Source organism: Pseudoalteromonas shioyasakiensis, assembly GCA_013391845.1.
Lineage (GTDB): Bacteria > Pseudomonadota > Gammaproteobacteria > Enterobacterales > Alteromonadaceae > Pseudoalteromonas > Pseudoalteromonas apostichopi.
The window spans coordinates 630,344-672,500 of the sequence record CP058414.1; the positions used below are offsets into that span (position 1 = coordinate 630,344).

A 42,157-nucleotide genomic window follows, 5' to 3' on the forward strand; every position below is an offset into this window, starting at 1 on the left:
CTTAAAAGCTTGTTAAATATGCCTGTAGCCCCTGGTTTTGGTGATACCTTTATGCCTGCGGTACAAGGGCGTAGCTTTGGTGCTTCGCAGCGTTTTATTGTACAACCAGGACACTTAGATAATGCCATTATGGCTATACCTGGTGGTCAATCGGGACATCCATTGTCGGAATTTTATAGAGCTGGATTCAACGACTATGTCAGCAATGGTTTAACGCCATTATTGCCTCAAGAGATTGCTCACAGTATCACCATTGATGCGGTTAATTAACCGCATCAGCATCCTTAAAAGCAGGACATTCTCCCTTGGCAACGGTCGTTTGGTTGCGTCCTGCATGCTTGCTTCTATAAAGAGCCTCATCGGCATGTTGCAACATTTTTTCTATCGAAGCGAGTGGTTGCCACTCAATGAGTCCAAAGCTCATAGTTACATTGATATCAGGGAAATCAGGATGCGCTTCTAGCTCGGCGATTTTTATACGCAAAGTTTCAATTTTTGCGTAGGCTTGTTTTGCATCTGTATTGGTTAATAATAATAAAAATTCTTCGCCGCCCCAGCGTACAGCAATATCTTCATCATTGATGAATTGGCTAATTAGTTTGGCAACATTAATGAGTATCGTATCACCCTTATCATGGCCGTAGTTGTCATTGATATTTTTAAACTTATCGATATCTGCCATAACAATACAAATATTGCTATCTTGCTCAATACTTTTCTTATGTGCTGAGGTAATTAATTTTTTTGCAAAACGACGATTATAAAGTTTGGTGAGAGGATCGCGGGCTGCCATTTCTGTTAACTCAATTCGTTGTGATATGGTGATTTCTCTAATTAAACCCATGCCGTATACCATGGGTAAGCCAGCAATAATAATATTTATCACATTAACGTGTGGAAGTAATTCTGGGTAAGCAAAGCTGTACTGAACGTCCGCAAAAAACACATAGAGAAGGGCGAATGTGGCAATCATTACTAAGCTATAGATTGCCGCTCGTTTAAAAGTTAATTGGTAGTCGATCATTAAAATACAAGAGACTGTCCACAAGTAAAACTGAAACCCCGCACCTAAACCAAGGGTGGCACAGACAATCACAGCATGAATAATTACTTCAAGGAAAATACTCGAAGTGCCAGGGAAGTCAGTCCTTGCTTAATTAAAAAGATGCCGCTGGCCCAAGCGAGAACACTCAAAATATTAACTAAAGCAAGCATGTTTGCACCTATATGGGCAAACGCGGGGATTAGCAAGACATGAACAATGAGCGCGAAATAGGCAATTTTACAAATAATTAGAAACTTAACATGCTCAATCTCTTCTAAGCCAGATTGCTTTGATTTTTTTAGTAGACGTTTGATCAATCCCACCTCAAATACACATGGAGTGTAGCGTAATTATAGATGAAAAGTTGAGCAATGCAGGTTTATAATTGATCGCTTTTGCTGTGTAAACGCTTGCAGCGAATGTTTATCAGTGAAGATAAGCGTTTGTTCACATCACGTTTGTTAAGCTTTGGGTCTTGGCAGAGTGGGGATTTGATGCCACTCTAGTTAAAGCTAATCTAGAAACATGCTGACTGAATGTTTGCTTTGCTTGTTATCTCGTGCCTAAAAAAGGAGTATCTATGCCGGCCGAAAAAACGCATTTAGAGATCTGTAATCTAACTAAAGAACAGTACCCACAAATAAAAACTCTTATGGACCAAGCATATCCAGGGCTTGGCGGTGCATGGCCAAGCCACACCATTTTTAGGCTGATAGATCAGTTTCCAGAAGGACAAATAGGCATTGTTGACGATGGTGTTTTAGTGGGCATCGCGTTAAGTGTTCAGGTAGATTATGCTCGTTTTTCGAACCCGCATACCTATGAAGATATTGTTGATGGCCATGACCGAGTATTTAGTGACCCTGAAGGCGATGCGCTTTATGGTTTAGATGTGGTTATATCATCAACTCACCGAGGGATGCGACTTGGGCGCCGTTTATACGATGCACGTAAAGAGCTGTGCCGTCAGTATAACTTACGCGCTATTTTAGCGGGTGGGCGAATTCCGCGTTATTACAATCACAGTGCAGAAATGTCGCCAATGGAGTACATCGAAAAAGTTGACCACAAAGAGCTTTATGATCCGATTTTAAGTTTTCAGCTTTCTAATGACTTCCAAGTAAAACGTTTACTCAAAAAGTACCTTCCTGAAGATCAAGAATCTGTCGGTTATGCCACTTTACTAGAGTGGAATAACATTATGTTTGAGCCGACTGATACGGTACTTGAGTCAACCAAGTCAATTGTCCGAGTCGGTGCCGTACAATGGCAAATGCGTTGTGTTGAGTCTGTTGAAGAGCTTCTCAAACAGGTGGAGTATTTTGTTGATACGGTATCTGATTATAAAAGTGACTTTATTCTGTTTCCGGAATTCTTCAATGCGCCATTAATGGGCCTCACTGAGCAAAGTAATCAAACTGAGGCAATTCGTTATTTAGCGGAGTACACAGAAACTTTTCGTGATGCAATGTCGCGTATGGCAGTTGAATATAATGCCAATATTATCACCGGGTCTATGCCGCTAGCTGAAGGCGATAAGATTTATAATGTCAGCTATTTATGTCACCGAAGCGGTAAGATTGATGAGCAGCGTAAAATTCATATTACGCCTCACGAACAAAATGACTGGGTGATCCAAGGGGGTGACAAAATTGCTGTATTTGAAACAGATGCAGGTCGTGTCGGTATTCAAATTTGTTACGATGTCGAGTTTCCTGAGCTTTCACGTATCCTTGCAAAGCAAGGGTTAGATATCTTATTTGTGCCATTTTGGACTGATACTAAAAACAGTTACCTACGTGTTCGTCATTGTGCACAAGCGCGTGCAATTGAAAATGAATGTTATGTTGTGATTGCGGGTTCTGTTGGTAATTTACCTGAGGTAGAGAGTTTAGATGTACAGTATTCTCAATCGGCTGTTCTTACCCCTTCTGATTTTTCGTTTCCGCATGATGCAACCTTGAATGAAGCAACACCTAATACTGAAATGCTGTTATTCAGTGATCTAGATATGGATAAGCTGAAAATCCTTCACAGTGAAGGTACAGTTAGAAACTTAAAAGACCGCCGTGAAGACTTATATGACGTGATCTTGAAAAAACGAGACCAATAATGGCGTGGTTGTATTTAATTGTTGCTGGACTGCTAGAGATTGGCTGGCCAGTTGGTCTTAAAATGTCTCAAGAAGCTGACAGTCGCTGGTTAGGTATTGCGATAGCCGTTGCCTTTATGGTCGCAAGTGGCTTTATGTTGTGGTTGGCGCAAAAAGATATCCCAATGGGAACATCCTATGCTGTATGGACTGGTATAGGGGCAGCAGGCACCTTCTTGGTGGGTATTTTATTTTATGGTGATGCTGCGACATTTGGCCGCATTGCCGGAGTACTTTTAATAATAAGTGGTGTGATAACTCTTAAAATTAGTCATTAACGAAATTAAAAGCGGCATAGCCGCTTTTTTAATGACAAAAATGTAACTAACTAGGTAGCATAACAAGAATGGCTGCCAGTGCAATTAACAGAAGCCCTGCTGTATCTTGGCGTTTTAATGGCTGCTTTAGCCAAAGTATCGATACCATAATGGTAAAGAAAACTTCAACTTGTCCTAGTGTTTTTACATAAGCAACGTGCTGCAAACTCATAGCACTAAACCAACCTATCGAGCCTAAGCAGCTACAAACACTGACTGCCGTGGTAGTGCCTTTGTGATGCCACATCTTTTTAAACGTATCGCGCTCTTTGAATGCAATATACACGCACAGCATCAACGTTTGTAAGCTAATTATCAGCAGCAATACCCACGCAGCTGAGTGCGGGAAAGTCAGTCCTGAATTTAAGCTTGCCTCACGGATCCATGAAGATGAAAGCGCAAATGAAGTGCCACAAGCCAGCCCAAGTAGGGCAGTGCCTAAATTAAAGTGTTTAACATTCGCGATGCCACTCAATAGCAGTACGGCGATAGCACCAATAAATACCCCAATCCAGCCAAGTAATGAAAGTGCAGAGCCAAAAAACATAACACCTAAAATCGCTGCCATTAGCGCTTCACTTTTGGCAAGCCCGGCACCCACAGCAAAGTTATTCATTTTAAAAAGCTTTACCATCAAACCAGTGGCAACGATTTGAACAATACTGGCACCAACAATGTAGCTAATAAAAGCTAAGTTAAAGTCAGGAAAAGCTGCATCTTGGTATTGATATAGTGCTAATAAATAAAGGGCCGCTATAGGACTGGCAACAATGAAGCGAGCAAGTGTTACCCCAGCAACACTGACCGTCGCACTGAGTTTACTTTGCAGCGCATTGCGCCATGACTGCATAAATGCTGCAAAAATGGTTAAGAAAATCCAAGTCATATTGAAAATAAATTAATTAGGAGAGGCAATTAGAGTAACAAAACCAAAGAATGAGAGCATTAGCTTATCGACCAACTTGAGAAAAACTCAGCTGTGACAATATGCCGCAGGGCTTTTAGGTAAGCATTAGGCTATAGTGACAATGATGCTATTGCTGGCCGCTGCTGTTATAAGTAGCGGCTTTTTTTTGTTTACGATAGGGTAGAGAGTAATTTAAACAAGATAAGGAAATATCATGACAACACTGATTATCTGCGCACTCATCGCAGTACTCATTCCCTATTTAGCTAAAGCACCTGTGGCTTTTGCACAAAATAAGTTGTCAGGCTATGACAACAAGCACCCACGTGAACAACAAGCAAAACTAACCGGCTTTGGTGCTCGTGCATTGGCTGCACACCAAAATAGCTTTGAATCGTTGATTATTTTTGCAGTAGCGCTGGCGGTCGTAATCGGTAGCAATAATATCTATCAGGTGACTGAAACCCTTGCGATTATGCATGTTATTGCCCGTGTGTTGTATTGTATTTTTTACTACATAAACCAGGATATTTTGCGCTCACTAGTCTGGCTAGTGGGTTATGTTTGTGCTGTGGCTATGATTGCACTTTGCCTCTAGTCACAAGGCTATGAGTTAAAAACCACAAAGCAAGCGGCTTAAATAAGGCGCTTGCTTTAGGGTCTTAAGTTGTTACTGCTTATTTCGAACTAACTTTAATTTTCTCAATTAAATCATTTGCTTGATAGTTTTCGTCTAAGGCAAAGTCGAGTTGTACTAAGGCGTTTTTAAAGCCAGATTCAGATGGCGCATATTGCCATTGTTTTAAGGCTCTTTTCGCTTCTCGATTGAAAACATCTTCAGGCTCCGCACTTACCACACTAACATTGCTGGTGGCGCCACTTGGTAAAATATCGTATTTCAAAACGACTGAACCGCTAATGCCTTGCTCTGCCGCTTGAATTGGGTATATCGGCTCTACGCGCATAACCGCTTGATAGTCTTTTGTCTTTTCAACTGACATAGGCTGTTTTGCAATGGCAAAGCTGCTAAGCATGCCCGCTGTAAAAATAACTAACGCTGTTTTTGCAATAAATGAGCTGTTATCGATCTGCTTTATTTGATTTAGACGTTGTAACATGGTGTTTTTATCTCCGTATTGTGAATAAGCCATTAAGCCTGCTCTACTAAAGCTTGCACAGTGCACTAATGCCTTACTGTATAAAATTCGTTGTTCTGTCGATTTATTTTTGAGCACTTGCTCATCACATGAAAGCTCTTGTATACGGCGCAAGCTCGCATAACCAAGCCACGCAAGAGGGTTAAACCACAGCAAAATAGTGGCACTTAAAGCGATGGCGTTTATTAGGTTGTCTTTGCGTTTAATGTGCACTGATTCATGTTCTAAAATAAGTGCTAAAGCAAGGTTGTCGTAGTGACTATGGTAATTTGTTGGCAGCACTAACTTGGTGTTAATAACGCCCACAACCATAGGTGAACTTATTTGTTTACTTTGATATAAGCACAGACTTTGGATACTGTGATGGTCGACTGTAATCTGCTCTAATTGCAGTTTGGCTAAAAAGCGGTAATGAAAGTAAACGGCAGTGAGTAGCAGCGCAGCAGTTACAAGGGCATAAACAGCGAACCAAGTTGGTGTAAATTGCGGCATTATTGCTGTGTTTGGCGTGATAGTCAGCTTACTGATAAAGTTGTTTTGTATCGGCTTTAAGTGATCTGGTAGGTTCGCTAAAAATAAACCAATAGGTAAAAGCACCCAAAGTGTATAAACCAAGCGTGCCGACAGCTGACTTAGTAGCTTTCGCTCTAGCAGCAATAAAAACATAATTGCAGATGAGATCAAAAGCTGTTGATCTAACAGCCAATTAAAAAATGCATCTAACATAACAAAGCCTTACTTTTGCTGTTTTTCCCAATCATCAATGACCTTTTTTAGCTCATCAATATCATGTTGCGAGAGTTGCTCTGATTTAGCAAAACCACTCACTAATGGCGCAATACGGCCATTAAAGAAGCGTTCAATAAAGCTTTGGCTTTCTTTTAATGTGTATTCTTCACGGGCGATGCAAGGGGTGTAGTTATATTGGCGACCTTGTTTTTCGAAGCTTAGTGCGCCTTTTTTAACTAAACGGCTCAACAGTGTTTTAATGGTTTTTTCGTGCCATTCTTTATCGTCACTTAAACGCGCAATTACTTCACTTGCAGTGGCAGGGTAGCCAAGCCATACCGCATCTAATACTTCGAATTCTGCTTTAGAAAGTTCAATCATTTTTATACCTACAGATGTAATCTTTATTTTAAGATTACACTTGTAATCAATTAATGCAAACTTTTTTGTTAGAGAATGTCACTTTTTTTGATACTGACTATGTGCCCTTCGGGCAAATTCAGCGTGGTGAGTGAAAGCTTTGCGATATCTGTGCGGTAAAGGTCTATGACTTTGTAGCCACAATAACGTGTCATTTTTCGTATTTGCCGGTTTAAGCCTTGTTTTAAGACGATGTAAAACTGCGTTTCGGTCACTTGAGTCACCTCACAAGGAAGGGTTATTTGCTTATCTACGGGTACGCCATCTGCCATTTTGTCACAGAAGACGCTATCAAGAGGCTTATCTACCGTAACTAAATAGCGTTTGGGTTGATGATAATCAGGGTGGATCAGTTGATTACAAAACTCACCGTCATTGGTCAAAATCAACAAACCTCGGGAGTCTTTGTCGAGCCGGCCAATTGGGTAAACGCGAGTGGTTTTAGGCAGACTATGAATAAGACTGGTTGGGTCGTCAGCATTTAATTTGCAATCAATACCAACGGGTTTGTGATACGCAAAGTAGGTTAGTGGCGCTTTTTCTGAAATTTTTTCGCCACGTACAATCACATCATCATGTTCATCAACGTGATCTATATGATTTGCAGCACGGCCATTTACTGTTACCTCACCTTGATCTATCAAGCGCGATGCTTGTTTTCGAGAGCAAACACCTGCATGGGCAATAAATTTGGCAAGTCGTACTTTTTCAGTCATGAGTGATTTTTGTACAATTAATTTGATCACAGTATATCAAACCCGCGTATAAGAAGTACTACCATACAAAAGGGGTTCGACATGGCAATTAAGTTATCTGAACTTGCAGCGCACCAACCACTGCAAAAGGTTATCCTTCATTCGTTGGAAATGGCGCTGTATCAGGTGTCTGTGGTGATCAATAACGTTGAATATTATGTTACTGATGAGCAAGGTGAGTTTATCCGCGATATTAGCCCGTTGCACATTCAAAAGCGTCTCGATCATTTAAGTTATGGTGACATGGTATTACGCCACACAAGTGCTTATGATGAAATGTGTGGTCAGCCAGAAAAGCTGGCTAGTAATATGCTCGAAGTTCCTTATGGTAAGAACCACTTATACTGATTAAGGATATAAGCGTATACTGAGTCATAACATTTTAAAGGTATGCTATGTATCAATTAAAAAGTGATGACTCAGCTGAACTAAACAACCAGCTAAGAGAACATATTGTTGCTTACAATGCTGGGCATTTTAATGCCGAACGTATTCCTCTTGGTTTTAAGTTCATAGCTAAAAACAGCAGTGTTGTAGCAGGTATTCACGGCCAAGTGTTTGGCAACTGGCTGATAATAAGTTGGCTTTGGTGTGATGATAAGACGCGTGGTAAAGGCCTTGCGACACGATTGTTAGCCGAATTAGAGAGTAAGGCTAAAGCGCTTGGTGCAAACACCGCGCAACTCGATACTCTCGATTTTCAAGCCAAACCTTTCTACGAAAAGAACGGCTACCAAGTAAAGTATGAGATGAGAAATTACCCGCTCGACGGTTGCCGTTATTTTATGGAAAAAAGCCTTTGATTATTGTGCTTAGATTACTTCGCTTTAAGTACTTCTTGCTCGGTAAATGTAATTCCTAAGAAAGGGGTGGCTTCAGGAGCAAGCATAAAGGTACGAATATTCATGTGGTCTTGCCCTTCAGGGTTCTTTAATACTTCTTCACGATAAAATGCGCCAAAACAATCTAGGGTATTTTGCTTACTTAGTTGATTAAGTTTTGCAAAGGCAAAAATTTTGCACGAGCCATTATTTTCATTTGCTTCGCTAAGCAGCCCATGATTGTTAAAACCGCTTGGAATAAAGTCATAATTGTTGTCTATTACTGCCATTGTATCGGTAAACTCAATCTGTTGCGGTGAGCTTGCTAATTTCGAAAGAAATTCATTAAGAGTCATTGCTTGTCCTTAAAAATTGTTCTTTGTTAACTCTAACTCATTCACTTGCTGATTGATATTAAACTTAAAATTCTCTAAAAAGTTCATACCTAGTAAGCCATAACCAGCATGATTTTCTATTACCAACACTTCAAAATTACTGATGCGCTGTTGTCCGATTTGAAATGACTCGAGCTGATAACGCTGAGCTTCAATAACGCCGTTAGCTGTGTTTACTTGCAATGTGCCAAGGTAATTAGGAGGGGTATTAAGCGAGTTTAATAATGTTTGGTTTATGACCGTAAAACTAGCGCCAGTGTCGATCATTAGCTCGGTTTCGACATCATCATTGATGATGCCGGTTATTAGATAGTGTGAACCTCGAGCGGTTAATTTTATAACGTCAACACCTGCTAAGGCTTGTTGTATCAATTGGCGTAATTGCTCAGCTTGCTGTTTAAATTCATGATTTTCAGGAAGTTGATCTAGGATGATTTGACTAGCTACATAATCTTCTAAATGGTAGTTTGCTAATGCATTGGCATATAGGTAATGTGCGTTACCTGGGGCGTAATCAAGCCAGTGTTGACTGCTACTATGTAATACCTGCCACTGTTGTGCCGCTATAAGCTCACCAATAAAGGATGTGCTTAGCTCGTCTATTTGTTTGCTAAGTTGTTGCTTTTTATTGCTGTCTAACTGGTTGCTAAGAGCCAGTAAATTGATAATTCCCTGTTGGGTATCACCTTGTGCTATTAAACGCTTAGCATCAAATTCAAGCATGCTGACATCGTATGGGTGGCTATTTAAAAAAGCCGTTAAAAATAGCTCACTTAAGGTGAAATTTTTATGGGAAAGCCATGACTCAAGTTGCTGTTGCCAAGCTTGTTTAAGTTGTTTTGCATAGTGTGGATCATTGGTGAGTAGTTGCGTGTATTCAGCAACAGCTTTGTCGAATAAGTGGTTACTAAACAACACAACCGCTTGCTGAAAGTGGGCTGGTAAAACAGCGCTTTTCTTTACTTTAGGCGTTGGTGCGTCTGCCTCTAGTATTACTGGTTTTTCAGGGGAAAATAACTGCCATATGAAGTAACCATTTAAGCTAAGAGAACACAGTAATATTAATTTAAGTAGAGCCTTCATTCTTCTGCCATAAGCTTTCTATTTTTGTTTGTTATTTACTCAGCATAAAGCAAATTTTGAAAGAAGTTACTTTTTAACTAAATGATTGAGTGCCATGATATTGCGTATCTCAATATCAGCTAACCCAAGATAACGATATTGAGTTGCTTGGTTGTTTAGCCAAACACTTTGGCAACCTGCATTATTTGCACCTTGTACGTCAGTATCTAGGCTATCGCCGATATGTAAAATTTCATTATGAGTAACCTCTAACTGTTTTGCAGCGTTATCAAATAAAGCGCTGTGCGGCTTCGCTTTTCCGTGTGGACCGGCTTGTAGTACTAACTCAAAAATGCCATGAAGGTTAAACTTTTCTACCTCGACATTGCCATTGGTGATGGCGATGAGGCGGTAGTGTTTGCTGAGATTAGTAAGTAATTCAAGTACCTCATCAGATACGGTTATTTTACTACGGGCATCAGCGAATGCCTGATATGCATTTTCGGCATGAAACTTAGCTTGCTCAGCAGAAAAACCAAGGTTGGTCATGGCATAGTGTAAGGCTGTTTGTCGCCAGCGCGTAACGTCATCGATTAGAGTCGCATCTTGTCTTAAAGCATTATCGCGGCACTCTAACCAATAGCTCATGCTATCCGCTGGCCATTGTTCTAACGCCTCAAGGTAATCAGCTTGTGCTTGCAAGGCTGATTTAATGATCGGATGGTTGTTATAAAGTGTGTCGTCTAAATCAAAACTTAAAACAGAAACTGGCGATAAGGCACGGTTAAATCGGATCATAATTACAAGAGTTTACTCTGATGTTGGGCGCTTTTTAGCGCGTGGATGGGTGTTATCGTACACTTTAGCTAAATGTTGAAAATCTAAATGCGTATAAACTTGAGTTGCAGATAAACTACTGTGTCCTAATAATTCTTGTACGGCACGTAGATCTCCTGACGACTCTAAGATATGTGAAGCAAAAGAGTGGCGTAACTTATGTGGATGCACTTGCGAGCTGATCCCTTGTTTGATACCCCATTCTTGCATACGAAGGCGAACTTGGCGCACGGAAATTCGCTTCTTTTGGCTGCTAACAAATACCGCTATTTCATCTGGATGCGCAAATTGAGGACGAATTTTCAACCATGCTTTTAATGCACTGAGTGCTTTACTGCCAACAGGTAATAAACGTTCTTTGTTACCTTTACCACGGACTAAAATTTCACCTTCAGTAGGGTTTATATCCTGTATGTTAGCGCCAACTAACTCGCTAATTCGCAGACCTGATGAATACATTAATTCCATCATAGCTTTGTCACGAATGGCTAAAGGATCATCATCTGGCAATTCTAGTAGTTTAGCCATTTGATCAACGTCTAAATTTTTGGGTAAAGGCTTGGAAAATTTAGGCCCTTTAATGGCTTCTGCCGGATTATGATAATGTGCCTGACTGGCAATATTTTTGGCTTTTAAAAATTTATATAAACTGCGAATACAGCTCAGTTTTAAACTGATTGTGCGGCCGCTTAATTGTTTGCTACGCATTTGCATGCTGTAACGACGAATATGCTCACCTTGTACCGCAAACCAGTTTTCACAGAGTTTACTAAAGTACAACGCTGCAAAGCCTAGTTGGCTCGTGTATTGGTTAACTGTGTGCGCTGAGTATTGTTTTTCGTAGCGTAAGTAGTCTGCAAAAAGTTGGATGGGTGTTCGCCAAGCATCACTTAATTCATCAATGTCTGGCGTCTTCACATCGCTCATGCAAGTTCCAATAAGCGCAGTTGTAATGAGCGCACAAACTCAAGGACAAAAAAGCTGTCTTTTGCCGGTTCAAAGTGACTTACGTCATCGCTACCAAACGCCAAAATTGCGACAGGGTGTTTCGTGTTACCAATTAGATATAAAGCAGTCGATTGAGTCGTGTCTGAGAATAGTAAGTCTCTTTCTTGCTGACTTACTCGGCCCAAGTAAATGCCGTCGTTTTGCAGGCGGTGAGCAATTAACTCATCAAACTTTTTATCGTACTTAACTAAGTGGCATTCGTTAATGGATGGATTTGTGCAGATAATATTGCGCAAGTTGCTAGCCAGTGTCGTAAAGTCATAGTTAGTCCATAACTGACGATGACAGTCGCTAAATAAGCGGTAAATTAACTCGTTTTCTTTTGCTTGTTCAACGAGCTGCTCAATCTTATTTTTTAATAACGTATTGTGTTCACGTAATTGGCGCTGTTGAATATGCACCAAAGACGTTGCACCAGCTGTTTGCTGTTGTAGTTCAACTTCAGCGAGTACATCAGGATTTTTAATAAAAAAATCAGGGTGTGCTTTTAAATATTCAGCAATTTGTTGTTCTGTTAGTTTGCTCATAATGCCACTTGTCCATCAAATACATGCTCAGCAGGGCCAGTCATCCGAACAGGATGGCCTTCGCCTTGCCAGCGTACTTGCAAACTCCCGCCTGGTAAGTCGACTTGTACGGTACTTGCGAGTTTACTTTGAATTTGTCCAACCACGACTGCGGCACAGGCACCTGTACCACATGCTAATGTTTCACTTACGCCACGCTCCCACACTCTAAGTTTAATGTGATCTTGTGAAATTACCTGCATAAAACCAACATTTGCGCGTTGTGGAAAACGTTCATGATTTTCAAGCAGTGGTCCTAGAGTGGTAACTTCTGCTGTATGAATGTCATCAACTTCTAAAACGCAATGTGGATTACCCATTGAAACTGCGCCGCTAAATACAGTATGTTCTTCAGTGCGAAGAATATAAGTTAGCTCACGCTTGCTGGCTTTAAATGGGATTTTGTTCGGCTCAAAATTTGGGTGGCCCATATTCACCGTAACTTGGCCATCTTTTTCAATATAAAGAGTGAGGTTGCCAGATTTTGTTGAAACTGAAATCTTATGCTTATTGGTAAGACCTTTCATACGAACAAAGCGGGCGAAACAACGCGCACCATTGCCACACTGTTCAACTTCGTTACCATCGGCATTAAAAATACGATAATGGAAATCTAGATCAGGAGAGTAAGGGGCTTCAACCATAAGTAGTTGATCGAAGCCAATGCCGAAATGGCGATCTGCCAGCTTTTTTATTTGGTCACGAGATAAGAAAACATTTTGAGTAATGTTATCAATAACAACAAAGTCATTACCTAGGCCGTGCATTTTTGAGAAATTAACTAACATAACGCTCTAATTCAGGATTGCTCTGAGCTAATCATGCCACAGAGCTGCCCGGTTATAAAAACGTTTATGGTAAAATTTTCTCGCCTTGCCATAGGCTTTCTAAGGTTTCACGTTGACGAATTAAATGACTTTGCTGACCATCCACCATAATCTCTGCAACACGAGGGCGCGAGTTGTAGTTAGAGCTCATGGTAAAACCATACGCACCAGCGCTGCGCTGCGCTAAAAGGTCACCGGCTTGTAGCGCTAGTTCGCGGTCTTTACCCAAAAAGTCACCGGTTTCACAAACAGGGCCTACAATGTCGTAGTTGTGAGTAGGCGTATCATCTACGCGAGGTTCAACCGGCACAATATTTTGCCAAGCTTGATATAGCGATGGACGTAACATATCGTTCATACCCGCATCAACAATAGCAAAGAACTTATCTTGGTTTTGTTTAATAAACTCAACTTTGGTGACTAAAATGCCTGCGTTTGCAGCAATTGCACGACCAGGCTCAAAAATCAGCTCTAAATCTTGGTAATCTGCTAATCGAGCGGTAATTTTATCAACATATTCACTTGGATGAGGTGGTGTTTCGCCGTTATATGGCACACCCAGTCCGCCACCAATATCGAGGTGTGAAAGTGTTATGCCAGCGGCTTTTAACTCTTCGATAAGTGTTAGCACTTTTTCAAGTGCAGCTAAGAAAGGTTTAATTTCTGTTAGCTGCGAACCAATGTGGCAATCTACACCGGTAATTTTTAAACCAGGCAGAGATGCAGCGTGTTGATATACTGTCACCGCAGTTTGAATATCAATACCAAATTTATTCTCTTTTAAACCTGTTGAGATATAAGGATGCGTTTTAGCATCAATATCTGGGTTTACACGAATCGAAATAGGCGCTACATGGTTAAGAGAAGTAGCCACTTCTGAAATACGCTCAAGCTCAGCCACTGACTCAACGTTAAAACATTTGATCCCCAATTCAAGTGCATACGCAATTTCATCGGCTGTTTTTGCAACGCCAGAAAATACCACTTTACTGGCGTCCCCTCCAGCTTGGATTACACGAGCAAGCTCACCCTTTGAGACGATGTCAAAACCTGAACCAAGCCGCGCTAAAATATTGAGCACTGCAATATTAGAGTTGGCTTTTACGGCATAGCACACCAAACTTTTATGCGATTTTGCTGCATCAGCAAAGGCATGGTAATGGCGCTTCAAGGTTTTACGCGAATAGATATAACACGGTGTACCGTATTGCTCTGCCAGCTCTTTGACAGCGATGTCTTCAGCGAACAGCTGATTATTATTGTAGTTAAAAAAGTCCATCTATTGGTCCTGTTTTTGCTCTGGTTGTTCGGATGGATCAGCCTGCGGCTGAGATTCTTTAGGCTGTGCAGTATCATCTGGTAGATAAAGAGCACCACTTTGTCCGCAACCGGCGAGGGTTAGAAGTAGGGCGCTAAGTGGTAAGATTGTTTTTAATTTTTGGCTATGAGTCTCTTTCATTAGATTAATACGATTGCTGGCTTTATAATCGCAGAGTAACAGAATATTTAAAAAATGCAGCTATTCGCGGATGAATTTATTCCTGTTACACTTGATGTACACAATCTGCCTCCAGATCTAGGCTTAAAGCCAGTTAAAGGACATTAAAATGACTGATCATGAATACCACACACTAGCCGATGCATTAATGCTAACTATTGAAGAGCAAATCGATGAATGTGATGCCGACTTAGATTATGAATCAGCGTCAGGTATTTTAGAAATCATCTTCCCAGATCGCAGTAAAATAGTGATCAACAAGCAAGCACCACTTCATCAAGTTTGGGTTGCGACGAAATTTAATGGTCACCATTTTGAACTACGCGATGATAAGTGGATTGATAACCGCTCGGGTGCTGAGTTTTGGCAATTTATGTGTGATGCAGCAACACGTCAAGCGGGGCAACCTATCGAGTGGCGCTCAGAACTATGAGTTTAGAGTTTGTTGAATATCCAGCACAGAGTGAACATAAAGCAACAGTCATTTGGTTACACGGGTTAGGTGATTCAGGCGATGGTTTTGCGCCAGTGGCACCACAACTAGCACTACCAGCAGAGCTTGGAGTGCGTTTTGTGTTTCCTCATGCTCCTGTGCAACCAGTCACCATTAATGGTGGTATGGCGATGCGCTCTTGGTACGATATTAAATCAATGGATTTAGATAAGCGTGCCGATGAGCAAGGGGTTCGTGAATCCGCTGCAAAAGTGGCTGCGATTATTGATCAAGAAATTGCAAAAGGGATTGCTGCTAACAAAATTATTCTTGCAGGTTTTTCTCAAGGTGGTGTGGTATCGCTACACTTAGCGCCACGACTCGACTATAGATTAGCGGGTGTAATGGCACTATCAACCTATATGTGCGTGCCAGATAAATTAGCCGATGAAATCAAGCAGCAAGGCTTAAACATCTTTATGGCCCATGGTCGATTTGACGATGTGGTACCACATAATGCAGGTAGGCAGGCATTTGATGTGCTTAGCGCTAACAACATGGAAGTAAGCTGGCAAGATTACCCGATGGCGCACCAAGTTTGTGGTGAAGAACTAATCGCTATTCGTGAGTGGTTAATTGCTCGCTTGAGTTAATTTTTGGTTTTAGAGGCCAACATGACAAAGAAACTTGTAATTACAGCAAATATGAATACTGTTGAAGCAGTTAATTCAACTTCTACGGCGGTCACTTATCAATGGCATTGGCGACGTATTTTTATGGTCAGCAGTGTCATCTTAGTTGCACTGGCTATATTAGTGTATAGCTTTATTGGGGCTGTAAATGCTGAGCAATCAGCACAGGATGAGCCGCAATCGGAGCTTGCAAGTGTTGAGTTACAAGCTCCTTTAAATGATGCCAAACAAGAAGAACCAAAAGAAGTGACTGCATCACCAGTGAATGAGCAACCAGCGGTTACTGATAGTAAACAAAGTGCTATTACAGAGGTCGTTATCGCAGACGTAGCTGAACCTGAAGCAAATACAGTAGATACAGAGATCGTGAGTGAGCCGGTTTTTGATGGGCAACAGCTGCCTGAAACATCAGCTGTCACTCCCGATGAAGAACCACTGCAAACTGAAGAGCAAATAGAGGTTGCTGCAGTACCCGATGTTCAGCAGCAGTTTTCACACTCAGCACATATTGCCAGTGTTGCAATCGGCGCTAAAATAGATACAGACAAAGTAAGTCGCGCAGTATTAACAACCGATGTTGTTGATCGAGAACCAGTCAATGTTCTAAAAAACGATGTAAAATTAGCGCAAATTAGTAATAGCTTAAGCTTTTTTAGTGAGCTTAGAAATATGCAGGGGCAAACTGTTCGTCATCAATGGTATTACCAAGGCCAGCAGCTTGCTTCTATTGAATTAGCTGTAAGTAGCCCGCGTTTTCGTACTTATTCAACAAAAAACATCATGCCAGAGCAGCTCGGTGATTGGCGTGTTGAGGTTATTGACGCAGATGGCAACTTGCTGGCCCAAAAAGAGTTTAGAATTTTAGCTGAGTAACATTTAGTATCAGCCTGATAATTAATTGGATTTTTCATGACACAGACAACAAAACTAGTTCGTATCGCTACCCGTAAAAGTGCGCTTGCTTTATGGCAGGCAGAATTTGTTAAAGCTCAATTAGAGCACTTCCATGACGACGTAACGGTAGAGTTGGTTCCTATGTCGACGCAAGGCGATATTATCCTTGATACGCCACTGGCAAAGATTGGTGGTAAGGGTTTATTCGTAAAAGAGCTTGAACAAGCCATGCTTGATGGCCGCGCAGATATTGCGGTGCATTCGATGAAAGATGTACCTGTTGAGTTTCCTGAAGGCTTAGCCTTAAACACAATTTGTGAGCGTGAAGACCCTCGTGATGCATTTGTATCTAACAACTACAAAAGCTTAGATGAGTTACCACAAGGTGCTATTGTTGGTACGTCAAGCTTACGCCGCCAATGCCAAATTCGCGAAGCGCGTCCTGATTTAGATATTCGTGATTTACGCGGTAATGTTAACACCCGTTTAGCAAAACTAGATGATGGTCAATATGATGCAATTATCCTAGCTGCTGCGGGATTAATTCGTTTAGAAATGCCAGAACGCATCACTGCCTTTATTGAGCCTGAAGTATCATTACCTGCAAATGGTCAAGGCGCAGTAGGTATTGAATGTCGTATTGACGATGAGGTTACAAAAGCGCTACTAGCTCCGCTTGAGCATAATGAAACACGGATTCGTGTAAATGCCGAGCGTGCGATGAACCGCCATTTAGAAGGTGGCTGTCAGGTACCAATTGGTGCATTTGCACTAGTTGAGGGTGAGCAAGTGCATTTACGTGGTTTAGTGGGCGCTATTGATGGCAGCCAAATGCTGCGTGATGAAGTGACAGGTCCAGTGGCTGACGCAGAGCAGTTAGGTATTACACTTGCTGAAAAGCTACTTGAGCAAGGTGCCGATAAAATTTTAGCTGAAGTATATAGAGACGCTTAATATGCATATTTTGATAACTCGTCCAGAAGGAAAAGGCACTGAGCTTGCTCTTGAGCTTCAGCAGGCGGGTTATCAAACAACCCAATGTCCAGTCCTTACCTTAGATTACCTCACGGTTAATAGTAGTGAGCTTGCGCCGCTAGAAAATGCCGATAAAGTTATTTTTATCTCGCAAGATGCCGTACATGCCTTGTTAAAACTCACACCAACAATTAACAAAGCAGCCCAACTTTATGCGGTTGGTCAGCAAACTGCTGATGCGGTTTATGAGGCGTTTGGACGTCGAGCTGCTGTGCCAAAAAAACATGATTCAGAAGGTCTGCTCGAGCTAAAAACGCTGCAAGATGTAGAGCTGAGTAACATTGTATTAGTGAAAGGTGTAGGCGGGCGCACGACGATAGCGAAAACCTTAAAACAACGTGGTGCTTTATTGAATCAGTTGGTTGTTTACAAGCGTAGCGCAATTGAGAGCGAGCCTGGTAAGTGGATGGACCACTGGCAAACAGTTGATGTAGAAGGTATAGTCATTACTAGTAATGCAGCGGTGGATGCCATTTTTAATGGCTTAAATGAGCCTCAGCTTACATGGTTGAAAGAGCGACAATTTTTCGTTGCTAGTGAGCGTATCGCTGACTATTTAAAGCAACAAAAGGTCGCAAGAACACAGATACATATTGCTGCAGGGGCGAGCGATAGCGCTATGTTCACCTGCATTAATCAGCAAGGTAGCAAAATGAGTGAAGCAGAATCAAAACAACCCGCAAAGCCAGTGACTGCACAGCCAGATAAAAAAGCGCAAACGGTAAATACTGGGACGAAAGCGCCTGTGCAAGCAAAAAAAGGTATCAGCAAATCAGGTAGCTTAGCGTTACTTATTTCACTTTTAGTGGCTTCTACTGTTGGCTATGAGTTTTATCACAAATTAAATAGTGATCAGCAATCAGCTGTTGCATTTACTGAGCTGACAGATGAAAACCAACGCTTACAACAGCAGATTGATGCATTAAAAAGTGCGCAGCAAACATTACAACATTCGCTTTATAACAGTGAACAAAAAGTCTCTGAGGCGCTAAATGAAAGTGCTGAGCAAACTCAGCAGCAATTACAAGCGGCTTTAAAGCGCGCTGAGCAGCAAACTTTCACGCTTAATCCGCAAGAGGTTACAAGCCTGCAACGTATGGCCGAGTTTAAATTGTGGGCAGAGCACGATTACCAAGGAGCTGCCGCTGTGCTATCTCGCTTAGATAGCTTGCTAGCAGAACACCCGGGTACAGGAGCTATTCGCCAAGCAATTCACCAAGACTTGCAAACCTTGAACGCCATAGAGCCTGTTGCAGTTGAAGCAATTTATTTAAAACTGCATGGCATTAATCAAAAAGTTGATGAACTAGTATTTAATGCTATTTCACTACCTGAAGAAGTCGTCAAAGAAGATCCAAATCAATTGAGCGAAAATGTCAGTGAATGGCGTCAGAACCTTGCGAAATCATGGCAGCAGTTTAAAGACTTCTTTGTAGAAGTACGCACACGTGAAGATATGGTTATCGCACCATTTTTAAGTGAGCAAGAGCGCCACTTAGTTAAACAGCGCTTAAGCTTATACTTAGCTCAAGCGCAAGATGCTGTATTAAGTAAACAAAGCAGTGTGTATTTTAGCGCTGTTGATGCTGCACATAGCTTGGTAAAAGATTACTTTAAGCAAGATGATGCGCAAACAAAAGCGGCATTAAAAAGCCTCGCTGAGCTTTCAAAAGAGCAACTTGATTTCAGCCCAAAAGTGTCACTGCAAAGTACTGAGCAGGTGAAGGAGTGGGCACAATGATCCGCTTTTTATTAATCATTATTGCGATAGCCGTCTGTTTGGGAATTGCCCCCTTTTTTATTGATCAAAAGGGTTATGTATTAATTGCCTTTAATAAAACAACCATTGAAGGCACTATTTGGGGCGTTACAGCACTCTTACTGTTAGCACTTACTGCAATATATGTGCTTTATAAACTAGTTCGTTATTTATGGTCTTTGTATAGCCACACACGCCATCGCTTTTTTGCTCGTAGTGAAGAACGTAAACAAGCGGCTATTGAGCAAGGTGTATGGAGCTTAATAAATAACGATTATGCAGAGCTGGAGCTAGCCCTTGATAATAACAGTGTTGCAGACCAGTGGACCGATATACGTTATGCGCTTCTTGCTAAAGCGGCATTAGCGAGTAATGAGAACGAAAAGGCGATTAGCTACCTTGATAACATAAGTCAAAATAATCAACTAAAAGTGGCTAAGTTATGGATTGCCAGCGGTGAAACCAGCACTATTTTTGCTGATCTAAAAGCCTCAGCTGAACGCAAAAAAGCTACTCGTTTAGAGCTCAAAATGTATGCCCATGTTTTAGTGCAAGAGCAAAAATGGGCTGCACTTAATGACTTCATGCCTCGCTTATTACGCAAAAAAGCACTTTCAGAGCAGGAATGGCAGCAACTGTTTGATCGCTACTTTGCAGCGCAGTCAAGCGAGGATTTAACTGCGCGCTATGAGCAATTAGCGAAAAACCTTAAACCACACGCTGAAGTAAGTTATTTGGCAGCGATGGCAAAGGCAGGCGAATTAAATAAAATAGAGTTAAGCTTAATTAAAATGGTTAAAAAACCGCTGCAGCATAAAGATTTAGCACGTATTTTACGTACCAGTGGCCCTGGCAATGCACTCAAGCTGCAAGCAAGTTTGCAAGATGTATTGAAAAAAGACACCGAGAATACAGATTTACTTCTAGCCCTAGCATGTTTAGCGAATGCTCATGGTGAGTACGATTTAGCTGCGCGGGTGTTTGATAAAGCACTTAATGCTGATAATCGTAATGCCTATTTGCAGCAAGCTGTACTCAGTTATAGTAAAAGTGCCCAGCCAGAAAAAGCATTGGTACTCTATCAATAATTTTACTCCAGCCAGCAAAGGAGCGATGGCTTGAAGAACTTATTTACACTGACCATAAGTATCGCACTTGCTTACTTTCTTACAGGGTATTTAAGTAATTCTTTGCTGGCGATTGATGGTTATGCGGTTGCTGCATGGCCGCCTTCAGGTATTGCTCTTGCCAGTATCTTGCTATTTCGAAATCGTGCCCTACCAGGAGTTTTGCTAGGGGCGTTCTTTGTAAACCTCATTCACCTTGATAAAGCCACTGATATTTTCCATTGGCAAATGATGCTGCAGGCTATTGGTGTAACAACAGCATCAACATTCCAAGCTTGGCTCGCCTATTACATAATTATTCATGTAGCTAAGCGCCCGATTGAATTATCGTCATTAAAACAAAGTGTGCTTGGCTTAATGATTGGCGGCCCTTTGTGTAGCTTGATTGCGGCATCAATTGGCACAGGTTTATTGGTCATAAATAATGTTATTCCGAGTTATGCGGCACTTAATAATTTTATTGCATGGTGGATTGGTGACAGTATTGGAGTGCTGATTTTCACGCCATTAGTTTTAGCTGCATTTAGTTACCATCATACTCGCCAGCGGCTACAAATAATTGTGCCGTCGCTATTAATCTATATGGTTATTTGTGTCAGTTTTTATGGCGCAGCCAGTGTAAAAAAAGATAAAGACTTACAGCGCCAGCAAGCCAAAGTCAGTGCGATTCATACTAATCTTGAGCACCAAGTTGATGAAATTAAGTCACACTTAGCTTTATTAGCGACCTTTTTTGCTAGTAGCGATGCAGTTGATTTTGATGAATTTAAGCGCTTTACAGCACGTCAATTGCAATACAGTGAAGAGATACTTGCCTTTGAATGGGCGCCAAAGGTTATTCACTCGCAACTAACTAATTATCAAAATCTACTGCGTGATGAACTAGGCACCCACTATTACGTGAAAGAAAAAAATGCTGCAGGGCAATGGCAGCCGGTGAGTAAGCGAGCGGTGTATTTTCCGGTGCAATATGTTCACCCTTTAGAGGGCAACCAACCCGCTCAAGGTTTTGATTTGGCCTCAAACGAATTACGTAAACAAGCGCTTACAGACTCTCGGTTAATTAAAAATGTCACTGTGAGTGAACCAATCACCCTTATGCAAGGAGATGGCAGCGAAAAGGGCGTTTTGTTCTTTAACCCTGTTTATTCAGACATTAACCATCAAGTAGGTTTTAGAGGTTATGTTGTTGCTGTGGTCAATCTGGAAGTGTTGGCGCGAACACTTAACTTTAATCAAAACACCGAGATTGATGCCAGTTTTTTTGATGTTACCGATGGTAGTAACCCTGTTGAAATTTACAGCCCTCATCGTGTTGGCACTACAGCAATCGCAAGCTTTAATTTTATTATTGGTGAGCGTGTTTGGCAGGTGAAACTATGGGAATCAGTAGCCCAGTCATCTTGGCTGTCTTATTGGCTTGCGCAAATTGTCGGAATGCTGTTTGTGTGGTTATTGATTACCTTTTTGATATCGGTAACAGGCACTAATATTCAAATTCGTCAGCAAGTAGCAAAGCAAACCCAAAGCCTTCGCGAAGAAAAACAAAAAGCCGATAAAGCTAGCCAAATTAAAAGTGAGTTCTTAGCTAATATGAGCCACGAAATACGCACGCCTATTAATGGTATTAAGGGGCTGCATTACTTAGCAATGCAAGAGCAAGATTGGCAACAAGCGCGTAGTTATATCGATCAAGCAGACGGTGCATTGAATGTTCTATTACGGGTGATAAATGATGTTTTAGATTTTTCTAAAATTGAAGCAGGGCGTCTGGAGTTACATCAAGAGCCTATTGATGTGAATGCGCTTGTGAGTGAATTAACGAACTTACTGCAGTTTGAGCTTAACTCTCGCTCTTTAGAATTTAGAGTTGAGTTTGATGCTTCTGAACACCTACTGATCCATACCGATCCAATCCGTTTAAAACAAATATTATTGAATCTGTTAAATAATGCGGTGAAGTTCACTCAAGAGGGAACGATTACAGTGCGGATTTGGCAGCAGGGTGAATTTACTTACTTTAGTGTTATTGATACAGGTATTGGCATCAGTAAAGAGGCCCAGCAGCGCCTGTTTAAACCATTCTCACAAGCTGATAGCTCAACCTCTCGTCGCTTCGGTGGTACAGGTTTAGGCTTGAGTATTTGCCAAAAACTCATTGTTATGATGGGAGGCGAGATAAGCCTCAGTAGTACTGAGGGACAAGGCTCAACATTTACAATTTCGCTGCCATTTGAGTCTCCTCTTGAAGAGGTGGTTCATAGTGATGATGAGTTAGCTGATATAGATGTGACTACTGTTTCATTTGCCGATGATGCAATTCTATTGGTTGAAGATAACCCGTTGAATCAACATGTGGCGAGTTCTATTTTAAAAACCAAAGGCTGCCAACCTGATATTGCTAAAGATGGCCGCGAGGCTATTAAGATGATCAGTGAAAAAAGCTATGACCTTGTGCTCATGGATATTCAAATGCCGAATATGGATGGCTTAGAAGCAACCAAAGTTATTCGCAATGAGTTGCTGATCACTGATTTACCGATCATTGGCTTATCGGCAAATGCCCAAGATGATGACCAAAAGAAAGGCTTAGCCAGTGGTATGAATGGTTATTTAACGAAGCCAATTGATGCTGATAAACTTTTTAAAACTTTGTGGCATTTCTTGCATAATGATAGCGGTCATTAAAGCAGACATTTGACCTCAAAAAAGTAAATAAAATCATCTAAACTTGAAATATCGTCGTGGGTACGTATGATCCGCGCAAATTTACTGAACCTGAGTGCTAATTATGATCAATAACAAACTTCCATTGCTTGATATTCACCGTCATCTAGATGGTAATGTTCGCCCACAAACGATCTTAGAACTTGGTCGTCAGTTCAACCTAGAATTACCAGCTGATAACATTGAAGCGCTTATTCCACACGTACAGGTTATCGACCCTGAACCTAATCTAATGGCATTTTTGCAAAAGTTAGATTGGGGTGTAAAAGTATTGGGTGATTACGATGCATGTCGTCGTATTGCTATCGAGAACGTTGAAGATGCTATTGCCCAAAACCTCGATTACGTAGAGCTTCGTTTTAGTCCATATTATATGGCGCAAAGCCAAGGTCTACACCCGCAAGGTGTTGTCGAAGCGGTAGTTGATGGTGTTAAAAGTGCGTGTCAAAACGCACCAATTAAAGCCAACCTAATTGGCATTATGTCGCGTACTTATGGTACTAAAATTTGTCAGCAAGAGCTTGATGCTCTGCTTGCTTTTAAAAATGATTTAGTGGCTGTTGATTTAGCTGGCGATGAAATTGGTTTTCCTGGTGAGTTATTTGTTGATCACTTTAAGCAAGTTCATGATGCATACTTAGCTGCCACTATTCACGCTGGTGAAGCGCGAGGTAGCGAAAGCATTTGGCAGGCAATTAACGAGCTTGGTGCAACGCGTATTGGTCATGGTGTAAAAGCGATTGAAGATGCTGCGCTAATGGATTACTTACGTGATAAGCGCATTGGTATTGAGTCTTGCTTAACCAGTAACATTCAAACCAGTACTGTTGCTGAGCTTACAAAGCACCCGTTAAAAACCTTCTTAGACCATGGTATTTTGGCATCAATTAATACTGATGATCCAGCAGTTGAAGGTATTGAAATAGCGTATGAGTATCAAGTAGCAGCACCTGCGGCAGGTTTAAGCCAAGCCGATATGGAAAAAGCACAAGCTAATGCGCTTGAAATTGCTTATTTAAGCGATGCAGATAAAGCTACTTTAAAACAGTTAGCTGCTAATCGTTAAGCAGCTAACTTATACTTGGTGCTCTTGGCATGAGACATAGTTTTCATACAATGCCTTGAGCACATCTCCTCGGCTGATCATGCCAACAACCTTACCATCCTCAATAACCGGGTAATTTTTTGGCTTACCAGTTTGCATACCATCTGCCAGCTCAATGATGTTTTGATCGCTACTCACCGTGACAACATCGGTGCGCATTAGTTGTTTTACCTTTACCACGCCATCGCAGAAATAACTGTTTTGCATAAGCGGTTGTAGCAGCTCTTGTTCAGAAATAAAGCCAACTAGGCTTTTGTTGTCATCGAATACTGGTGCGCCTAGTAATTTAAACTTTTGTAGCTCGCTAATCGCGGTGGTCATTTCAGTTTCAGGCGTAATGTGTGGCAACTTACGTTGCATAAAGTCTTGTACTTTTGTATTTAGCATTTGGGTCTCTCCCCATCATTATTCTAAACAAAGTATGGTCAAGGAAATACAGTTTGTGAAATCGTTTAGATGGATTAAGGCGATAAGTAAAACAAATAAAAAAGGCATCCAATTGGATGCCTTAACAATAACCTGTATGAGTTAGTTATTTAATGAATGCAAATGCGTCGGCGTACATGTTCTCACGTACCGCACCATGATTGATAAAATCATCGCGAACCACGCCAATCATGTCGAAGCGGCCTGCCATGTAAATATCGTATGGTTCTAAAGACACGATATCTTCCATAACGGCTTTGTGGACGTAACCGGTTTTACCTGTCCAGCTTTGCGGTGCATTTTCAACCACAGGAATATATTGGAAATGTGGGTTGCTGTTTGCCCATGCTTGCATTTCATCATGTGCATAAAGTGCAGCTTGCTCACGTACACCCCAGTAAAATAATACAGGACGCTCACAGCCAATTTCAGCAAGGTGATCAGCCATTGATTTGGCATAAGAAAAACCAGTACCGCCAGCAAGTAGAATAATTGGGCGCTCACCCTCAACTCGCAACTGTGATATACCTAAGCCCACTTCAACATTAACTTGCTGTTGCTCTGTATGTGCTTGACGTAAATGATCAAGCGCTTGCATTGCATACGAATCAGCACCCGCGGCACCAATGTGTAGTTCAATTTGGTCAGTTTGCGACGGGCGACTTGCAATAGAAAAGGCACGCTTATCTTTTTCGCCTAATACTAGTTGCATATATTGGCCTGCCTCGAATGACACAGGTTGCTGTGGTTTCAAAATGACCTTATGTACGTGGTCTGTAAGCGGGCTGATCGCAACCACGTCAGCGAGTAATGTTTGCATAGTTTACCTTTATAAGCACAGAAGCAAATTCGGTTATGAATCGCACTCATAACCGTTAAATTTTGAGCAGTTTAACATAGACACAGCCTAGAGAATATCTAAGCTGTCCCATAATTCATCAACACGTTCTTTGATTTTTGGGTCCATGACAATGGGTTCACCCCATTCGCGGTCTGTTTCACCAGGCCATTTATTAGTCGCATCCATGCCCATCTTTGAGCCAAGGCCAGATACTGGCGATGCAAAATCTAAATAATCAATTGGTGTGTTTTCGATCATTGTCGTATCACGAGCAGGGTCCATACGTGTGGTGATTGCCCATATCACGTCGTTCCAGTCGCGTGCATTTACATCATCATCGCAAACGATCACGAACTTGGTATACATAAATTGACGCAAGAAAGACCACACACCCATCATTACGCGCTTGGCATGACCTGGGTATTGTTTCTTCATCGTGACCACAGCCATGCGATAAGAGCAGCCTTCAGGCGGTAGATAAAAATCTACAATTTCAGGGAACTGCTTTTGCAGAATTGGCACGAACACTTCGTTCAATGCAACCCCGAGTACTGCTGGCTCATCTGGTGGGCGGCCAGTGTAAGTGCTGTGATAAATTGGATTTTCACGATGTGTAATGTGAGTGACCGTCATCACCGGAAACTCGTCTACTTCGTTGTAGTAACCTGTGTGATCGCCATAAGGGCCCTCAGGGGCTGTTTCACCCGGCATAATATAACCTTCAAGCACGAACTCTGCGGTAGCTGGCACTTGTAGGTCATTTGAAATCGATTTAACAACTTCAGTTTTACTACCGCGTAGTAAACCAGCAAACGCATATTCACTTAGGGTATCAGGGACTGGTGTTACAGCGCCTAAGATTGTCGCAGGATCAGCACCTAATGCCACAGACACTGGGTAGGGTTCACCAGGGTGCTCTTTACACCATTCACGAAAATCTAATGCGCCACCGCGATGCGATAACCAACGCATAATAATTTTGTTTTTACCCAGTAGCTGCTGACGGTAAATACCTAAGTTTTGACGCTTTTTATAAGGCCCTTTGGTAACCGTTAAGCCCCATGTAATCAATGGGGCTGCATCACCCGGCCAGCAATGTTGGATAGGCAGCTTGGTTAAGTCGACATTATCACCTTCAAGTATGACTTGCTGACAAGGCGCTTTTTTTACTTCTTTTGCAGGCATATTCAATACTTGTTTGAATACTGGAATTTGCCCTAATGCCTCTTTAATGCCTTTAGGTGGCTCAGGCTCTTTTAGAAAAGCTAATAACTTACCGACTTCGCGCAGTTCACTAACATCATCTTGTCCCATACCCATGGCAACGCGTTTGGGTGTACCAAAAAGGTTGGCAAGAACGGGAATAGTGTGGCCTTTAGGGTTTTCGAATAACAGAGCTGGGCCTTCGGCACGTAACGTGCGGTCGGCAATTTCGGTCATTTCAAGGTAAGGATCAATTTCTTGTTTGATCCGTTTTAGTTCACCTTTTTGTTCTAATAACTCGATAAATTCGCGAAGATCTTTGTATTTCATTATAGCCGCTTAAACGCTGAATAAACTGTCGCTATTATACTCAAAACCACTGATTAAGCTAATTTAGCCGCGATAGGTTTTGCTATTGCTTAATTAAGCTACATTGGTACTTTTTACCTTTTAAAATCAGCATAGCTTCATCGCCTTTAGACCAAAACAGCACATTATCGGCACTGTAGTTAACTCCTGAGCCACTTACTTGGCGATTGAGTAAAAATTCATTGTCCTTAAATGTCAATCTTGCTTCCTCATCATTGTTTTCAACAATACTGGCACTAAGGGTCCCATCGCACAGATAATTGCTTGGTGCACTTTGCTCAGCACACGCGCACAAGGTAACTAAAGCGAGCCCCGAGAGAAGTGGTTTAATCATAGAAACACCTTTATTTTTGAATGAGCTATAAGCCTAACAAAGAAAAATTAACCGTTGGTGAAAATGACAGGATAAGTTATGTTGATAGTGTATTTAATGGGCAAGGAACCACCATGGCAGGCACTAATTTACTAACCTTACTTGATGATATTACAACACTTTTAGACGATATTGCGACGATGAGTAAAGTCGCAACAAAAAAAACAGCAGGGGTGTTAGGTGATGACCTCGCTCTGAATGCTCAGCAAGTCACTGGGGTAACCGCCGATAGAGAGTTGCCCGTGGTTTGGGCTGTAGCAAAAGGCTCGTTTATTAATAAAGCCATCTTAGTGCCGGCAGCGTTATTGATTAGTGTTTGGTTGCCTTGGTTAATCACTCCGCTGTTAATGGTTGGCGGGCTGTTTTTGTGCTTTGAAGGTGCAGAGAAAATTATCGAAAAGCTGTTTGGTCATGCTCAACAAAAAGTTGAAACTTTGGCTGAACAACTGGACTTACAAGAATACGAAAAGCAAAAAGTGAAAGGGGCAATCCGCACCGATTTTATCCTCTCTGCAGAAATTATCGTGATAACTTTAGGTACAGTTACTGGTGCAACGCTGGTTAATCAAGCTTTAGTGCTAAGTGTAATTGCAATTATCATGACCATTGGTGTGTATGGGTTAGTTGCAGGGATTGTTAAACTTGATGATGCTGGTTTGTATCTACTGCAAAAAGCGCAGCAAAGTGGTGGTAAATTTAAAGAGCTAGTGGGTAAGTTTTTACTTGCGTCAGCACCTAAGTTAATGCGCTTTTTAGCCTTTGCAGGAACGGTAGCTATGTTTTTAGTTGGCGGAGGCATATTGGTACATGGCATCCCCGTTTTGCATCACGCCCAACAGGGTAGCGCTGAGTTTGTAACAGGTTTACTTGGTAAAACAGGTGAGTTGGCTACGCCAATTATATTTGATGGTTTATTGGGCGTTGTTGCCGGAATTATCGTTGTGTTAGTGGTTGAATTTTGGCATAAAATTCGTCATTAGAAAGTATCAAATTAACCATTTTTGTTGATTTTTTGTATATAAAATAGGGGCTTTGCTTTATTATTGCTCAGCTAAATATAACAATTAAATCGTTAAATGGAGTTAATCATGTCTCGATACCTCACTTTTATGCTGGGGCTCGCGTTATTTACGCTGTCATTTACCAGTTTCGCTAAATCTGCAAAATTATCAGTAGAAGATTTTAGTAAAGGTAATGACTTTAGTCGTGTAACCATCTCTCCTGATGGCAATTACGTCGCTGCTATTAAAAAGCACGAAGGTAAAAATTCACTCATCATTGTTGATACAAGCAAGTTTGCAGTAACTCACGCGGTTGCTTTTCCGGGTAATGCACAGGTTGGCGAATACCACTGGGTAAACAATGAGCGTGTTATTCTTGAAAAAGAGTATTTAAAAGGCTGGCAAGATACCCCCATCTATTATGGTGAGTTATTTGCTGTGAATGTTGATGGTAGCCGTGGCGCATATGTAATTGGTTATCATGGTGAGCAGCAAACGGGTACTCGGTTAAAAAAACAAACTCCAGTCCAAGGAACCTCATACCTTTTAGATCCTTTACTTCATGATGATAAAAAAGTTTTGGTTGTCACTTACCCATGGACTGCAACCAATGAACCAACTACCGTTGTATATGAAGTCGATGTTTATCGCGGTCTGCGCACCCTAATTACGCGATCACCTGCACCTATGGGACGTTTTTTAACAGACCATGATGGCAATGTTCGTATCGCTGTATCAAGTGACGATTACCTCAATGCGACAATTCATGTTCGAGAGCCTGAAGGCGGTTTTTGGAAAGAGCTTGATTTAGAAGGTATTAATTACACCGATATCTCATTAAAGGCGTTTGATAAATCTGGTGAGTCTGTATATGCCACTGCATCAAAAGGTGGAGAAGCAGAGAGTCTTATTAAAATTAACCTAAAAACCAAAGAAGTGACGAAAATCTTTCAAGATAAACATGTTTCACCGTCGCATATTTGGGTTGATGAAATATCCAAAGAGTTATTTGCTATAGAAACTGAGGCTGACTACCCAAGCTATGCGTTTGTTGATAGTAATTCGCCTAAATCACAGCGTCTTAAAGATTTATTGGGCGCACTGCCAGGCAGTCAAGTACAGCTAGTTAGTAGTACAGAAGACGACTCAAAAAATATTATTTTCGCATCGAGCGATATAAACCCAGGGCAATATTATCTTTATGATGCGAATACCAATAAGTTAAGAGCGCTTTTCTCTGCGCGAGGCTGGATAAATCAAGATGAAATGGCGCAAACCACACCACTGCGTTTTAAAAGCCGCGATGGTTTAACAATTCTTGCTTATTTAACTGTGCCAAATGGCAAAGCTGAGAAAAACTTACCTTTAGTTGTTATGCCGCATGGTGGCCCAATCGCTCGTGATTACTGGGGCTATGACCCAGAAGTACAAATGTTAGCGAATAAAGGTATGGCAGTGCTCAAGGTTAACTTCCGTGGTTCAGAGGGGTTTGGTATGAACTTCCAAGAAGCCGGTTATCGCCAGTGGGGACAAAATGTTCAGCACGATATTATTGATGGTGTAAAACTATTAATAAAAGATGGCACGGTTGATAAAGATAACATTTGTATTATGGGTGCCAGCTTTGGTGGTTACTCTGCTCTACAAAGCGCGATAATCGAACCAGATATGTTCAAGTGTGCAATAGGCCTGATGGGGGTTTACGACTTGCCTCTTATGTATGAAGAGGGTGACACGCAAGCGCGCAGTCATGGACTTAATTACCTAAAAACAGTGATTGGTACTGATGAGGCAGAACTAAAAGCATTCTCGCCTGCTTATAATGTCGATAAGCTAAAAGCACCTGTTCTTATTGTACATGGTGGTGAAGATGAACGTGCGCCCATTGAACAAGCTGAATCATTAGAAGCTGCTTTGAAAAAAGCTAAGCATCCATATGAAATAACTATTCTTGATGATGAAGGTCACGGTTTTTATAAAGAAGAGCACCGTGCTTTATACTACAAAAAAGTATTGGCCTTCTTAGATGAACATTTAAAGCTTTAAAAGAAAAATGCCGGCGAGCAAGCTCGCCGGCAAGGATTTAGCACGGGAAACGTAAGCGTGCTAGTGTGCAAGGTCTTCCTTCAAGTTAAGCAAACTCAAAAGACGATTCGTTTATCAGGCAATACTACCCAGCTGTACTCTCTAAAACAGAGCAGAGAGAGTGACTCTGCTTTTGCTAACAAGTAATTATAAACACCAACAAAAGAGTATAAATACTGCGCCACATAAAAATGTTATAACATAACAAGTTAAAAGTAAATAGCGAGTGTCATGTTATTAGGATGGTTTCTGCTGAGTGATGTTTATGGGTAATAGATTATTGAGTATTCAATTTACTACAATCGTAACTCAAGCATAGCTCTGCGAGCTCAATCTTTGCTTTAGGATTCCCTTGTAAGGTAGCTTTGTTGAGCCAGTAAGCTGCTTTTTCGTTATTCACTTCTGTCCCTTGGCCATCACGATACATCTGACCTAAGTTTAATTGCCCCCATGCATAACCATCTTCTGCAGACAGCGTAAAGCTTTTCAACGCTTCCTCGTATAAGCCATCTTTGAAGTAAGTGATCCCTTCTTGGTTGTGCTTATCTAGCTTAACGCCCGTATATAGAGGCTTAGGTCTAGGCGGGTGCATAACAAAACCACCAAATAAACTATATAGCTCAGGTCGCATAATTTTATATATGGTGCCGTTATCATAAAGCTGCTTTATTTGTGATTTACTGAAAGTCAGGGTTTTACTCGAAAAGTAATCATCTTGAACTAGCATGCTGGTACGCATCGCAATCTCAATGTCTTTATTGTACTTGTAAGTGTAGTTAGCAACTCTAAAAGTCATGTTTTTATCATCAAATTCAACGAGCTGAGCTACTTTCAAATTGTTAATACGTTTTGGTTTGCCAGTAAATTTATCTGAATAGACAAAATAGGTATCAAATAACTTTGGCTCGTTTAAGTAAGTTTGCTCGTTTTCTGTTTGCTCATTCGCACCGATTAATGCTTTTGTTAATAGGTAAACGATGAAGAATAGACCAATAAAGTATTTTATAAACGACACTAATTCTAAGGCTGGCAATGAATACCAAGGTGCAGGAGTAACATAGCCACAGTCATCACATTGTCTTTGATAATTAATAGATAATGGGATGATGGGCAAAATAGTAAAGCGTAAAACTTTACTATGATTGCTTAAAGAATAATGTTCGCTATGGCAGTGAGGGCACGTTTTTTGTTTTTTATAAACAACATCAGCTGCAGCGGTATTAAATAGAAGCATAGTTTCTTCCTGAAGATTGCTATCAATAAACTAGAACAAATGCAGAGAGTTAGAAAGCGGCAAACTGTAAGCAAATATGAATTAAACATGTCGAACGGTGTTTTCGTTTAGAGAAACAGCACATTCTCTGCTATGATCCACAGCATCTTCGAGGATGTCCCTCAATTATCAAGTTTGGAATATTACTGTGACTGCTACTGCTTTTTCATCTTTGGCTTTGCCGCGAGAGTTAACCGATAACTTATCAACTTTAGGTTATACGCAAATGACGCCAGTACAAGCGCAAAGTTTGCCAGTGATCTTACAAGGCAAAGATATTATTGCCCAAGCAAAAACCGGGTCGGGTAAAACGGCTGCATTTAGTTTAGGTGTGTTGGCTAAGTTAAATGTGAAACGGTTTCGAATTCAGTCTCTAATTTTGTGCCCTACTCGAGAGCTAGCAGAGCAGGTAGCTGAAGAAGTGCGTAAGCTTGCACGTGGTATCCATAATATTAAAGTTTTGACTTTATGTGGCGGTGTCTCTATTGGTCCACAAATTGGTTCGCTAGAACATGGCGCACATATTATTGTCGGTACCCCTGGTCGTGTTGACGATCATATTCGCAAAGGCACATTACGCTTAGATGATGTCGAAACCTTAGTGTTAGACGAAGCTGACCAAATGTTAGATATGGGCTTTCAAGATACCCTTGATGCTATTGTTGAGTGCATTCCAAATCAACGTCAAACGTTATTGTTTAGTGCGACTTATCCAAAATCAATAGCAGCTGTTGCTGAGAGAGTACTTAGCAATCCTGAAATGATTAAGGTAGAAGAAGAGCAAACCAAAAGCACAATCAAACAATACTTTTACAAGCTAGATAACAACAAACAGCGCTTTAATACATTGAAGCTGTTGTTATTGAAGTTCCAGCCAGAAAGCTGTGTGGTTTTTTGTAACACCAAGGTTGAAACACAACAGATTTGTGATGACCTTTATGCTGAAGGGTTTAGTGCGGTTGCCTTACACGGTGATTTAGAACAACGTGAACGTGAACGTACCTTAATCCGCTTTGCTAATAAAAGCGCCTGTATTTTGGTGGCAACGGATGTTGCAGCACGAGGCTTAGATATCAATGACATGGACATGGTAGTGAACTATCATCTAGCACATGACCCACAAACCCATGTTCACCGTGTTGGCCGTACTGGTCGAGCAGGTAAAAAGGGCATAGCATGTTCTATTTATGGTGAAGCTGAGCAATTTAAAGTGGCACAAATTGGTGACCACTATGAGCGTGATTTTGACCCAGAACCGATTCCTCCATTTAGCTTGCTCGAAAAACCCGCTTATAAGCCTACTATGGCAACGATTATGATTGATGCCGGTAAAAAGCAAAAAATTCGTGCCGGTGATATTTTAGGTGCATTAACAGGCAAAGAAGGGATTGCAGGCCATCAGGTAGGTAAAATTAACGTACTTGATAATGTGGCTTTTATTGCTGTGGAGCGAGCTGCTGCAAAACCTGCATTACGTAAATTGACTGAAGGTAATATTAAAAAGCGTAAAATTCGTGCGCGACGTTTGAGCAGATAAATTGTTGAGTTATGAGCAGCTAGCTTTAAGTTGCTCATATTCAAGTTGTATTTTCTTAAACTCAATTGCACAGCCTTGGCGGTCTGGGTGGTGTTTTAGCGCCAGTAGTCGCCAACGCTTTTGTAACTGTTTTTCCGAAAAGTCAGTAGGTAGCTGCCACGCCTGTTGTAATTCCAACAGCTGCTGCTGAGATAGCGAGAGAATGACCCTTTTTGGACTATATGATGAAAAGCGCTGCCAAAAATCAGTTAACATCGCATCAATCTCATCGCTCGTTGTATCATAGTTTTGCCAATCTAAATAATAATCTCGCAGCGGATCGTGATTTTCTAATGCGTTACTTATCTGCTCATTAACAAGCTCAATATGTAATGAGGCAATTTGTAGCTGTTGCTCTGGTGCAAGTTGTGTTTGCAGCTGATATAGAGCATTCATAACTAAAAAGTTGCGCTTAAACAGATCTTTTTGTGGGTCATTATCTAATTGCTCAATTTTTCCTGATTCGCTAAGTGCGCTGGTAAGCGTATGAACCTTCCAAACAGGTTGTTCCAAAAGAAGGTAAAAAATCTCATCAATCAGTGGGTTAACCATTGTTCGCAAGCCTATCTTTAGTGTAATCTACAGTGGTATACGCTATCACAGCTGCTTTTTTGAAACTACGCTAATGTTTTTAGATACTAGGGAATGCATTTAGCCGAGCTTAAATAACCTCATTTTCAGGCTAAGTTGATATTAAGGGATTTCGCCATATGTTCACATCACTGCGTGTTAGCTTGCTCACTGCTTTAATGTTCAGTTGTAGTTTGTTTTTTTCGCAGTCTAGCTTTGCATCCACTTCGTTACTTGAGCAATTTAGCCAATCCGAGCAATGGCAAGAAAAGCAACAGCTTGCCAAAAAACTGCTTAATCAAAATACAACAAATCAAGAACAAAGCCTCGATATATACATGCAGCTTGGGGACTTTGCTCTAGCTAAAGGTAATTTCTCAGCGGCCGTAAAAAATTACCAATTGGCAGAGCAAGCAACTAGTTTTGCTGCGACCCCAAAGCGCTATTTCCTTGCCCTAAAAATGCAGGGCGTAACTTATTATTATCAAGGCTTGATGCAGCAAGCGGTAATTGCTTACAGCAGAGCATTAAGTATTGCCAAAAAGCTACCTGAACCAATTGCTGAGGCTAATTTGCTAAGTAATATTGGCCTTGCCTACTTTGATATGTTCAATATGGAGCAAGCGCTGAAATATTACAAAGAAGCGAAAGATATTTACGAAGAACATGGTAATGCACAAGATAAAGCCGATATATTACACAACATTGCAGGTATTTATATTCGTTTATCTAGTTATGATACTGCATTAGAAATGTATCGAGAAACGCTAGAGATTTTCCAAAAGTTAGGCGATGAAGATGGCATAGCTCAGTCTTATGGCAATATGGGGGTTGCGTATTCTGAACTTGGTCAGTATCAACTTTCTTTGCACTACTATCAGCGAGCCTTGAGATACTACCAAGAAACGAATAATGCTTACTTTCTCTCATCTCGCCACGCTAATATCGCCAATGTATATTTACGCACCGGTGATTTAGAGCTTGCCTTAAGTCATGCAGAAAAAGCAGTTGAATTTGCAAAAAGTATTGATAATAAAACCTTAGAGCTTGCAGGCTTATTGTCACAGGCAAAAATCGAGTTATTACAAGGTAAGCTAAATAAAGCTGAAGCAACTCTCACCACCTCTGTTTCTATGGCTAAACAATATAAAGACGATCTTAGAGTGCAAGATGGTGCCGGAATGATGGCCCTGATTAAATCCGGAAAAGGAGATTATGCCGGAGCTGTTGCTAGTTTTGATGAGTTTGTTCGTTCATTTAAAAGTGAGCAAAGCATCAGATTATTAAAGTCAATGAGCGAGCTACAAAGCCAAATCCAAGCAAGTCAGCTCAGTCAAGAAATTGTTGAGTTGAAGCAGCTACAGCATGTACAAGAGCTCGAAATGTCAAAACAGCGTCAGTTGGGCATTATGTTGTTTATCTTATTTGTGATGATAGTGGTAACGGGTATTACTATTTACCGTCGCAGTATTGAAAAAGGTGCAAAAGAGCAACTTTCGTTAATGGTTGCTAAGCGGACCAAGGAGCTTGAAGAAACGGCAGAGCAACTACGTAGTGCTAACGAAATTAAAAGTCAGTTTTTAGCAAATATTAGTCATGAAATTCGTACTCCTTTAACCGCAATACTGGGCCAAACTGATAATTTAATGAATGGTTATTATAAACCAGAGCAGTTAAACGATGAGCTTGCCGTGATTCAAAAACAAAGCGATCATTTAAAAGAGCTGATTAACGACGTTCTCGATATTAGTAAAATCGAGGCTAACAAGCTTGAGTTAAGCCTAAAAGAAGGTGATTTAGTTCGATTACTCACCGACGTCCACTCGATGCTCAGTGGTCAGGCTAAAGATAAAGGCCTTAACTTTACTTTTCATAATGTGCTTGGCGAGCAGTTTTACTGTCAGCTAGATTTTACCCGCATAAAACAGATACTCATCAACCTATGTGCAAATGCAATTAAATTCACTAACCAAGGCGAAGTAGAGTTAAAAGTCTCTAAAGTAGAGCAAGGCGTGTGGTTTCGTGTAACTGATACCGGTATTGGTATGAATACCGAGCAACTAAAACAAATATTTGAGTGTTTTAGGCAAGGAGATAACAGTATTAGCCGACGCTTTGGGGGGACAGGGCTTGGGTTAAGCTTATCGCAACAGCTTGCAATGATGATGGGGGGTTATATTAGTGTTGAAAGTGAGCTAAATAAAGGCAGCATATTTTCGTTTTACTTACCATGTAAAGAACGTACTCCAAGCTCTGATGTGATAGAGTCTGAAAAGTTTGTACAGCCAGTTGTAAAAGGTTTATCTGGGAAAGTTCTACTCGCTGAAGATCACCCTGATAATCGCCGTTTAATTGCTCGTTATTTAGAATCTATGGGCCTTGAAGTAATTGCGGTAGAAAATGGTGAGCAAGCTGTAGAGCAGTGCCTTAAGGAATTTCCTGATGTGGTACTGCTGGATATTCAAATGCCAGTACTTGATGGTTTAAAAGCGCTCAAGTTATTACAAGAGTGCGGCTTTACACAGCCAGTATATGCGTTAACGGCTAATGCTATTAGCCACGAAATCGACAGTTATCTTCAAGCAGGGTTCACCGGTTACCTTGCTAAACCAATTGATAAGAAAGTATTTTATACGCAACTTGCTAAGCATTGTAAAAAGGACAGCGCAGTAGCTAAATCTCGGCAAGATATGAGTGATTTAGTTGCAAGCTTTATTAATAGCTTTGAGCATGAAAGCGCGTTGATACAGCAGCACTTTGCAGCCCATGAGCTATTTAATTTACAACAGGATGCTCACCGAATCGGTGGTGCTGCGAAAATGTTTGCGCTGGATGATATCGCGGATAGTGCTATGGCACTTGAATCGGCATTGAAGCAAGATAAAACTGCTGACTTAACTAGTTTGGTTGCTCAATTACTAGAGCATCTACACAACGCTTCGGTTGATCAAAACAGCTCAATATCACCGTCTTGAACTTGTTCAACCTCTTGAGTCATTTCAAACCTAGAATGATCAATACGCTGCTCTTGATCGGTTTCAGGTGGAGTGATAAGAAACATTGACAGTTTTTCGTCCAGAGAGTGTGCAAGGCGCACTAAGTCTTTACTCGACACCGCTTGTATTTGTGAACTTGAAAGTGCATCAGAGTTAAGCTCAACCATTGCATCTATACTAACTTGTGCTTCATCTGACATCTGGCTTTGCATAGCTACCTGCTCATGGACACTCTCAGAAAACGCATTAATTTCTAGCATTGCTTGCTCAATTTTATTGGTTTCTTTAGTAGAAGCCTCAGAAAGCTCAACCGTGCGCTCCGTTTCTTTAAGTGCTGTTTGCATTAATAGGTTTGCTTGTTCAGTACTATGTTGAATTTTAGATACCATCTCACGCACTTCTTGTGTCGACTTACTAGTACGAGCAGCTAGGTTTCGTACCTCATCAGCAACCACTGCAAAACCGCGGCCTTGTTCACCAGCTCGAGCGGCTTCGATTGCAGCGTTTAGCGCAAGTAAGTTAGTTTGCTCTGCAATACTATTGATAACGTCAATAACGGAGCCTATCGCATCACTATCTTGTTTAAGTAAAATAATCTGTTCACTGGTGAGGTTGATATTATCGGCAAGTTTTATGAGACTTGCTTGGCTTTTATCAGTGTCTAAACGAGTTTGTTGAACTGATTTAGTCGCATCTGATACCGAGCTTAATATTTGTTCAAGACTTCTATCCAGTTCTTTAGATACCTCAATCATACGATTAATTGTGTTTGCTAGGTCAATGCCATGGGCATCTTGAATTGTCGCTTTTTGAGTCATTGACGCATAAGTATCACGTAATGCATCGGCCATTGGTAACAAGCGGGCTGATGATACATATATTTCACTTATCATATGCTCAGCCATTGTTAAACCAGCGTTAAGTGCATGACACTCCTTTGGTAATTGGGTGTCATTTTCGTCAAAGCGAAAAGTAAAATCGATCCCCTTTTCAGAAGCGGTATGCGTAATAAAGTAGCTTAAATAATCTTGTTGCTTTTGATCAGTTGTATAAATAAAGCTAATTAGAACAAGCCATGGGATTACGACAACAAGCATAAGTACAGCCATAGCAGTGATAGAAAAATCAAATATGGCAAAACTAGCAATACAACTAAGTAAGCTTATTATAAATAGAGCTACAACTACTCTAATGCGAGTCATTGAGGGAATCCTTAGCGTTTAATCCTTTAATATATAGAACAAATTTCTATAAATTACCAATAAACTAACTCTTTAAAAGTATAACTTTTAAAGAGTTATGTCCTAGTTTTACATAAAAAAAATGCCTGTATTAGACAGGCATTTGTAAAAACAAAGTAATTTTTACTGACGTTTCATTGAGTCAAAGAATTCATCATTGGTTTTGCTCATTGAGAGCTTATCAATTAAGAACTCCATTGCGTCAATTTCTGACATCTCATGAACGATTTTTCGTAAGATCCACATTTTTTGTAGTTCATCAGGTTTAGTTAGTAATTCTTCACGACGGGTACCTGAACGGTTAAAGTCAATCGCTGGGAATACACGCTTTTCAGCAATCTTACGATTTAAGTGTAATTCCATATTACCTGTGCCTTTGAACTCTTCGTAGATAACTTCATCCATCTTCGAACCAGTGTCGATAAGCGCTGTTGCGATAATTGTTAAGCTACCGCCTTCTTCTACGTTACGAGCCGCACCAAAGAAACGTTTTGGCTTGTGTAATGCATTCGCATCAACACCACCGGTTAATACCTTACCTGATGATGGGATAACAGTATTATAGGCACGAGCAAGGCGTGTAATTGAGTCAAGTAAGATAACTACATCTTTCTTGTGTTCAACAAGACGCTTCGCTTTTTCAATTACCATCTCAGCAACTTGAACGTGACGGCTTGCTGGCTCATCGAACGTTGAGGCAATTACTTCACCTTTAACAAGGCGCTGCATCTCTGTAACTTCTTCTGGACGTTCGTCAATTAGAAGCACCATTAGCTCACAATCAGGCTGGTTGTAGCTGATTGACTGCGCAATGTTTTGCAGTAGCATCGTTTTACCCGCTTTTGGTGGAGCAACGATGAGTGCACGTTGGCCTTTACCAATTGGTGATGCTAAATCTAGTACACGAGCCGTGATGTCTTCAGTACTACCATTACCACGCTCCATACGTAAACGTTCGTTAGCGTGAAGTGGGGTAAGGTTTTCAAATAGGATTTTAGTGCGAGAATTTTCAGGTTTGTCGAAGTTTACTTCATTTACTTTTAATAGTGCGAAGTAACGTTCACCGTCTTTAGGTGGGCGAATAAGGCCTGAAATTGAGTCACCAGTACGCATGCTGAATCGACGGATTTGACTCGGTGATACATAAATATCATCTGGGCCGGCTAAGTAAGATGCTTCTGATGATCTTAAGAAACCAAAACCATCTTGTAAGATCTCTAGTACACCGCCGCCGTAGATGTTTTCACCGCTTTTAGCATGCGCTTTTAGGATGGCGAAAATAATATCTTGTTTTCTTAAACGGGCTACGTTTTCGAGCCCCATGGACTCAGCTAAGTTTACAAGCTCTTTAATAGACTTGTCTTTTAATTCGCGTAAATGCATATTGGTGGGTTCTTTATTACAATTGTCATACTCAAAATCATCGTTTGATACATGAGTGAGGTTTGTTGGTATAACTAAGGATTAGTTGGCTTTATAAACTAGCAGGTCACTAGCAAGGCGTCCAGTCTTTAAACAAAATAAAGCTAAAAAAAGGGCAAAAAGCCCTTTTTTATATTTTCATTAGATGTTGTTTTCTAAAAACTCTACTAATTGAGTCTTAGAAAGTGCACCAACTTTGGTTGCTGCAACTTGACCATCTTTGAAAAGAAGTAACGTAGGGATACCACGAATACCAAATTTAGGTGGTGTGCCTGCGTTTTGATCGATGTTAAGTTTACCAACGGTAACACGGCCATCAAACTCGCCAGCTACTTCGTCAAGAATAGGGGCGATCATTTTACAAGGTCCGCACCATTCAGCCCAAAAATCAACAAGTACAGGTTTGTCTGATTGTAGTACGTCAGCTTCAAAGCTATCGTCAGTTAATTGAATAATTTTCTCGCTCATTGCGATCTCCGATTAGTTAGGCGAAATATTTAATGCGTATTTAAACACTCTTGTTTCTTATTGCAAGTTTAAACGTTATGCTTAAACGCTATGACTAAGACACATTTGACCGATAAAAAGTTTTCAGACTTTGCTATCGCACCGGAAGTGGTTGCCGGTTTAACCGAAAATGGGTTTGAATATTGCACACCCATTCAAGCGAAATGCCTACCTTTTATTTGTGAAGGCCGCGATATTGCGGGCCAGGCACAAACAGGTACGGGCAAAACGTTGGCGTTTTTAACTGCCACGTGCCATCGGTTATTACAATCTAGCAAAGCACCTAGTAAACATCCAAGAGCCCTGATCATGGCCCCAACAAGGGAGCTGGCGATTCAGATACACAAAGATGCAAAAATTTTAGCGCCACACTGTAATCTTAACTTAGGTTTAGTATATGGTGGCGAAGATTACGAAAAACAACGTGCACAACTAGAAAAAGGTGTTGATATTTTAATTGGTACCACTGGACGCCTTATCGATTTATATAAACAGGGCTGCTATACCCTGAACGAAATTGAAGTTGTGGTGCTTGATGAGGCAGATCGAATGTTCGATTTAGGCTTCATAAAAGATATCCGTTATATGTTTAGACGTATGCCAGAAGCGTCTGAGCGTTTAAATCTACTATTCTCAGCAACCTTGTCTTATCGTGTTCAGGAATTAGCATTTGAACATATGACTAACCCAGAGCATGTTCAAGTTGAACCTGATGTAAAAACAGGTAAGCGAATTCAAGAAGAGCTATTCCATCCATCACAAGATGACAAAATTAAGTTACTGTTAACATTGATTGAAGAAGAATGGCCAGATAAAGCAATTGTGTTTGCAAACACGAAACACAGTTGTGAGAATGTTTATGCATGGATGAAAGCAGATGGTCACCGAGTTGGTTTATTAACCGGTGATGTAAACCAGAAAAAGCGTCAATCAATTTTGGCTCAATTTACCAAAGGTGATTTAGATTTCTTAGTTGCAACAGATGTTGCTGCCCGTGGTTTACATATCCCAGAAGTAAGTCATGTATTTAATTTTGATTTGCCAGATGATTGTGAAGACTATGTACACCGTATTGGCCGTACTGGACGTGCTGGTGCATCAGGACACGCTATTAGCTTTGCCTGTGAGCAGTATGCCTATAATCTCCACGAAATTGAGCAATATATAGAACACAGCATTCCATTATCACATTATGATAAAAGTGCATTGCTTGATGATTTAACTAAGCCTACTATTCAGAAAAAGCGGAACTATTCTACAGGCCCACGTAATCGTAATAACAACGGACGTCGACCAAATAATAGTTACCAGAAATCGCGGTCGCAATAAACGACCGTTATTGAAGACTTAGTAGTAACTAGAGGTTTTTGAACGGTGGGGCAACTTCAACCGCAAAAAAATGTGTATGCAGTAATCGACTTAGGATCAAATAGCTTTCATATGCTGATCGCTAAATCGATTGCTGGCGGTCTACAAACGATCGGTCGAGTTAAACGTAAAGTAAGGCTTGCTGCAGGGCTTGATGAAAATAACGTCCTAAGCACAGAAGCCATGCAACGAGGTTGGGAATGCTTAGCCTTGTTCGCTGAACGTTTGCAAGACATACCACAGAAAAACATCACAATTGTTGCGACCGCAACTTTACGTCTTGCTATCAATGCTGATGTATTCAAGGAAAAAGCCGAACAGATCCTTGGTCATAAAATCAATGTTATCAGCGGTGAGTTAGAAGCTAAGACAATTTATAAAGGTGTGGCGCATACCTCTGCCTGTAGCGGAAAACAACTCGTTATTGATATCGGTGGGGCAAGTACCGAAGTCGTTATCGGTAAGGGTTTTGATGCATTGCACTATAAAAGCCTGCATATGGGTTGTGTCACCTTTTTAGAGCGTTATTTCAAAGATCAAAAACTCAGCAACGAAAACTTTGCAGCTGCAATTAAAGCTGCCAGTGAAGTCGTTTCAGAAATTGTTGATGAATACCAAGCGAGCGGGTGGCAAATAGC

Annotated in this window: 43 protein-coding genes (2 of these 43 cut by a window edge); 20 read left to right on the top strand and 23 right to left on the bottom strand. The window is 41.0% G+C overall.

The window, feature by feature from the left end; all coding sequences use genetic code 11:
- Positions 1–270 carry the 3' portion of a penicillin acylase family protein gene (locus HYD28_02830; protein QLE07985.1) on the top strand. Its footprint begins 2,013 nt before the window's first position, so 270 of the gene's 2,283 nt are visible here — the last part of the coding sequence; its start codon lies beyond the left edge, outside the window; its stop codon occupies positions 268–270.
- Here the strand turns inward: HYD28_02830 and HYD28_02835 are convergent.
- Both HYD28_02835 and HYD28_02840 read right to left on the bottom strand, forming a co-directional pair.
- Positions 263–1,024, bottom strand: a complete 762-nt coding sequence (locus tag HYD28_02835; protein QLE07986.1) for a GGDEF domain-containing protein — start codon at positions 1,022–1,024, stop codon at positions 263–265. The two genes, HYD28_02830 and HYD28_02835, sit on opposite strands and share 8 nt — an antisense overlap.
- Positions 1,025–1,107: 83 nt before the next feature.
- A complete protein-coding gene (locus tag HYD28_02840; GenBank protein ID QLE07987.1) occupies positions 1,108–1,362 on the bottom strand; it encodes a hypothetical protein in 255 nt (84 codons plus the stop codon).
- A gap of 263 nt (positions 1,363–1,625) precedes the next feature.
- Between HYD28_02840 and HYD28_02845 the strand changes: the two genes are divergently transcribed.
- Positions 1,626–3,158, top strand: coding sequence for a bifunctional GNAT family N-acetyltransferase/carbon-nitrogen hydrolase family protein (locus HYD28_02845; protein QLE07988.1), 1,533 nt, complete (start codon positions 1,626–1,628; stop codon positions 3,156–3,158).
- On the top strand, positions 3,158–3,475 hold the full coding sequence (locus HYD28_02850; GenBank protein QLE07989.1) for a multidrug efflux SMR transporter: 318 nt from the start codon (positions 3,158–3,160) through the stop codon (positions 3,473–3,475). The genes HYD28_02845 and HYD28_02850 overlap by 1 nt, the downstream gene beginning before the upstream one ends.
- Before the next feature lie 46 nt (positions 3,476–3,521).
- Here the strand turns inward: HYD28_02850 and HYD28_02855 are convergent, their stop codons facing one another.
- A complete protein-coding gene (locus tag HYD28_02855) occupies positions 3,522–4,400 on the bottom strand; it encodes a multidrug transporter (GenBank protein QLE07990.1) in 879 nt (292 codons plus the stop codon).
- A gap of 235 nt (positions 4,401–4,635) precedes the next feature.
- On the opposite strand from HYD28_02855, the gene HYD28_02860 reads away from it, so the two are divergent.
- Complete coding sequence (locus HYD28_02860; protein QLE07991.1) at positions 4,636–5,019, top strand: MAPEG family protein; 384 nt, start codon at positions 4,636–4,638, stop codon at positions 5,017–5,019.
- A 79-nt stretch (positions 5,020–5,098) separates the two neighbouring features.
- On the opposite strand, the gene HYD28_02865 is transcribed toward HYD28_02860, so the two are convergent.
- From HYD28_02865 to HYD28_02875, 3 genes are all read right to left on the bottom strand, one after another.
- Positions 5,099–6,304: a TonB family protein gene (locus HYD28_02865; GenBank protein QLE07992.1), complete on the bottom strand. Its 1,206-nt coding sequence runs from the start codon at positions 6,302–6,304 to the stop codon at positions 5,099–5,101.
- A gap of 9 nt (positions 6,305–6,313) precedes the next feature.
- Positions 6,314–6,688: a BlaI/MecI/CopY family transcriptional regulator gene (locus HYD28_02870; protein QLE07993.1), complete on the bottom strand. Its 375-nt coding sequence runs from the start codon at positions 6,686–6,688 to the stop codon at positions 6,314–6,316.
- Positions 6,689–6,756: 68 nt separating this feature from the next.
- The gene (locus tag HYD28_02875) at positions 6,757–7,443 is read right to left on the bottom strand and encodes an rRNA pseudouridine synthase (GenBank protein ID QLE10471.1); all 687 of its coding nucleotides are present in this window, start codon (positions 7,441–7,443) and stop codon (positions 6,757–6,759) included.
- Between the two features lie 81 nt (positions 7,444–7,524).
- Here HYD28_02875 and HYD28_02880 point away from each other — a divergent pair, with 81 nt between their 5' ends.
- Both HYD28_02880 and HYD28_02885 read left to right on the top strand, forming a co-directional pair.
- Positions 7,525–7,830 carry a hypothetical protein gene (locus tag HYD28_02880; GenBank protein ID QLE07994.1) on the top strand — a complete coding sequence of 102 codons (306 nt, stop codon included), beginning with the start codon at positions 7,525–7,527 and terminating at the stop codon, positions 7,828–7,830.
- Positions 7,831–7,877: 47 nt separating this feature from the next.
- Positions 7,878–8,285, top strand: coding sequence for a GNAT family N-acetyltransferase (locus HYD28_02885; GenBank protein ID QLE07995.1), 408 nt, complete (start codon positions 7,878–7,880; stop codon positions 8,283–8,285).
- A gap of 14 nt (positions 8,286–8,299) precedes the next feature.
- Here HYD28_02885 and HYD28_02890 read toward each other — a convergent pair whose 3' ends face one another.
- The 8 genes from HYD28_02890 to HYD28_02925 all read right to left on the bottom strand — a co-directional run bounded on the left by HYD28_02890 (position 8,300) and on the right by HYD28_02925 (position 14,457).
- The gene (locus HYD28_02890; GenBank protein ID QLE07996.1) at positions 8,300–8,659 is read right to left on the bottom strand and encodes a HopJ type III effector protein; all 360 of its coding nucleotides are present in this window, start codon (positions 8,657–8,659) and stop codon (positions 8,300–8,302) included.
- Positions 8,660–8,668: 9 nt separating this feature from the next.
- Positions 8,669–9,781 (bottom strand): clan AA aspartic protease, encoded by a 1,113-nt coding sequence (locus HYD28_02895; GenBank protein QLE07997.1) that lies wholly within the window; start codon positions 9,779–9,781, stop codon positions 8,669–8,671.
- Positions 9,782–9,847: 66 nt separating this feature from the next.
- Positions 9,848–10,558 (bottom strand): HAD-IA family hydrolase, encoded by a 711-nt coding sequence (locus HYD28_02900; protein QLE07998.1) that lies wholly within the window; start codon positions 10,556–10,558, stop codon positions 9,848–9,850.
- Positions 10,559–10,570: 12 nt separating this feature from the next.
- Positions 10,571–11,524, bottom strand: coding sequence for a tyrosine recombinase XerC (locus HYD28_02905; GenBank protein QLE07999.1), 954 nt, complete (start codon positions 11,522–11,524; stop codon positions 10,571–10,573).
- The gene (locus HYD28_02910; protein ID QLE08000.1) at positions 11,521–12,132 is read right to left on the bottom strand and encodes a DUF484 family protein; all 612 of its coding nucleotides are present in this window, start codon (positions 12,130–12,132) and stop codon (positions 11,521–11,523) included. Before HYD28_02910 ends, HYD28_02905 begins: the two co-directional genes overlap by 4 nt.
- Positions 12,129–12,959, bottom strand: a complete 831-nt coding sequence (dapF, locus tag HYD28_02915; protein QLE08001.1) for a diaminopimelate epimerase — start codon at positions 12,957–12,959, stop codon at positions 12,129–12,131. Before dapF ends, HYD28_02910 begins: the two co-directional genes overlap by 4 nt.
- A gap of 64 nt (positions 12,960–13,023) precedes the next feature.
- Positions 13,024–14,277: a diaminopimelate decarboxylase gene (gene lysA / locus HYD28_02920; protein QLE08002.1), complete on the bottom strand. Its 1,254-nt coding sequence runs from the start codon at positions 14,275–14,277 to the stop codon at positions 13,024–13,026.
- Positions 14,278–14,457, bottom strand: coding sequence for a lipoprotein (locus HYD28_02925; protein QLE08003.1), 180 nt, complete (start codon positions 14,455–14,457; stop codon positions 14,278–14,280).
- Between the two features lie 148 nt (positions 14,458–14,605).
- Here HYD28_02925 and cyaY point away from each other — a divergent pair, with 148 nt between their 5' ends.
- The 8 genes from cyaY to add all read left to right on the top strand — a co-directional run bounded on the left by cyaY (position 14,606) and on the right by add (position 24,229).
- Complete coding sequence (gene cyaY / locus HYD28_02930) at positions 14,606–14,929, top strand: iron donor protein CyaY (protein ID QLE08004.1); 324 nt, start codon at positions 14,606–14,608, stop codon at positions 14,927–14,929.
- Entirely contained in the window at positions 14,926–15,582 is a 657-nt protein-coding gene (locus HYD28_02935) for an alpha/beta fold hydrolase (protein ID QLE08005.1), read from the top strand. Before cyaY ends, HYD28_02935 begins: the two co-directional genes overlap by 4 nt.
- A 21-nt stretch (positions 15,583–15,603) precedes the next feature.
- A complete protein-coding gene (locus tag HYD28_02940; protein ID QLE08006.1) occupies positions 15,604–16,494 on the top strand; it encodes a DUF2914 domain-containing protein in 891 nt (296 codons plus the stop codon).
- A 36-nt stretch (positions 16,495–16,530) separates the two neighbouring features.
- The gene (gene hemC / locus HYD28_02945; protein QLE08007.1) at positions 16,531–17,469 is read left to right on the top strand and encodes a hydroxymethylbilane synthase; all 939 of its coding nucleotides are present in this window, start codon (positions 16,531–16,533) and stop codon (positions 17,467–17,469) included.
- Position 17,470: 1 nt separating this feature from the next.
- A complete protein-coding gene (locus tag HYD28_02950) occupies positions 17,471–19,291 on the top strand; it encodes a uroporphyrinogen-III synthase (protein QLE08008.1) in 1,821 nt (606 codons plus the stop codon).
- Positions 19,288–20,397: a heme biosynthesis protein HemY gene (locus HYD28_02955; GenBank protein ID QLE08009.1), complete on the top strand. Its 1,110-nt coding sequence runs from the start codon at positions 19,288–19,290 to the stop codon at positions 20,395–20,397. Before HYD28_02950 ends, HYD28_02955 begins: the two co-directional genes overlap by 4 nt.
- Positions 20,398–20,427: 30 nt before the next feature.
- A complete protein-coding gene (locus HYD28_02960) occupies positions 20,428–23,124 on the top strand; it encodes a CHASE domain-containing protein (GenBank protein ID QLE08010.1) in 2,697 nt (898 codons plus the stop codon).
- Positions 23,125–23,227: 103 nt separating this feature from the next.
- A complete protein-coding gene (gene add / locus HYD28_02965; GenBank protein QLE08011.1) occupies positions 23,228–24,229 on the top strand; it encodes an adenosine deaminase in 1,002 nt (333 codons plus the stop codon).
- A 9-nt stretch (positions 24,230–24,238) separates the two neighbouring features.
- Here the strand turns inward: add and HYD28_02970 are convergent, their stop codons facing one another.
- From HYD28_02970 to HYD28_02985, 4 genes are all read right to left on the bottom strand, one after another.
- Entirely contained in the window at positions 24,239–24,655 is a 417-nt protein-coding gene (locus tag HYD28_02970; GenBank protein QLE08012.1) for a CBS domain-containing protein, read from the bottom strand.
- Positions 24,656–24,800: 145 nt separating this feature from the next.
- Positions 24,801–25,514: an NAD(P)H-flavin reductase gene (gene fre / locus HYD28_02975; GenBank protein QLE08013.1), complete on the bottom strand. Its 714-nt coding sequence runs from the start codon at positions 25,512–25,514 to the stop codon at positions 24,801–24,803.
- An 87-nt stretch (positions 25,515–25,601) separates the two neighbouring features.
- Positions 25,602–27,068: a 4-hydroxy-3-polyprenylbenzoate decarboxylase gene (gene ubiD / locus HYD28_02980; protein QLE08014.1), complete on the bottom strand. Its 1,467-nt coding sequence runs from the start codon at positions 27,066–27,068 to the stop codon at positions 25,602–25,604.
- Between the two features lie 82 nt (positions 27,069–27,150).
- Positions 27,151–27,441 carry an MliC family protein gene (locus HYD28_02985; GenBank protein ID QLE08015.1) on the bottom strand — a complete coding sequence of 97 codons (291 nt, stop codon included), beginning with the start codon at positions 27,439–27,441 and terminating at the stop codon, positions 27,151–27,153.
- Between the two features lie 113 nt (positions 27,442–27,554).
- On the opposite strand from HYD28_02985, the gene HYD28_02990 reads away from it, so the two are divergent.
- The gene (locus HYD28_02990; GenBank protein ID QLE08016.1) at positions 27,555–28,460 is read left to right on the top strand and encodes a DUF808 domain-containing protein; all 906 of its coding nucleotides are present in this window, start codon (positions 27,555–27,557) and stop codon (positions 28,458–28,460) included.
- Positions 28,461–28,568: 108 nt separating this feature from the next.
- Entirely contained in the window at positions 28,569–30,527 is a 1,959-nt protein-coding gene (locus tag HYD28_02995) for a S9 family peptidase (protein QLE08017.1), read from the top strand.
- Between the two features lie 316 nt (positions 30,528–30,843).
- On the opposite strand, the gene HYD28_03000 is transcribed toward HYD28_02995, so the two are convergent.
- The gene (locus HYD28_03000; protein QLE08018.1) at positions 30,844–31,800 is read right to left on the bottom strand and encodes a sel1 repeat family protein; all 957 of its coding nucleotides are present in this window, start codon (positions 31,798–31,800) and stop codon (positions 30,844–30,846) included.
- Positions 31,801–31,987: 187 nt separating this feature from the next.
- Between HYD28_03000 and dbpA the strand changes: the two genes are divergently transcribed.
- Complete coding sequence (gene dbpA, locus HYD28_03005) at positions 31,988–33,376, top strand: ATP-dependent RNA helicase DbpA (protein QLE08019.1); 1,389 nt, start codon at positions 31,988–31,990, stop codon at positions 33,374–33,376.
- A gap of 9 nt (positions 33,377–33,385) precedes the next feature.
- On the opposite strand, the gene HYD28_03010 is transcribed toward dbpA, so the two are convergent.
- Complete coding sequence (locus HYD28_03010) at positions 33,386–33,967, bottom strand: molecular chaperone DnaJ (GenBank protein QLE08020.1); 582 nt, start codon at positions 33,965–33,967, stop codon at positions 33,386–33,388.
- Positions 33,968–34,125: 158 nt separating this feature from the next.
- On the opposite strand from HYD28_03010, the gene HYD28_03015 reads away from it, so the two are divergent.
- A complete protein-coding gene (locus HYD28_03015; GenBank protein QLE08021.1) occupies positions 34,126–36,960 on the top strand; it encodes a tetratricopeptide repeat protein in 2,835 nt (944 codons plus the stop codon).
- Here HYD28_03015 and HYD28_03020 read toward each other — a convergent pair.
- From HYD28_03020 to trxA, 3 genes are all read right to left on the bottom strand, one after another.
- A complete protein-coding gene (locus HYD28_03020; GenBank protein ID QLE08022.1) occupies positions 36,933–38,183 on the bottom strand; it encodes a methyl-accepting chemotaxis protein in 1,251 nt (416 codons plus the stop codon). The two genes, HYD28_03015 and HYD28_03020, sit on opposite strands and share 28 nt — an antisense overlap.
- A 162-nt stretch (positions 38,184–38,345) precedes the next feature.
- The gene (gene rho / locus HYD28_03025) at positions 38,346–39,605 is read right to left on the bottom strand and encodes a transcription termination factor Rho (protein QLE08023.1); all 1,260 of its coding nucleotides are present in this window, start codon (positions 39,603–39,605) and stop codon (positions 38,346–38,348) included.
- Between the two features lie 180 nt (positions 39,606–39,785).
- On the bottom strand, positions 39,786–40,112 hold the full coding sequence (trxA, locus tag HYD28_03030) for a thioredoxin TrxA (protein ID QLE08024.1): 327 nt from the start codon (positions 40,110–40,112) through the stop codon (positions 39,786–39,788).
- A 90-nt stretch (positions 40,113–40,202) separates the two neighbouring features.
- Between trxA and rhlB the strand changes: the two genes are divergently transcribed.
- Both rhlB and gppA read left to right on the top strand, forming a co-directional pair.
- Positions 40,203–41,480, top strand: coding sequence for an ATP-dependent RNA helicase RhlB (rhlB, locus tag HYD28_03035; GenBank protein ID QLE08025.1), 1,278 nt, complete (start codon positions 40,203–40,205; stop codon positions 41,478–41,480).
- A 45-nt stretch (positions 41,481–41,525) separates the two neighbouring features.
- Positions 41,526–42,157, top strand: the 5' end (the start) of a protein-coding gene (gene gppA / locus HYD28_03040) for a guanosine-5'-triphosphate,3'-diphosphate diphosphatase (GenBank protein ID QLE08026.1). Its footprint extends 862 nt past the window's final position; the window shows 632 of its 1,494 coding nt (coding positions 1–632); it begins with the start codon at positions 41,526–41,528; its stop codon lies off the right edge, out of view.

Bases quoted from the DNA above. Each gene is read 5' to 3' on its own strand.
- HYD28_02835 (QLE07986.1), bottom strand. From the start codon at position 1,024: ATGATCGACTACCAATTAACTTTTAAACGAGCGGCAATCTATAGCTTA.
- HYD28_02845 (QLE07988.1), top strand. From the start codon at position 1,626: ATGCCGGCCGAAAAAACGCATTTAGAGATCTGTAATCTAACTAAAGAA.
- HYD28_02850 (QLE07989.1), top strand. From the start codon at position 3,158: ATGGCGTGGTTGTATTTAATTGTTGCTGGACTGCTAGAGATTGGCTGG.
- HYD28_02855 (QLE07990.1), bottom strand. From the start codon at position 4,400: ATGACTTGGATTTTCTTAACCATTTTTGCAGCATTTATGCAGTCATGG.
- HYD28_02860 (QLE07991.1), top strand. From the start codon at position 4,636: ATGACAACACTGATTATCTGCGCACTCATCGCAGTACTCATTCCCTAT.
- HYD28_02865 (QLE07992.1), bottom strand. From the start codon at position 6,304: ATGTTAGATGCATTTTTTAATTGGCTGTTAGATCAACAGCTTTTGATC.
- HYD28_02870 (QLE07993.1), bottom strand. From the start codon at position 6,688: ATGATTGAACTTTCTAAAGCAGAATTCGAAGTATTAGATGCGGTATGG.
- HYD28_02875 (QLE10471.1), bottom strand. From the start codon at position 7,443: ATGACTGAAAAAGTACGACTTGCCAAATTTATTGCCCATGCAGGTGTT.
- HYD28_02880 (QLE07994.1), top strand. From the start codon at position 7,525: ATGGCAATTAAGTTATCTGAACTTGCAGCGCACCAACCACTGCAAAAG.
- HYD28_02885 (QLE07995.1), top strand. From the start codon at position 7,878: ATGTATCAATTAAAAAGTGATGACTCAGCTGAACTAAACAACCAGCTA.
- HYD28_02890 (QLE07996.1), bottom strand. From the start codon at position 8,659: ATGACTCTTAATGAATTTCTTTCGAAATTAGCAAGCTCACCGCAACAG.
- HYD28_02895 (QLE07997.1), bottom strand. From the start codon at position 9,781: ATGAAGGCTCTACTTAAATTAATATTACTGTGTTCTCTTAGCTTAAAT.
- HYD28_02900 (QLE07998.1), bottom strand. From the start codon at position 10,558: ATGATCCGATTTAACCGTGCCTTATCGCCAGTTTCTGTTTTAAGTTTT.
- HYD28_02905 (QLE07999.1), bottom strand. From the start codon at position 11,524: ATGAGCGATGTGAAGACGCCAGACATTGATGAATTAAGTGATGCTTGG.
- HYD28_02910 (QLE08000.1), bottom strand. From the start codon at position 12,132: ATGAGCAAACTAACAGAACAACAAATTGCTGAATATTTAAAAGCACAC.
- dapF (QLE08001.1), bottom strand. From the start codon at position 12,959: ATGTTAGTTAATTTCTCAAAAATGCACGGCCTAGGTAATGACTTTGTT.
- lysA (QLE08002.1), bottom strand. From the start codon at position 14,277: ATGGACTTTTTTAACTACAATAATAATCAGCTGTTCGCTGAAGACATC.
- HYD28_02925 (QLE08003.1), bottom strand. From the start codon at position 14,457: ATGAAAGAGACTCATAGCCAAAAATTAAAAACAATCTTACCACTTAGC.
- cyaY (QLE08004.1), top strand. From the start codon at position 14,606: ATGACTGATCATGAATACCACACACTAGCCGATGCATTAATGCTAACT.
- HYD28_02935 (QLE08005.1), top strand. From the start codon at position 14,926: ATGAGTTTAGAGTTTGTTGAATATCCAGCACAGAGTGAACATAAAGCA.
- HYD28_02940 (QLE08006.1), top strand. From the start codon at position 15,604: ATGACAAAGAAACTTGTAATTACAGCAAATATGAATACTGTTGAAGCA.
- hemC (QLE08007.1), top strand. From the start codon at position 16,531: ATGACACAGACAACAAAACTAGTTCGTATCGCTACCCGTAAAAGTGCG.
- HYD28_02950 (QLE08008.1), top strand. From the start codon at position 17,471: ATGCATATTTTGATAACTCGTCCAGAAGGAAAAGGCACTGAGCTTGCT.
- HYD28_02955 (QLE08009.1), top strand. From the start codon at position 19,288: ATGATCCGCTTTTTATTAATCATTATTGCGATAGCCGTCTGTTTGGGA.
- add (QLE08011.1), top strand. From the start codon at position 23,228: ATGATCAATAACAAACTTCCATTGCTTGATATTCACCGTCATCTAGAT.
- HYD28_02970 (QLE08012.1), bottom strand. From the start codon at position 24,655: ATGCTAAATACAAAAGTACAAGACTTTATGCAACGTAAGTTGCCACAC.
- fre (QLE08013.1), bottom strand. From the start codon at position 25,514: ATGCAAACATTACTCGCTGACGTGGTTGCGATCAGCCCGCTTACAGAC.
- ubiD (QLE08014.1), bottom strand. From the start codon at position 27,068: ATGAAATACAAAGATCTTCGCGAATTTATCGAGTTATTAGAACAAAAA.
- HYD28_02985 (QLE08015.1), bottom strand. From the start codon at position 27,441: ATGATTAAACCACTTCTCTCGGGGCTCGCTTTAGTTACCTTGTGCGCG.
- HYD28_02990 (QLE08016.1), top strand. From the start codon at position 27,555: ATGGCAGGCACTAATTTACTAACCTTACTTGATGATATTACAACACTT.
- HYD28_02995 (QLE08017.1), top strand. From the start codon at position 28,569: ATGTCTCGATACCTCACTTTTATGCTGGGGCTCGCGTTATTTACGCTG.
- HYD28_03000 (QLE08018.1), bottom strand. From the start codon at position 31,800: ATGCTTCTATTTAATACCGCTGCAGCTGATGTTGTTTATAAAAAACAA.
- HYD28_03010 (QLE08020.1), bottom strand. From the start codon at position 33,967: ATGGTTAACCCACTGATTGATGAGATTTTTTACCTTCTTTTGGAACAA.
- HYD28_03015 (QLE08021.1), top strand. From the start codon at position 34,126: ATGTTCACATCACTGCGTGTTAGCTTGCTCACTGCTTTAATGTTCAGT.
- HYD28_03020 (QLE08022.1), bottom strand. From the start codon at position 38,183: ATGACTCGCATTAGAGTAGTTGTAGCTCTATTTATAATAAGCTTACTT.
- rho (QLE08023.1), bottom strand. From the start codon at position 39,605: ATGCATTTACGCGAATTAAAAGACAAGTCTATTAAAGAGCTTGTAAAC.
- trxA (QLE08024.1), bottom strand. From the start codon at position 40,112: ATGAGCGAGAAAATTATTCAATTAACTGACGATAGCTTTGAAGCTGAC.
- rhlB (QLE08025.1), top strand. From the start codon at position 40,203: ATGACTAAGACACATTTGACCGATAAAAAGTTTTCAGACTTTGCTATC.